We start from the raw sequence: 57,671 nt of genomic DNA on the forward strand, positions 1-57,671 counted from the left end.
GCGGCTCGTAGATCATGTAGCGGTAGCCGAGGGTGGCGCTCGCCGAGGTGGCCAGGAACGGGTTGCTGTTGTTCGTCTGCGGCCCGTCCGGCTTGCCCAGGGTCAGCACACCGGAGGCGCCGGCTCCGCCCCCCTTGTTGGCACCCGAGTTGGCGGACGAACAGCCTGCGGCGAGAGCGGCCACGGCGATGGCGGCTGAGAGCGCTCTCAGAGTGTGACGACGGCGTACGGACATGGCGACTCCAGGAGGACTGCGGGTCTGGGAGATCCGGCGATGCGGGCAGCGCCGGACGCGCGGGGTGCGGGTGCGTGCACGGCGGTTGCCGGTGCCTGACACGGTGCGGGGTCTGCGGTGACGCGGGTGCGGGGCGTGCGGTGCCCGGGGGGCGGTGACTCGGGCCGGGGTGCGCGACGGGGTGACGCGGGGTTCACCGCGGTGTCCGTCGGGTGGTGAGGCTGGCTTCGCCGCGGTGCGGTGCGGCGGGTCGGGGATACGGACGGGAGGCCTCGCGGGCCGGACCCGTTACGGCGCCGAGCGGCGCACGACCAGTTCGGTGGGCAGCACGACCGGTCCGTCCGGTACGGCGGTGCCGCCGAGATGGGAGAGCAGCAGGCGGGCCGCGGCCTCGCCCATCTGCCGGGTGGGCTGATGCACGGTGGTCAGCGGCGGTTCGGTGTGTTCGGCCATCGGGATGTCGTCGAAGCCGACCACCGCGATGTCGTCGGGTACGCGGCGGCCGGCGGCTCGCAGGGCCCGCAGGACACCGGCTGCGCTGATGTCGTTGTGCGCGAAGACGGAGTCGAACTCGACTCCGGAGGCGAGGAGTTCCTCCACGGCGAGCCGGCCACGGCGTTCGGTGAAGTCTCCGTCCACGACCAGGTCGGTGGGCAGGACGGACCGGAACCCCGCGAGCCGGTCGCGCACGCAGCCGAAGTGCTTCGGCCCCGTGACGACCAGGGGTCTCGTGCGCCCCGCGTCCCGCAGGTGGCGGGCGGCGCAGGCGCCTCCCTCGTGATTGGTGGTCACGACGGAGGGAAATTCCGGGTGGTGGCCCCTGTCGTCGATCAGGACGATCGGCAGACCGGACCGGTGCAGTGCGGTGAGCTGGTCGAGGGTGTTCTCCGGTTCGACGACGACGAGACCGTCGAAGGCACGCGCCGACACCTGGGTGGTGAAGCGCTCGACGGACTCGGCCCCCCGGTTGCACGTGAAGAGCAGCAGCCCGTAGTCGGCGGCCTCGACGGTGTCGACGACCCCCTGGAGCACCTCACCCATCCACGGCCAGGTCAGCGAGGGCACCAGCATCCCGACCGTGCGGCTGCTGCCGCGGGCCAGTCCGACGGCGCCCGAGCTGGGCACGTAGCCGAGGTCCGCGATCACTTCACGAACGCGGGCGGCCGTGGATCCGTCCACTTCGCCCTTGAGGTTGATGACCCGCGACACGGTCGTCTTGCTGACGCCGGCCTCACGGGCGACATCGGCGATGGTGACACGCATCGGGGCCTCCAGGGGCAAGGCAGGACAGGGTGGTTCGCAGGGCTTCGGTACCGGTTCCGCAACCGGTACCGGAACCGGTACCGGCGTTGCGGCTGGAGTTAACCCCCCTGGAACAGAGGCGTCAATACTTCACACCGAGATTGGTCCGTACCCATACCGAAAGGAGATGCGACGGCGCTTGCGTTCACTTCTCGAAGGTACGGACCTATTGACGCGGACACGTAACTGCCAGTTCACTCACGCTCGTTCGACGGCACCTCCCCGACGCCCCTGCCGAGAAAGGCAGCAGCCCATGATTCGGACAAGCAGAACGGCGAGGGTCCTCGTCGCGACGGCACTCGCCACGGCGGGCCTCGCCGGGCTCTCCTCCGGGACCGCCCAGGCCGCCGGCGAGACCGTGAACATCGTGCTGACCACCACGGACGACGCGGGCGGGCGCCATGTCACGCGCGGTCTTCAGGCCCAGACGCCGGTCTCCTTCGTCGCCGGCAACGGGGGCCCGGGCACCGGTATCACCGTCGACGAGAACACCCGCTACCAGACCTTCACCGGGGGCGGGGCCTCGTTCACCGACACGGCCGCCTGGCTGATGAAGGGCAGCGGGGCGCTCAGCCAGGCCACCCGCGACCAGACGATGAAGAAGCTGTTCTCCCCCACGGAGGGCATCGGGCTGTCGTTCGTCCGCAATCCGATGGGCGGATCCGACCTCGCGCGGTTCGGCTACACCTACGACGACATGCCGGCCGGGCAGACCGACCCGAGCCTCGCCAACTTCTCGATCGCACACGATCTGCAGGACGTGCTGCCGCTCACGCGGCAGGCCAAGCAGCTCAACCCGGCGCTGACGACGGTCGCCTCGCCGTGGACGGCGCCGGCCTGGATGAAGGACAGCGGGCAGCTCAACGGCGGCTGGCTGAAGGCCGAGAACTACGGGACGTACGCCGACTACTTCGTGAAGTACCTCCAGGCGTGGAAGGACCAGGGCGTCCCGGTCGACTACGTCACCGCGCAGAACGAGCCCACCTGCTGCTCCGGTTACCCGTCGATGAGCTGGAACGCCTCGGGTCTCGCCTACTTCACCAAGAGCGAGCTGCTGCCGGGGCTCCAGGCGGCCGGGCTGGCCACGAAGGTCCTGGCGCACGACTGGAACTGGGACACCTACGACGCGTACGCCGCCCAGACGGTCGACGACGCCGCGGTGCGCAGCCACCCGAACTTCGGCGGGGTCGCCTGGCACGGCTACGGCGGCGACGTCGCGAAGCAGACCGCCGTGCACGACCGGTACCCGCAGGTGGACGCGTTCCAGACCGAGCACTCCGGCGGTACCTGGATCGCCGACCAGCAGCGCGAGGACATGCTCGACATCATCGGCTACACCCGCAACTGGGCGAAGTCGGTGACCAAGTGGTCGCTGGCCGTCGACCAGAACCGGGGGCCGCACAACGGCGGCTGCGGCACTTGCGACGGGCTGATCACCGTGCACAACGGGGACAGCCGGCACGGCCAGGTCGACTACACGGTCGAGTACTACACGATGGGACACCTGACGAAGTACGTCCGGCCCGGCGCGTCCCGGATCGCCTCCACCGCGAGCACGGCCGTGCCCAACGTGGCCTGGCGCAATCCGGACGGTTCGAAGGCCCTGATCGCGTACAACGGCGGCACGTCGGCCCAGCAGGTCACCGTCAACTGGGGCGGCCAGAAGTTCACCTACTCCCTGCCCGGCCGCACCTCGGCGACCTTCACCTGGTCGGGCACGCCGTCGGGGTCCCCGGGGAGCAGCGGCGCGCTGACGGGCATCGACGGCGCCTGCCTGGACGCCACGGACAACAGCGCCGCCGACGGCACCCCCGTCCAGATCTGGGACTGCACCGGCGCCGCCAACCAGAGGTGGACGGTCGGCGCGGACGGCTCCGTCAAGGTGCTGGGCACCTGCCTGGACGTCACCTCGGGCTCGACGGCCGACGGAGCAAAGGTCCAGCTGTACACCTGCAACGGCTCGGGCGCGCAACGCTGGACGTACGATCCGGCGACCGGGGACGTGGTGAACACGGCGGCGGACAAGTGCCTGGACGTGACGGGCCGGTCCTCCGCGAACGGCACCCGGGTGCAGATCTGGACCTGCACCGGCGCCGCCAACCAGAAGTGGCGGCTCCAGTAGGAGCCCGGAGCGGGCGGCGCCGGGCGGGAACACCCCCGCCGGGCGCCGCCGTGCGACGCGGACCGGCCGGGCCTAGACTTGGAGGACCGGGGCCCGCTCAACGCACCGTGGCACGGGGCAGGTTGAGGGCCGGTGCGGACGGAGGCCGGCGGGTGCGCCCGGGCCGAGGAGGGACGGAGGCGGCCATGCCACGGACCAATCCGCATCTTGAGGACGGCGGCGGAGTCGGGGACGTCTTCGGCCCGTCGCACGAGGCGCGCGGGTGGCAGGCGGGGTACGACGCGGGAATCGGCTCACCGCATGGCGTGCCCGCAACCCCCCTGGTCCGGGTCGGCGGCTTCATGGACGCCTTCGCGGAGGGCGCCGCGGCGGGCAGCACCGACGGCGCGGCGGGGGGCTGGCGGCTGTGGGCCGTACGGGAGGAGGGCCCCGGCGCCGTGACGCGCCCGCCGGGCACGGAACCCGTGGACAGCGGCGAGACCGGGGACGCGGCACCGAACTTCCCGCTCGCGTGGCCCGGTGTGGGGCCGTTGCCGCTGCTGCCGATGCTGACGCACAGCGCGCCGGAGGCGCACGCCGCGTGGACCACCCAGCTCGCGGGCCTGGCCCTGCGGCGGGCTCTCGCCGCGCAGGGCGATCCCGGCCGTCTCTACCTGCCGGTCTGCCTCCAGCCCGAGCACTCCCTCACCGGTGACGCCGTGCTCGACGCCGGCTACTGGCACGGCACGGTGTCCGGCTCCTTCGGCACCGCGGGCCGGGAGGCGGCCGAGCACGCGCTGGTGCGTGTGCCGCACTTTCCGGGGCTGGTGCGCTACCGCCCCGAGGACGACCACAACTTCTGGGAGTGGCTGCCACTGGCGCAGGGGGACCTGACACTGCCGTGAGGGAGGAGGCCGCTCGGGCCCCCGCTCCCCCGTGAGGGGCACCGGGAGGCGTGAGCGGCCGGGGCACGCTACTCCGTCGGCTCCACACCGGCCCGCAGCAGACCGAAGGTGTACGCGTCCTCCAGGGCCTGCCAGGACGCCGCGATGACGTTCTCGGCCACGCCGACCGTGGCCCAGTCACCCGTTCCGTCGCCGGTGGTGATCAGCACCCGGGTGGTGGACTCGGTACCGGTGCGGCCCTCCAGGATGCGGACCTTGTAGTCGATCAGCTCCAGCTTGGCGAGCTGCGGGTAGATACGCTCCAGGCCCACCCGCAGGGCCCGGTCCAGGGCGTTGACCGGGCCGTTGCCCTCGGCCGTGGCGACGATGCGCTCGCCCTTGGCCCAGAGCTTCACCGTGGCCTCGTTGGCGTGGGTGCCGTCGGGGCGGTCCTCGACGATGGCCCGCCAGGACTCGATGCGGAAGTAGCGGCGGGGCCTGCCGTCGACCTCGGCGCGCAGCAGCAGCTCGAAGGAGGCGTCGGCCGCCTCGTAGGTGTAGCCCTTGAGCTCGCGTTCCTTGACGCGCTCCACGACCCGGCCGACGAGCGCGCGGTCGTCCCCGAGGTCGATGCCGAGCTCCTTGCCCTTGAGCTCGATGGAGGCACGGCCCGCCATGTCGGAGACGAGCATCCGCATGGTGTTGCCGACGAGTTCGGGGTCGATGTGCTGGTACAGGTCGGGGTCGACCTTGATCGCGGAGGCGTGCAGTCCGGCCTTGTGCGCGAAGGCCGAGACCCCGACGTAGGGCTGGTGGGTGGAGGGCGTGAGGTTGACGACCTCGGCGATGGCGTGGGAGATCCGGGTCGTCTCGGCGAGCGCGCCGGCGGGCAGGACGGTCTTGCCGTACTTGAGTTCCAGGGCGGCGACGACGGGGAAGAGGTTGGCGTTGCCGACCCGCTCGCCGTAACCGTTGGCGGTGCACTGCACGTGGGTGGCGCCGGCGTCCACGGCGGCCAGCGTGTTGGCGACGGCGCAGCCCGTGTCGTCCTGGGCGTGGATGCCGAGCCGGGCACCGGTGTCGGCGAGGACGGTGGAGACGACGGCCTGGATCTGGGCCGGGAGCATGCCCCCGTTGGTGTCGCAGAGGATGACCACGTCCGCGCCGGCCTCGTGCGCGGTGCGCACGACCTGCTTGGCGTACTCGGCGTCGGCGCGGTAGCCGTCGAAGAAGTGCTCGCAGTCGACGAAGACGCGGCGGCCCTGCTCCCGGAGGTGGGAGACGGTGTCGCGGACCATCTCCAGGTTCTCCTCGAGCGTGGTGCGCAGCGCGAGTTCCACGTGGCGGTCGTGGGACTTGGCGACCAGCGTGATCACCGGGGCCCCCGAGTCGAGGAGCGCCTGGACCTGCGGGTCCTCGGCTGCCTTGCCGCCCGCCCTGCGGGTGGCCCCGAAGGCGACGAGCTGGGCGTGCTCGAAGTCGATCTCCTGGCGGGCGCGGGCGAAGAACTCCGTGTCGCGGGGGTTGGCCCCCGGCCAGCCGCCCTCGATGAAGCCCACACCGAAGTCGTCCAGATGCCGTGCAATGGTCAGCTTGTCCGCGACCGTCAGGTTGATGCCTTCGCGCTGCGCGCCGTCGCGCAGCGTGGTGTCGAAGACATGGAACGTGTCGTCGGGGGCCGAGGCCTTGGTGGTCATACTGATCTGACTCCTGTCGGGTGAGCGGATCCGGACGAATCGGCTCCACTTGCCCCCATCATCTCGCGTGCCTCGCCCCGGCCGTGGTGTGGGCCGGAAAACGAAAAAACCCCTCGCGGGTGCGAGAGGTCTGCGCGCGGGTCTGGGGCACGATGTCCGTTCGGTACGTGGTGGTACGGAACGGTCACTGCGGACCGGCGCGCCTGCTGCCGATAATCATGGCGAACGAGGACACGGCAGCAGTCTGGCACAGCGGCACCCCTGGGTCTCCGGGCGTCTCAGGATGCGGGCGTGACGTCCGTCGCACCGCCGTCGGAGGGCTCCGGGGCGGCGCCGGCCGCATCGCCGTCAGCGGGCGACGGCAGGGGGACGGGGTCCTTCGCACCGCCGGAGGCGGGCCCGGGCACGAGCGTCTCGTCCACGTACCGGCGCACCTGGTCCAGGACCTGCTCCCGGCCGGTGCCGGGGATGCCGACGGTGACATGGATGCTGAACCCGTCCAGCAGGGCCCGCAGCCGGGTGGCGGCACGGCCGGTGTCCACGGCACGGAACTCCCCCCGCGCGGCCCCCTCGGCCAGCAGCTCCACGAGATCGCGGTGCCAGGCGTCCTCGATGGCGGCCTGGCGTGCGCGGGCGTCGTCGCCGGCGTCCTGCGAGCGGTTCCAGACCTCCAGCCAGAGCGTCCAGTGCGGATCCCGGTGTCCGTCGGGGACGTACAGCGCGATGTAGGCGTCGAGCCGATAACGCACGCCGCCCGGGGCGGTGAGCAGCGCACGGCGTTCGGCGCCGAGCCGCGCCTCGCTCCACTCCAGGGTCTGGAGCAGGAGTTCGTCCTTGGTGCGGAAGTAGTAGAGGAGGTGCCCGCTGCTCATGTGGACCTCGCGGCCGAGCCCCGCCATCGTGAGCCCGTCGAGGCCGCGCTCGGCGACGGTGGCCATGACGGCGGCGAGCACGTCCTCCCGGGGCGGGGCGATGTTGCGGCGTCGCGGGGTAGCGGTCACGGTTGTCAGATCCTGGGCTGTTGCTGTGTGATGCAGTGGATGCCTCCACCACCGGCAAAGATCGTACGGGCGTCGACGCGTGTCACCGTACGGTCCGGGAACAGGTCGGCGAAGATCGCCGCCGCCTCCTCGTCCCTGGGGTCGTCGAAGGCGCAGAGGATCACACCGTCGTTGCAGAGGTAGTGGTTGATGTAGGAGTGGTCGTTCCACCCGCCGCCGGCGTCCCGCGACGCCGTGGGGGCGGGGACCTCCACCACCTCCAGCGGGCGGCCCGCCGCGTCGGTGGCGGCACGCAGGAGGCGGAGCGTCTCACGGGTGACGTCGTGGTCCGGGTGCGAGGGGTCGGGCTGGACGTGGGCGACGACGACGCCGGGACGGGCGAAGGCGGCGACGATGTCCACGTGCCCGAGGGTGCCGTAGGTGCCGTAGTCCCCGGTCAGGCCCCGCGGCAGCCAGAGGGCCTTCTCGGTGCCGAGGCGGGCGTGTATCTCCTGCTCGACGGCGCGTCGTGTCCAGCCGGGATTGCGCTCCTCGCCCAGCTGGACGGTCTCGGTGAGCAGGACCGTGCCCTCGCCGTCGACGTGGATCGCGCCGCCCTCGTTGACCAGCGGCGAACTGTGGACGGGGACCTGCGCCAGCTCGGCGACGGCGCGCGCGATGTGCCGGTCGTGCTCCCAGCGGGCCCAGCCCTGTGCGCCCCAGCCGTTGAAGGTCCAGTCGACCGCGGCCAGCCGGCTGCCGTCGGTGACGAAGGTGGGGCCGATGTCCCGCATCCAGGCGTCGTCGAGAGGGCGTACGGCGATCTCGACGTCCGGGCCGAGGAGCTCGCGGGCACCGTCCTCCTGGCCCGGACCCACGATCACGGTGACCGGTTCGAAGCGGCGCACGGCGCGGGCGACCGCGGCCCAGGCGCGACGGGCCTCGTCCAGTTCCGCGGCGGTGGCGAAGGTGGGGTTGGGGCCGGGCCAGGCCATCCAGGTGCGCTCGTGCGGGGCCCACTCGGGCGGCATGCGGAAGGTCATGGCGGGTTCCTAGAGGAAGTAGAGGCGGTTGAGGGACACGGAGTCGGCGGCCGGTGAGCGCAGCGGGTCCCCGTCCAGGGTGACCAGGCCGGTCTCGCCGTCCACACCCACCTGTCCGGTACGGGAGTTGAGGCGCAGGTCGGCGGGTCCGATGCCGCGCGTGCCCCGCACGGCGACGCGGCGCCGGCGGGTGGGCATCAGGTCGGCGCCGAGCTGGGCCGCGGCCTCCGCGACGAAGGCGACGGAGAGATCGGCGGCGGTGGCCCCGTACGCGCCGAACTGCGGTCCCAGGATCAGGGGTTCGCAGGTGTCCGTGGCGGCGTTGGGGTCGCCGGTGACGCCGTACGCGGGAAAGCCGGACTTCAGGACCAGCTGGGGTTTCGCACCGAAGAACTCCGGCCGCCACAGCACGATGTCGGCGAGCTTGCCCGTCTCGATGGAGCCGACCTCGTGCGCGATACCGTGCGCGATGGCGGGGTTGACGGTGAGCTTGGCGATGTAACGCAGTACGCGCGCGTTGTCGTCGGCCGGGCCGTCGCCCTCCATCGGGCCGAGCTCGGCCTTCATCTTCGCCGCCATGGCGAAGGTGCGGCGCACGGTCTCGCCGGCCCGCCCCATGCCCTGGGCGTCGGACGAGGTGATCCCGATGGCTCCCAGGTCGTGCAGCACGTCCTCCGCCCCCATCGTCCCGGCCCTGATCCGGTCCCGGGCCATGGCGGCGTCACCGGGGAGGTCGGTCTTGAGGTCGTGGACGGAGACGATCATCCCGTAGTGCTCGGCGACCGCGTCGCGCCCGAACGGCAGCGTCGGGTTGGTGGAGGAGCCGATGACGTTCGGGACTCCCGCCATCTTCAGGACGTTGGGCACGTGCCCGCCGCCGCAGCCCTCGATGTGGAAGGCGTGGATCGTGCGGCCTTCGAGCACGCTCAGGGTGTCCTCGACGGAGAGACACTCGTTCAGCCCGTCGCTGTGCAGGGCGACCTGGACGTCGTACTCCTCGGCGACCCGCAGCGCGGTGTCCAGGGCGCGGGTGTGCGCGCCCATGTCCTCGTGGACCTTGAAGCCGCAGGCTCCGCCCTCGGCGAGGGCCTCCACCAGCGGCGCCCGGTGCGAGGAGGAACCGCGGCCGAGGAAGCCGATGTTGACCGGCCAGGCGTCGAAGGCGCCGAAGGCGTGGCGCAGGGCCCACGGGGAGTTGACGCCGACACCCCAGACCGGACCGAACTCCTGGCCGATGATCGTCGTGACGCCGGAGGCCAGCGAGGCTTCCATGATGCGCGGGGAGAGCAGGTGGACGTGCGGGTCCACGGCGCCCGCCGTCGCGATCAGGCCCTCGCCGGAGACGATCGTCGTGCCGGTGCCGACGACCACGTCGACCCCGTCCAGGGTGTCCGGGTTGCCGGCCCGCCCGATGGCGCTGATGCGGCCCTCGCGGATACCGACCGAGACCTTGCGGATGCCCAGCACGGCGTCGACGACCAGGACGTTGCTGATGACGACGTCGCAGGTCTCCCGGACGGCGGCGGCCTTGAGGTGCAGGCCGTCGCGGGCCGTCTTGCCGAACCCGGCCAGGAACTCGTCCCCCGGCTTCTGGGAGTCGGACTCCACGCGCACGGTCAGCCCCGAGTCGCCGAGCCTGACCCGGTCCCCGGTGCGCGGACCGTGCACGGACGCGTACTCGTACGGATCCATCACGCGCCCTCCCCCGCCCCGAGGTAGCCGCAGGCCGCCGCTCTGCGCAGGGCCTCCTCCTTGGCGCCCGGAGCGTCCAGCGGACCGTCGACGAGACCGGCGAAGCCGATGGCGACCCGGGCGCCGCCGATCGGGACGAGCGCGGCGCGCACGGACTCGCCCGGGCCGAAGCGGACGGAGGAGCCCGCGGGCACGCTCAGCCGCATCCCGTACGCGGCGGCACGGTCGAAGCGGAGCCGGGGGTTGGCCTCGAAGAAGTGGAAGTGGGACGTGACGCTGACCGGCACGGTCGCGGTGTTGTGGACGGTGAGCCGCACGGACGGCTCGGGCTCGGGTGTCCCGGGGCCCGGGAGGAGGGCGCCGGGGGCGTCCGCGCCGAGTGAGCCTCCGCCGAGGGGGTCGCTGACGACCGCGAGCCGGGAACCGTCGTCGAAGACGGCCTCCACCTGGACCTCCGTGACGATGTCGGCCACCCCGGGCAGCACGTCGCCGGGTCCCAGTACGGCACGCGCGGCCTCGATCGCCTCGGCGAGCCTGCGCCCGTCCCTGGCGGCCTCGCAGACGGTGTCGGCGATCAGGGCCGTCGCCTCGGGGACGTTGAGCCGCAGGCCCCGGGCGCGCCGGGCCCTCGCCAGCTCGGCGGCGCCGAAGAGCAGCAGCCGGTCGCGTTCGGTCGGGGTCAGTCGCACGGTACGCACCTCCAGGTTCGAGCAGCACTCTAACCAGTTTTGAGCAGCGCTCAAAACCCTGGGCGTGAGAATCCGCGCGGCCCGGGGACGCACGAAGGCCGCGCCCCTCGCGAGGGGCGCGGCCTTCGTGCGTCAGCGGCGCGTACGGCCGGGGACTCAGCCGAGCCGGTGCATCCAGCCGTGGGTGTCCTCGGCGATGCCACGCTGGATGTCGAGCAGACGCTCGCGCAGCTTGAGGGTCACCTCGCCGGGGGTGCCGTCGCCCTGGGTCCACTCGCCGTCCGCGCACTTCACGGTACCGACGGGGGTGATGACGGCGGCGGTGCCGCAGGCGAAGACCTCGGTGAGGGTGCCGTTCTCGGTGTCGGCGCGCCACTGGTCGATGGAGACCCGGCCCTCCTCGGAGGCGTAGCCGAGGTCGCGGGCGACGGTGAGCAGGGAGTCACGGGTGACGCCGGCGAGCAGCGAGCCGGTGAGCGAGGGGGTGACGATCCGCTTGCCGCCGTCCTCCTGCTCGTACACGAAGTAGAGGTTCATGCCGCCCAGCTCCTCGACCCACTTGTGCTCGACGGCGTCGAGGTAGGCGACCTGATCGCAGCCCTTGGCGGCGGCCTCGGCCTGGGCGAGCAGGGACGCGGCGTAGTTGCCGCCGGTCTTGGCGTCACCCATGCCGCCGGGAACGGCGCGGACCCGGTCCTGGGAGAGCCAGATGGAGACCGGCTTCACTCCGCCGGGGAAGTAGGCACCCGCGGGAGAGGCGATGACGAGGAAGAGGTACTCGTTGGCGGGACGGACACCCAGACCGACCTCGGACGCGATCATGAAGGGACGCAGGTAGAGGGACTCCTCGCCGCCGTGCGCCGGGACCCACGCCTGGTCCTGCCGGACCAGCACGTCACAGGCCTCGATGAAGGTCTCGGCGGGGAGCTCGGGCATCGCGAGGCGGGCTGCGGAGCGCTGGAAGCGGGCGGCGTTGGCCTCCGGGCGGAAGCTGGCGACGGAGCCGTCGGGCTGCCGGTAGGCCTTGAGCCCCTCGAAGATCTCCTGGGCGTAGTGCAGCGTCATGTTGGCCGGGTCGATGGACAGCGGCCCGTACGGCACGAGCTGGGCGTCGTGCCAGCCGCGCCCCTCGGTCCAGGTGATCGTCACCATGTGATCGGTGAAGTGGCGGCCGAAGCCGGGGCTGGCCAGGATCGCCTCGCGCTCCGCGTCGGACAGCGGGTTCGAGGAGGGCTTGAGCTCGATCGTGGGCGTCGTCATGAGTGCGTGTCCTTCACCGGTCTTGTGTGTGATGGACCGCGCCCACGCCTGCGCCTCTCCGGCGTCGGCCGGAAGGTTGTAGGACGTCCGAGCACTACCACGAGCCGCGGTCCCGCGTTCGATTATCTCTCGCGGGCGGCCCTGCACGAAATGACGTGTTTGCGGTGACGTCGACGCTGTCGCTACGGCGACGCGAAAACGCGGTCCTGGGGTCGATGGTGGCACCCGGGGACCGCAAGGTGAAGCCGCCGGGTGCGGTTGCGACCCGGCGGCTTCGAAGTGGAGGCGTCGGGTCAGCTTGCTACGCGTACCGCGAGCGCGTCGCCGATCTCGTCGGTGGTGCGCGGGGTCGCTCCGTCGCGCTCCGCGAGGTCGGCGGAGACGGCGTCCTCGATGCGCACGGCCTCGGCCTCGTAGCCGAGGTGGCGCAGCAGGAGGGCGACGGAGAGGATCGTGGCGGTCGGGTCGGCCTTGCCCTGGCCCGCGATGTCGGGGGCAGTGCCGTGGACCGGCTCGAACATGGACGGGAAGGCACCCGTCGGGTTGATGTTGCCGGACGCGGCCAGGCCGATGCCGCCGGTCACGGCAGCGGCGAGGTCGGTGAGGATGTCACCGAAGAGGTTGTCGGTGACGATGACGTCGAAGCGCTCCGGCTGGGTGACGAAGAAGATCGTCGCGGCGTCGACGTGCAGGTAGTCGGTGGAGACCTCGGGGAACTCCGCCGCGACCTTGTCGAAGGTGTTCTTCCACAGGTGGCCCGCGTACACGAGGACGTTGTTCTTGTGGACCAGCGTCAGCTTCTTGCGGGGGCGGGCGGCGGCCCGCGCGAAGGCGTCACGCACGACGCGCTCGACACCGTAGGCGGTGTTGACGCTGACCTCGGTGGCGACCTCGTGCTCCGTGCCGGTGCGCAGGGAACCGCCGTTGCCCGTGTACGGGCCCTCGGTGCCCTCGCGGACGACGACGAAGTCGATCTCGGGACGGCCGGCCAGTGGCGTCGCGGTGTTCGGGAAGAGCTTCGACGGCCGCAGGTTGATGAAGTGGTCGAAGGCGAAGCGCAGCTTCAGCAGGAGCCCCCGCTCCAGCACACCGGACGGGACCGACGGGTCGCCGATGGCTCCGAGCAGGATGGCGTCGTGACCCTTGAGGGCTTCGAGCTCCGCGTCCGGGAGGGTTTCACCGGTGCGGTGCCACCGCTGGGCGCCGAGGTCGTACTCCTTGGTCTCCAGCTTCACATCCTGCGGGAGAACAGCGTTGAGGACCTTGAGGCCCTGGGTGACGACCTCCTGGCCGATACCGTCGCCGGGGATCACTGCGAGATCGATGCTGCGAGACATGCAGGCAGCCTAGCCCTCCGTCCCACCCCATGACATCCGACGTCCACCATGCGGACATGATCCGAGGTCGGCGGCCATGGGGCGGAAGGCCGGTCTCAGTGACCCGTCGACCCGCCGTTGTCCCTGCGGTCGAGGGCGCGCTGCAGTGCGGCGGCGGCGTTCTTGCGCTCCGGCTCGGCGGAGCGGGGGGTACGGCGGACGCGGCGGGTAGTGGTCTCGGCCATGACGGATCGACTCCTTGAGATCGCGTGGATTTCGGGATCGGGACTTCGCGCGGACGGATGTCGAGATCGGGATTTCGAGGCGCCGGAAGGGGCGGGGAGCGGATGCCGCAGGGGTTGCCTGCTTCGGGGCGCGCTCACTTCCGCCGGTCGCTGGTCACGCGATTCGTTCGGCTCCTACAAAGCTAGGGCAGCTGGAGCCATCTGTCTCCACAGATACTCGGACTTCCTACTATCTGAGACGGCCGCGACGGGGGACGGGCCGTCGCGACCCGTCCCCCGCCCCGCGGCGCGCCCCTCTCCCGGCTCAGAGATCCACGGTGAGCTGCGCCTGGACATGTGCGCGCAGGACGCCCGCCATGTCCGTCGCGCGGTCGCCGAGCAGCCACTGCACCTGGAGGCCGTCCATCAGGGCGATCAGCTGCCGGCCCGCGTCGTCCGGCTCGATGCCCGCGCGCAGGGCACCTTCCAGGCGGGCCTGCGCGTAGGCCCGCTGGGCGCCCTGCACCGAATTGCCGTACCGGCGGACGAAGTAGCCGTGTGCGGGGTGGTCCGCCGCCGTCGCCTCGGCGGAGACCACGGTGAACAGCTCGACGATGCCGCGCCGGGTGGAGTTCAGCGCGGCCAGCTCGGCGAAGCGGCGCAGCCGCCCGACGCCCGTGGTGCCCCCCAGCGACAGCCAGGCGCCGTCGACCTCGTCCCGGTGCTCCAGGACGGCGAGCAGCAGCGCCTCCTTGGTCGGGAAGTGGTGCAGCAGCCCGGTGTGCGAGATGCCGCAGCGGGTCGCGAGCACCCGCAGCGACGCCCCCCGGTAACCGGCCTCGCCGAACAGGGCCATGGCCTGGTCGAGGATCTCCAGCCGCTTCGCACGGCCCTTCGCGTAACCGCGGGGCGCTTCGCCCGTCACCCGCCGCTCCCCCGGTCCGCCGGCGAACAGCCGGCCGGCTGTTCGGTGCATCGGATCGCCATACGGCCTCCTGTGGACAGGGCCCGGAGATTCGGTCCCGGAGATACTTACCAGCTGGTCGGTATTGACTCTATGGTGAAGGCGAACCGTGTCGCGAAAGGACCCCCCGTGGCCCCCTCCCTGCCGTATCTCGACCCCACGCTGTCCGTCACCGAGCGAGTCGGCGACCTGCTCGGCCGCATGACCCTGGCCGAGAAGACCGGCCAGATGCTCCAGCTCAACGCCAAGGACGGGGTACGCCACCTCATCGAGGACCTGCACGCGGGCTCGATCCTGCACGCCTCCCCCGAACGCGTACGGGAGGCGGCGGCGCTGACCGAGCGGACCCGGCTGCGCATCCCGCTGCTGGTGGCGGAGGACTGCATCCACGGCCACTCCTTCTGGGAGGGGGCCACGATCTATCCCACGCAGCTGGGGCTGGCCGCCACCTGGGACGCCGGGCTCGTGGAGCGCGTGGGCCGGGCCACCGCCGTCGAGGTCGCGGCGACGGGCGTGCACTGGACGTTCTCCCCGGTGCTGTGCATCACCCGTGACCTGCGCTGGGGCCGGGTCAGCGAGACCTTCGGCGAGGACCCCTTCCTGATCGGGGAGCTCGCCTCGGCGATGGTGCGCGGCTACCAGGGCGAGGGCCTCTCCGACCCGACGGCGGTCCTCGCCTGCGCCAAGCACTTCGCGGGCTACTCCGAGACGCAGGGCGGCCGTGACGCCAGCGAGGCGGACATCTCCCGCCGCAAACTCCGCTCGTGGTTCCTGCCCCCGTTCGAGCGCGTGGCCCGGGAGGGCTGCCGTACGTTCATGCTCGGCTACCAGTCGATGGACGGCGTGCCGATCACCGTGAACGACTGGCTGCTGAACGAGGTGCTGCGCGGCGAGTGGGGTTACACCGGCACGCTGGTCACGGACTGGGACAACGTCGGCCGCATGGTGTGGGAGCAGAAGGTCTACGCCGACCACACCCAGGCAGCCGCCGCGGCCGTCCGCGCGGGCAACGACATGGTGATGACCACCCCGCAGTTCTTCGAGGGCGCCCAGAACGCCGTCGCCGAAGGCGCCCTGGACGAGGCGGAGATCGACGCTGCCGTACGGCGCGTCCTCACCCTGAAGTTCGAGCTCGGCCTCTTCGAGAACCCCCGCCACCCGGACGCCGCCCGGCAGGCCGCGGTCATCGGCAGCGCCGGTCACACGGAGCTGAATCTTGAGGCCGCGCGCCGTTCCCTGGTGCTGCTCACCAACGACGGCACCCTCCCGCTGGCGGGCGGCCTGGTGCCGGGGCCGGACGGGCGCGCCCTCGCCGGAACCGGGGCGGTTGCCCGCACGGTCGCCGTCGTCGGGCCCAACGCCGACGACGCCCAGACCCAGCTGGGCGACTGGGCGGGTTCCTCCGGCCAGGCGGACTGGCTGCCGGACGGCCACCCGCGCCACATGATCCGCACCGTGCTCGACGGCTTCCGCGCACACGTGCCGGCCGACTGGACCGTCACGTACGCACGGGGGGCGCAGATCCTCTCCGTGGGGCCCGACCCGGAGGGCGCCTTCTTCCCGGACGGGCAGCCCCGCCCCGAGGTCGTCGTGCCCGCCGAGCCGTCCGCCGACCTGATCGGTGAGGCGGTCGCCGCCGCCGAGGCCGCCGACCACGTCGTCGCCGTGGTGGGCGACCGTATCGAGCTGATCGGCGAGGGGCGTTCGACGGCGACCCTGGAACTCGTGGGGGACCAGGTCGCGTTGCTCGACGCGCTCGCTGCGACCGGCAAGCCGCTCGTCGTCGTGGTCATCAGTTCCAAGCCGCTGGTGCTGCCGCCGTCCGCCCACCGCGCGGCGGCGATCGTGCACGCCTTCAACCCGGGCATGCAGGGCGGCAGGGCGGTGGCCGAACTGCTGCTGGGCCTCGTCGAGCCCTCGGGCCGGCTGCCGGTCTCCTTCGCCCGGCACGCGGGCCAGCAGCCCACGTACTACAACCAGGTCCGGGGCCAGCACGGCTCCCGGTACGCCGACCTGACCCAGCGTCCGGCCTTCGTGTTCGGCGAGGGCCTGAGCTACACGACCGTCGCCTACTCCGGTCTGGAGGTGCTCACCGCCTGCGTCGGCGAGAGCGACACGCTGCGGGCGCGTGTCACCGTCCACAACACGGGCGCACGGCCCGCCGTGGAGACGGTGCAGATGTACGTCAGCGACAGCGTGACGTCCGTGACCTGGGCGGAGAAGGAGCTGAAGGGCTACCGGCAGATCACGCTCGCCCCGGGCGAGCGGCGCGAGGTGCTGCTCGAACTGCCGGTCGCCGACTGCACCCTGGTGGACGCGGCGGGGCGTCGCGTGGTGGAGCCGGGCGCCTTCGAACTGCTCGTCGGCCCGTCCTCACGCGACGACGCCCTCCTGCGGGCGGGCTTCACCGTGAAGGGCTGAGGCCACGCGGGGCGTCCGGGCCACCGGTCGCCCCGAGGTCCTGCAGCCCGATCACGGCCAGCAGCCGCAGCCGCTCGTACGATTCGCTGCCCGGTTCGGCGGTGTGGATGACCAGGCGCTGCCCGCAGTCGGCGGTCAGCAGCACTTCGCAGCCGAGCTCCAGCAGGCCGACGGCGGGGTGCAGGAACCGCTTGCGCTCGGCCCGCCGCATCGCCACCCGGTGCTCGGCCCACAGCGCCGCGAACTCCTCGCTGGCCTCCCGCAGCTCGGCGACCAGTGCCGCGAGGTGCCGGTCGCCGGGCCGGGAGGCGGACACCGCCCGCAGCTGGGCGACGTGGACGAGGGACTGGGCGGCGTGGTCCTGCGGCAGGTGGAACCTCCGGGCGGCGGGGTCGGTGAACCAGCCGCGGATGACGTTGTGCCCCGGCTCGGTCTCCCCGGTGAGCGCGGTCGCCAGGGCGTTCTGCGCGAGCAGCTCGCCCCGGTCGCTGTAGACGTGGGCGGGGGCGTCGTGCAGCCGGTCGAGAACCATCAGCAACGCGGGGCGCACGTGCTGGGCGGGGCCGTCGCCCGAGCGGGGCGGTTCCTCCCCCGCCAGGTGGAACAGGTGGTCGCGCTCGTCCTGCGTGAGCCGCAGGGCCCTGGCCAGCGCGGCGAGCATCTGCCGGGAGGGCCGGGAGCCCCGCCCCTGCTCCAGGCGCGTGTAGTGGTCCACCGACGCGCCCGTCAGCATGGCCGCCTCCTCCCGCCGCAGGCCCGGGGTACGCCGCCGGGGGCCGGCCGTCAGCCCGACGGTCGCGGGGTCGAGACGGGTACGGCAACGGCGCAGGAAGTCGGCGAGTTCGGCACGGTCCAGGTCCATCGCCCCAGCATGGCCCGGTACCGCCCGCCGCTCCAGAGCTGATCCAGGGACCGCCGGTCCCTGGATCAGCCCGTCCCTCCCGCGACGACGCGGACGCCCTCACGCTGGGGGCGGCACGGGGCCGGAGCGGTCCCGGCGTGGAGAAAGGACGGGCGATGCGCATTCTGGTGACGGGCGCGACGGGCGAGGTCGGACGGCGGTTCGTACCGAGGCTGCTCCGGCGGGCCTCCTCCCGCGACACGGTGCGGGTCGTCGTGCGGGACGAACGGCGGGCGGGTGCGTTGGCCGCCCTGGGCGCGGAGGTCGTCACCGGTGATCTGCGGGACGCCACCGCCGTGGACGGCGCGCTGAAGGGCGCCGACGCGGTCGTGAACATCGCGGCGGCCTTCCGGGGTGTCCCGGACGAGGAGATGTGGTCGGTCAACCGCGACGCCGCCGTCGCTCTGGGCCGGGCCGCCCTTCGGGCCGGCACGGCCAGGTTCGTGCAGGTGAGCACCAACCTCGCGTACGGGGCGGGACGCGGCAGACCGCTGACGGAGGACGACCCGACGGTGCCCGGCGGACAGCTGTGGGGCGCGTACGCGCAGTCGAAGGCAGGGGCCGACGAGGGCCTGCTCGCACTGCACCGCGCACACGGCCTGGACGTGCGGACCGCCGTCCTGCCGTTCGTGTACGGGGAGGGCGACCCGCACCTCGCGGAGGCGATGGGCCGGGCGGGCGGCTGGGCGGCGACGCAGCGCCTGGCGACGGTGCACCACGCGGACGTGGCGCAGGGGCTGCTGCGCCTGCTGTACGCGAGCGAGGCGGCGGGCCGCCGCTACAACGTCGGCGACGACGCCCCGGTGACGGCGGTGGACCTGCACCGGATCCACGGGGTGCCGGTCCCCCCGGACCTGGCCGGCCGCACCGACCCCGATCCCTGGTACGGACAGATGTCGACCCTTCGGATCAGGGACGAGCTGGGCTTCCGGCCCCTGTATCCGTCGGTGTGGACGGCCCGGGACGCGGGCGCGCTCTGAGAGGCGGGGCCGGGAATGGAAACCGCCTCCCGGCAGGCGGGGGGAGCCGGCCGGGAGGCGGAGTGCGGGGAGGGGCGCCCGCGCGACGGGCGCCCCTGGGCGTCAGCCCTGGTGGGGGTAGGTGTACTCGGTCGGCGGGACCAGCGTCTCCTTGATGGCGCGGGTCAGCGTCCAGCGCTGCAGGTTCTGCGGGGCGCCCGCCTTGTCGTTGGTGCCGGAGCCCCGGCCGCCGCCGAAGGGCTGCTGACCGACGACCGCACCGGTCGACTTGTCGTTGATGTAGAAGTTGCCCGCGGCGTAGCGGAGCTTGTCCATCGTGTACGCGGCGGCGGCGCGGTCGCCCGCGATGACGGATCCGGTCAGGGCGTAGTCGCTGACCGACTCCATCTGCTCCAGCATCGCGTCGTACTTCTCGTCCTCGTAGACGTGCACGGCGAGGATCGGGCCGAAGTACTCGGTCGTGAACACCTCGTTGGCCGGGTCGTCGCAGACGATGACCGTCGGGCGGACGAAGTAGCCGACGGAGTCGTCGTACGTGCCGCCGGCGATGACCGTGCACGTCGGGTCGGCCTTGGCGCGGTCGATCGCGGCCTTGTTCTTGGCGAAGGAACGCGCGTCGATGACGGCGCCCATGAAGTGCGACAGGTCGGTGACGTCACCCATGGTGATGCCGTCGACCTCGGCCGCGAACTCCTCCTTGAACCCGGAGTTCCAGATGGAGGCCGGGATGTACGCGCGCGAGGACGCGGAGCACTTCTGGCCCTGGTACTCGAAGGAGCCGCGGGTCAGCGCGGTCTTCAGGACGGCGCGGTCGGCGCTCGGGTGCGCGACGACGAAGTCCTTGCCACCGGTCTCGCCGACGAGCCGCGGGTAGGTGCGGTAGTTGGCGATGTTGTTGCCGACCGTCTTCCACAGGTGCTGGAAGGTGGGCGTCGAGCCGGTGAAGTGGATGGCGGCCAGGTCGCGGTGGTTCAGCGCCACTTCGGAGACGGCGATGCCGTCGCCGGTGACCAGGTTGATGACACCCTTGGGCAGCCCGGCCTCCTCCAGGAGCCGCATCAGCAGCACGGCGGCGTGGGTCTGCGTCGGGGACGGCTTCCACACCACGACGTTGCCCATGAGCGCGGGCGCGGTGGGAAGGTTGGCCGCGATGGCGGAGAAGTTGAACGGCGTGATCGCGTAGACGAAGCCCTCCAGCGGGCGGTGGTCCATGCGGTTCCACACGCCGGGGGAGTTGGCCGGCGGCTGCTCGGCGAGGATCTGGCGCGCGTAGTGCACGTTGAAGCGCCAGAAGTCGACGAGCTCACAGGGGCAGTCGATCTCGGCCTGCTGGGCGGTCTTGCCCTGGCCCAGCATCGTGGAGGCGGCGAGGGTCTCGCGCCAGGGGCCGGAAAGCAGCTCGGCCGCGCGCAGGATGATCGCGGCGCGGTCGTCGAAGGACATCGCACGCCAGGCCGGGGCGGCGGCGAGGGCGGCGTCGATCGCGTCCTGCGCGTCGGCCTCGGTGGCGGCGGCGCCGGTGCCGATGACGGACTTGTGGTTGTGCGGCTGCACGACGTCGAAGCGCGCGCCGCCACCCATCCGCTTCTCGCCGCCGATGGTCATCGGCAGCTCGATGGGGTTCTCGGCGAGCTCCTTGAGCTTCGCCTCCAGACGGGCACGCTCCGCGGTGCCGGGGGCGTAGGAGTGGACCGGCTCGTTGACCGGCGCGGGGACCTGGGTGACAGCGTCCATGGGTGCCTTGTCTCCTTGGTTGAGGTGGGTGGTCGGCCGGGCAGGTCAGCCCTGGTTCAGCCGGGGGTGCGGTCCTCGGTCCGGACCTCGGTCCCGCTCGGTGGCTCAGCCCTTGGTGAGGACGGACCGGCCGAAGAACAGCAGGTTGGCCGGCTTCTCCGCGAGGCGGCGCATGAAGTATCCGTACCAGTCGGTGCCGTACGCCGTGTAGACGCGCATCCGGTGGCCCTCGGCCGCGAGCCGGACGTGCTCCTCGCTGCGGATGCCGTACAGCATCTGGAACTCGTACTCGTCCAGTTTGCGCCCGGCCTGGCGCGCGAGCTCCTGGCCGATGGCGATGAGACGGGGATCGTGAGAGCCGATCATGGGGTAGCCCTCGCCCTGCATCAGCGTCCTGAGGATGCGGACGTACGCCTTGTCGATCTCCGGCTTGTTCTGGTACGCGACGGAGGCGGGCTCCTTGTAGGCGCCCTTCACCAGGCGGACCCGGCTGCCCGCGGCGGCCAGGCGGCGGGCGTCGGCCTCGGTGCGGAACAGGTAGGACTGGATCACGCAGCCGGTCTGCGGGAAGTCCTTCCGCAGCTCCTCGTGGATGGCGAACATCGAGTCGAGGGTGGTGTGGTCCTCGGCGTCCAGGGTGACCGTGGTGCCGATCGCGTCGGCGGCCTCGACGACGGGGCGGACGTTGGCCAGGGCGAGCTCGTGGCCGCCCTCCAGCGCTTGGCCGAACATCGACAGCTTGACGGACATCTCGGCGCGGGTACCGAGACCGAGCTCCTTCAGGCGCCCGACGAGCTCCAGGTAGGCGTCACGCGCGGCGGCGGCCTGCTCGGGGGTGGTGATGTCCTCACCCACGACGTCCAGGGTGACCTCGAGGCCCTTGCCTGCGGCGTCCTGGATGACCGGCACGACCTGGTCGACGGTCTCACCGGCGATGAAGCGGTCGACGACCTGCTTGGTGCCCGGCGCGGCCGAGATGAAACGACGCATCTTGTCGCTGCGTGACGCGGCGAGAATCACGGGACCCAGCACGGGGCACCTCCACGGAGTACGAACGAGGCCGGACCGGGACGGATGTGAACGGACCGGGACGGCACGGAGAACCGCTGTGAAATCTAGGTACCCCCGCAATCCCGTGCCATCGACAGCTGTCACGCATCCGTGCACCGGATCTCAGACATTTGTCTGAAGGGGTGCGAGAATGGCGAGGTGAAGGGCGATTACCAGGAGCTGGTCGACGAGATCTCCGCGCTGCTCAGCGCCCCCGCGACCCTGGAGAACCGCGATTTCGGCCTCGTCGCCTTCGGTGCCCACGACAGCGACGACGACACGGCCATGGACCCCGTCCGTACGCGTTCGATCCTCACCCGGCGCTCCACCCCCGCGGTCCGCTCCTGGTTCGAGGGCTTCGGCATCACCCGCGCGACGGGCCCGGTCCGCATCCCGGCCGCCCCCGAGGCGGGCGTGTTCCGGGACCGCATCTGCCTGCCGGTACGCCATCGGGGTGTCGTCCTGGGCTACGTGTGGCTGCTGGACGCCGACCCGGGGCCGACCGAGGGACAGCTGGCGGCGGCGATGGACGTCGCGGCCCGGATCGGCGCCCTGCTGGCCGACGAGGAGCGGGCCGGAACGGACCTCTCGCGGGAATTCGGCGCGGTGCTCGTCGCCGGGCGCGGCTGGCAGCGGGACATGGCGGTGGCCGCGCTGCGCGAGGCGCTCGGCGCCGACGCGGACGGACTGCACACGGTGGTGTGTGTGACCCCGTGGCAGGGCGAGACCCCCTCCGTGCGCACGGTGCCCTCGGCCGCCGCCCTCGCCACGGTGCCGGGGGCGGACGGCCAGGCCCTGGCCGGCCTGGTCCGGCTGCGCTCCCCCGAGGCGCTCGACCCGGCGACGACCGCGGCCGAACGGCTGCGCGGCGCGGCCGGGGGCGCCGCCACCGGCGGCTTCGCCACCGCCCGCCGGGGCCTCGCCGAGCTGGCAGCCTCCTGGCACGAGGCCCTGTCCGCCGCCCGCGCCGCCGCCGCCGAATCCCGCCACGGCCCGGTCGCCGGCTGGTCGGCCATCGGCCCGTACCGTCTGCTGGCCTCACTGCCGCACGGCCAGGACGCCGCCCCGGACCAGGCCGTCGGGCCCCTGCTGTCCCCACCCCACACCGAACTGGCCCGGACCGCCGAGGTGTTCCTCGACCGCGCGGGCCAGGCGAGCCGTACGGCCACCGAGCTGGGCATCCACCGCCAGACCCTCTACTACCGGCTCGCCCGGGTCCAGCAGCTCACGGGCCTGGACCTCAACGACGGCGAGGACCGGCTGCTGCTGCACATGGCGCTGAAGCAGGCCCGTCTGCGGGCACGCACCGGATGAGTACGCCACGGACGCTGCGGGCACGCACCGGATGAGTACGCCACGGACGCCCGACTGAGTACGGTGAACCGGCCGTATGAGCGACGACATCCGGACGCCCGTCCCCCTCGCGGCGCACGGCCCGGCCGGGTCGCGGTGGTGGGCGAGCCCCTTGGCGGGCACCCTGGCGGCGCCGGCACCGGCCGTCGTCGTCTCCTCGGCGGACAACGCCTTCGCCGGCAGGACGTTCCTCCTGACCGGCGGCACGGTCCTCGCCTACGCGCTGATCCTGCCGAGCCGGTTCCCGGGCGGACACCGGCCCGGCGCCACCGGCGGACCGGACTCGTCGTGTCCGGCTGCGCGCTCGCCCTCTGCTTCCCCGCACTGATCTCCACGCTCGGCTGCGCCCTCTTCCTCGTCGCGCTCCTCACCGGGCAGGTGGGCGGCTGAGAGGTGGCGCCCGAAACGGCCCGCGCCCGGGCGCAGATCGGAATCTGCGCCCGGGCGCGGGCTGTCGCACGCGTGCGGATCAGTCGGTGAGGTTCACCGAGCGGGCCGACGTAGCACCGATCTCCTCGGCGATCTCGGTGAGGACCGACTGCGGGATGGTGTCGTCGACGGTGAGGACGACCAGCGCCTCGCCGCCCGCGTCCTGCCGCGAGACCTGCATGCCGGCGATGTTCAGCCCGGCCTCGCCGAGGATCTTGCCGACCGCGCCGACGACGCCGGGACGGTCCTCGTACCGCAGGACGACCATGTGGTCGGCGAGCGCCAGGTCCACGTCGTGCTCACCGATCGCGACGATCTTCTGGAGGTGCTTGGGACCGGCCAGCGTGCCGGAGACCGCGACCTCCTCGCCGCTCGACAGCGTGCCGCGGACCGTGACCACGTTACGGTGGTCGGGCGACTCGGAGCTGGTGGTGAGACGGACCTCGACACCGCGCTCCTGCGCGAAGAGCGGGGCGTTGACGTAGCTGACGGTCTCGTCGACGACGTCCTCGAAGACACCCTTGAGCGCGGAGAGCTCCAGCACCTTCACGTCGTGCTGGGTGATCTCGCCGTACACCTCGACGTCGAGACGGGCCGCGACCTCGCCCGCGAGCGCGGTGAAGATCCGGCCGAGCTTCTCGGCGAGCGGCAGACCGGGGCGCACGTCCTCGGCGATGACGCCGCCCTGGACGTTGACCGCGTCGGGCACGAGCTCACCGGCGAGGGCGAGACGGACGGACTTGGCGACCGCGATGCCCGCCTTCTCCTGCGCCTCGTCGGTGGAGGCACCGAGGTGAGGGGTGCAGACGACCTGGTCGAACTGGAAGAGCGGGGAGTCCGTGCAGGGCTCCTTGGTGTACACGTCCAGACCGGCGCCGGCGACCCGGCCCTCCTTCAGGGCGGAGGCGAGCGCGTCCTCGTCGACGATGCCACCGCGCGCGGCGTTGACGATGCGCACCGAGGGCTTCACCTTGTGCAGCGCCTCGTCGCCGATCAGGCCGAGCGTCTCGGGGGTCTTGGGGAGGTGCACGGTGATGAAGTCGGAGACCTCGAGCAGCTCGTCCAGCGTGAGGAGCTTGACGCCCATCTGCGCGGCGCGCGCGGGCTGCACGTAGGGGTCGTACGCGACGATCTTCATGCCGAACGCGGACATGCGCTGGGCGACCAGCACGCCGATGCGGCCGAGTCCGACAACGCCGAGGGTCTTCTCGCTGAGCTCGACACCCGTGTACTTGGAGCGCTTCCACTCGCCGTTCTTCAGAGCGGTGTTGGCCTGCGGGATGTTGCGCGCGGTGGCGACGAGCAGGCCGCAGGCCAGCTCCGCGGCGGTGACGATGTTGGAGGTCGGCGCGTTGACGACCATCACACCGGCCTTGGTGGCCGCGGAGACGTCGACGTTGTCCAGACCGACGCCGGCCCGGGCCACGACCTTGAGCTGCTTCGCGGCGGCGATGGCCTCGGCGTCGACCTTGGTCGCGGAGCGCACCAGGATCGCGTCGACGTCGGCGATCGCGGGGAGCAGCTCGGCGCGGTCCGCGCCGTTGCAGTGCCGGATCTCGAAATCCGGACCCAGAGCGTCGACCGTGGCGGGCGACAGCTCTTCGGCGATGAGTACGACAGGTTTCGAGCTCACGTGAGTCCTCACAAGTCCAGTGCGGACGGCCGTCCCGACGGCCGCAGGCGGTGGAGGGGCTAGCCGCGTGGAAGACGCACGACACTGTGGGCCCTGACGCGTGTATGTGTTGGTGAGAGTGTAGTCATGCGGCCGGGCACATACTGCGCCCCGGTGGAAGGATCACCCGCACGGGGTGGACGGTCTGTACAGGCGTACGGCCGCGCTTCGCTGCCACCCACCTCTCCCCGCAGTGACACGGGAGTGAGGCCGGCCTGGTGCCGGGGGGCGGGCCCGTGCGGACCCGCCCCCCGGCGAGAACTCAGGCGTCCTCGTTGTCGACCCAGCTCATGAGCTTGCGGAGCTCCTTGCCGGTGGTCTCCAGCAGGGACTCGCTGTCGGCCTTCTTGTACTCGTTGTACTTGGGCAGGCCGTTGTGGTACTCGGCCATCCAGTTCTTGGCGAAGGTGCCGTCCTGGATCTCGGCGAGGACCTTCTTCATCTCGGCCTTGGTGGCGTCCGTGATGATGCGCGGGCCGGTGACGTAGTCGCCCCACTCGGCGGTCTCCGAGATGGACCAGCGCATCTTCTCCAGGCCGCCCTCGTACATGAGGTCCACGATGAGCTTCAGCTCGTGGAGGCACTCGAAGTACGCGATCTCCGGCTGGTAGCCGGCCTCGGTCAGGGTCTCGAAACCGGCCTTGACCAGGGCGGCGGTGCCACCGCAGAGGACGGCCTGCTCACCGAACAGGTCGGTCTCGGTCTCCTCGGTGAAGGTCGTCTTGATGACGCCGGCGCGGGTGCCGCCGATGCCCTTCGCGTAGGAGAGCGCGAGCTCCAGGCCCTTGCCCGAGGCGTCCTGCTCGACGGCCACGATGCACGGGACGCCGCGGCCCTCCTCGTACTGGCGGCGGACGAGGTGGCCCGGGCCCTTGGGGGCGACCATGCAGACGTCGACGTTGGCCGGCGGCTTGATGAAGTCGAAGCGGATGTTCAGGCCGTGGCCGAAGAACAGCGCGTCGCCGTCCTTGAGGTTGTCCTTGACGGACTCCTCGTAGACCTGGGCCTGGATCGGGTCCGGGACGAGGATCATGATGACGTCGGCCTCGGCGGCGGCCTCGGACGGGGTCACCACGCGCAGGCCCTGCTCCTCGGCCTTGGCCTTGGACTTCGAACCCTCGTGCAGACCGACACGGACGTCGACACCCGAGTCACGCAGCGACAGCGCGTGGGCGTGGCCCTGGCTGCCGTAGCCGAGAACCGCGACCTTGCGGCCCTGGATGATGGACAGGTCGGCATCGTCGTCGTAGAACAGCTCGGCCACTGGGTCTTCTCCTTGGTGTGCAGGTGTTGCGTCCCACCGTACGGCGGGGTGCGTGGGGTACGTTGCCGGGTCTCGCCATACGAGCGGCGAGGAGTCCCGGAGGGTTACGCCGTACGGTCGAGAGCGCGCAGGGAACGGTCGGTGATCGAGCGCGCGCCGCGCCCTATGGCGATGGTGCCGGACTGGACGAGCTCCTTGATGCCGAACTGCTCCAGCATCTTGAGCATGGCCTCCAGCTTGTCGGCCCCTCCGGTCGCCTCGATCGTGACGGCCTCCGGGGAGACGTCCACGGTCTTGGCGCGGAACAGCTGGACGATCTCGACGATCTGGGAGCGGGTCTCGTTGTCTGCGCGGACCTTCACCAGGACGAGCTCCCGCTGGATCGCTGCGGTCGGCTCGAGTTCGACGATCTTCAGGACGTTGACCAGCTTGTTGAGCTGCTTGGTCACCTGCTCCAGGGGCAGGCCCTCGACGTTCACGACAATGGTGATGCGTGAGATGTCGGGATGTTCGGTGGTACCGACCGCGAGCGAGTCGATGTTGAAGCCGCGCCGGGAGAACAGGGCCGTGATCCGGGCGAGGACACCCGGCTTGTTCTCGACCAGGACGGAGAGCGTGTGCTTGGTGGACATGGAGTCGGTCTCTCTCTGTCTCTCAGTCGTCTTCGTTGTCGCCGAAGTCGGGGCGGACGCCACGCGCTGCCATGACCTCGTCGTTGGAGGTGCCTGCGGCGACCATCGGCCACACCATGGCGTCCTCGTGGACGATGAAGTCGATGACGACCGGGCGGTCGTTGATCGCGTTGGCCTCGGCGATGACCTTGTCGAGGTCGGCCGGGTCCTCGCAGCGGATCGCGTAGCAGCCCATGGCCTCGGACAGCTTGACGAAGTCCGGGACGCGGGTGCCCTTGGCGGCGTTGCCGTCCGCGTCGGGGCCCGAGTGCAGCACGGTGTTGGAGTACCGCTGGTTGTAGAACAGGGTCTGCCACTGGCGGACCATCCCGAGCGCGCCGTTGTTGATGATGGCGACCTTGATCGGGATGTTGTTGAGCGCGCAGGTGGTGAGTTCCTGGTTGGTCATCTGGAAGCAGCCGTCGCCGTCGATCGCCCAGACCGCCCGCTCGGGCATGCCCGCCTTGGCGCCCATGGCGGCCGGGACGGCGTAGCCCATGGTTCCGGCGCCGCCCGAGTTGAGCCAGGTCGCGGGCTTCTCGTACTGGATGAAGTGCGAGGCCCACATCTGGTGCTGGCCGACGCCCGCGGTGAAGATGGTCCCTTCGGGGGCCAGCTCGCCGATGCGCTCGATGACCTGCTGCGGCGAGAGGCTGCCGTCCTCGGGCAGGTCGTAGCCGACCGGGTAGGTCTCGCGCCAGCGGTTGAGGTCCTTCCACCAGGCGCTGTAGTCGCCCGTGTTGCCCTCGGTGTGCTCGGCCTGGACCGCCTGGACGAGGTCGGCGATGACCTCGCGGGCGTCACCGACGATCGGGACGTCGGCGGCGCGGTTCTTGCCGATCTCCGCCGGGTCGATGTCGGCGTGGACGATCTTGGCGTACGGCGCGAAGCTGTCCAGCTTGCCGGTCACGCGGTCGTCGAACCTGGCCCCGAGCGCGACGATCAGGTCGGCCTTCTGCAGCGCGGTGACGGCGGTGACCGAACCGTGCATGCCGGGCATTCCCACGTGCTGCGGGTGGCTGTCGGGGAAGGAGCCGAGCGCCATCAACGTGGTGGTGACGGGCGCTCCGGTGAGCTCTGCCAGGACCTTCAGCTCGGCGGTGGCACCGGCCTTGATGACGCCGCCGCCGACGTACAGCACCGGGCGCTGGGCCTGGGTGATGAGCTTGGCGGCCTCACGGATCTGCTTGGCGTGCGGCTTGGTGACCGGGCGGTAGCCGGGCAGGTCCATCGACGGCGGCCAGCTGAAGGTGGTCTTCGACTGCAGCGCGTCCTTGGCGATGTCGACGAGGACCGGTCCCGGGCGGCCGGTGGAGGCGATGTGGAAGGCCTCGGCGATCGTGTGCGCGATGTCCTCGGCGCGGGTGACCAGGAAGTTGTGCTTGGTGATCGGCATCGTGATGCCGCAGATGTCGGCTTCCTGGAAGGCGTCCGTACCGATGGCGGCGGAGGCCACCTGGCCGGTGATCGCGACCAGCGGCACCGAGTCCATGGCCGCGTCGGCGATCGGGGTGACCAGGTTCGTGGCACCGGGGCCCGAGGTGACCATGCAGACACCCACCTTGCCGGTGGCCTGCGCGTATCCGGTGGCGGCGTGGCCGGCGCCCTGCTCGTGGCGGACCAGGATGTGGCGGACCCGGGTGGAGTCCATCAGCGGGTCGTACGCCGGGAGAATGCAGCCGCCGGGGAGTCCGAATACGGTGTCGGCCCCGACTTCCTCGAGAGAACGGATGAGGGACTGCGCGCCCGTGAGGTGCTCAACGGAGGCGGAGGACGGTCCGCCGTTACGGGCCCGCGGCTGCGGGTGCTGGGCCCCGGTGGCCTGCTCGGTCATCGGCATTCTCTTCTCGAAGCTGAGGGTTTATGCGGTGTGTTTGTGGGGTTTTGAGAGGTCCCGGTGCAACAAAAAACCCCTCGTGCCGTGAGGCAAGCGAGGGGAGCGCGCCGGTGCGGTCTGCAAGGTGTCCATGAGTGACCCTGCTTCAGCCGACGCGCTTTCCAAGTACGAGAATTCGGGTGCGCATGGCATTGACCCTCTCTCCGGCACGCGTGCGGTGTCAAGTGGGTGGGACGGGCGTCTCATCATGTGAGCGCCCCTGGAGCGGGATCGCGCCGCCCGCCAGAACCGGCTGAGCAGCCGGGCCGATGCCCGGGACGGGGTACTTCCCGCGGATCAGGGTGCGCCGCAGCCGGTATTCGTCCAGCGGGCCGTTGAAGGCCATCCCCTGGCCGTGCGTGCACCCCATGGCCCGCAGGGCGCGCACCTGCTCGGGTACGTCGACCCCGTCGGCCACGGACTGCATGCCGAGATCCCCGGCGATGCGCAGCAGGCCGCTGGTGATCTTGTGCAGCCGCGCGGACTCGACGACGCCCTCCACGAGGCACCGGTCGAGCTTCAGTACGTCGATGGGCAGCCGTCGCAGGGCGTTGACGGCGGCGTATCCGCTGCCGAAGCCGTCGAGCGCGATCCGCACGCCGAGGCGCCGCAGGGCCACCAGCCGCTGTTCCAGCTCGTCGAAGGAGATCCGGGGGTCGCTGTCGGCCACCTCGATCATCAGCGCGCCGGAGGGCAGCCCGTACCGGGTCAGCAGCGCCTCGACGGAACCCGGGGGCAGGGTCCGGTCCAGGAGTCTGGCCGCCGACACCCGCACGGAGACGGCGACCGCGTGCCCGGCCCTGGCCCGGTCGGCGGCCTGCTCCACCGCCTCCTCCAGGAGCCAGCTGCCGAGCTCCGCGGCGCGGTCGCTGCCCTCGGAGACCCGCAGGAATTCGGCGGGGGTGAACAGCACGCCCTGCGTGGAGCGCCAGCGCGCCTGCGCGGAGACCGCCGCCACCGTGCCGCTGGCCAGATGGACGACGGGCTGGTGGAGCAGGGCGAATTCGCCGTCCCGCAGCGCCGAACGGAGCCGGGCCGCGAGCTCGGAGCGGCGTACGACGTCCGCCTGCATCTGGGGGGCGTACAGCTCGACGCGGTCCTTGCCGCTCGCCTTCGCGCGGTACATGGCGAGGTCGGCGTTGCGCATGAGGTCCTTGGGCGTGATGGAGGGCTCGGCGAAGGCGACCCCGATGGAGGCGGCCACGCGCACCTCCCCGGCGCCGATCCGGTACGGCTGGGAGAGCCTGAGGCGCAGCCGGTCGGCGATCTCGTGGACCTGGTACTCCCGCGCGGCCTGGTCGCGGGTGCCGTCGCCGACGACGAGTGCGGCGAACTCGTCGCCCCCGAGGCGTGCGGCGGTGTCCGAGGCCCGTACGGAGTCCTGGAGGCGCCGGGCGGCCTGGATGAGGAGCTCGTCGCCCGCCTGGTGGCCGATGGAGTCGTTGACCGCCTTGAAGCCGTCGAGGTCGATGAAGAGCACGGCGGTGCCGGGGTCCCCGGCCCGCCGGCCGCCGAGCGCCTTGCCCACCCGGGCGGTGAAGAGGGCGCGGTTGGGCAGGTCGGTGAGGGGGTCGTGCTCGGCGTTGTGCTGGAGCTGCGCCTGCAGACGGACCCGCTCGGTCACATCGCGGCTGTTGAGCAGCAGGCCGCCCTGGTGGCGGTTGACCGTGGACTCCACGTGCAGCCAGTCACCGGTGCCCGAGCCGAAGCGGCACTCGATGCGGGTGGTCGGCTCCTCCCGGGGGGAGGCGGCGAGGAAGCGCCGCAGCTCGTGGACGACTCCCCCGAGGTCCTCGGGGTGGATGATCGAGGACAGCTCCGTCCCGACGAGGTCCTCGGCCTCACGGCCGTAGACACCGGCCGCCGCGGGGCTGACGTAGCGCAGGACGCCGCTGGGTTCGGCGATCATGATGACGTCGCTGGAGCCCTGGACCAGGGAACGGAAGTGGTTCTCCTTCTGGGCCAGTTCCTGGGTGAGCGAGATGTTGTCGAGGAGCATGATGGCCTGCCGGACGACCAGGGCGAGGGCGACCGTGCAGCCGGTGAGGACGACCACGCGGTCGACCCTGCGGCCCTCGACCACGTTGTACAGGATGCCGAGCGTGCAGACGGCGGCGGCCAGGTAGGGCGTGAGCGCGGCGAGGGAGCCGGCGATCGGGCGGCTGGCGGGCGGCGTCTGCGCTGCGGACCCGACAGCGTTGTCCTCATCCTCGCGTCCGGCGGCCCAGGGGGCGTAGGCGAGGAGCAGCGAACCGGCGAACCAGCCCGCGTCCAGGAGCTGGCCCGACTGATAGGCCGAGCGCAGCAGCGGGGCGGTGAACAGGGCGTCGCACAGCACGGTCAGGGCGAGGCCGCCGATCGCGGTGTTCACCGAGGAGCGGTTCGCGCTGAACCGCCTGAAGTGCAGCGCGAGGACCATGGACACCAGCACGATGTCGAGGAGCGGGTAGGCCAGCGAGAGCGCAGCCCTGGCCACGCTCACGCCCGCGGCGTTGGCGACGTGGGCGGTGTGGGCGAGGGCCAGGCTCCAGGAGAGCGTCAGCAGCGAGCCGCCGATCAGCCAGGCGTCCAGCACCAGGCAGACCCATCCGGCCCTGGTGACGGGGCGTTTGGCGAGGACGAGCAGCCCGACGATGGCGGGCGGGGCGAAGCAGAGGAAGAAGAGGTCCGCGAGGGACGGCGTGGGCACGGAACGGCCCAGCACCACCTCGTACCACCCCCAGACCGCGTTGCCTCCGGCGGCCATGGCCGAGGAGAGGGAGAAGAGGAACCAGGCGGGCCGGAACCGGATGCCGCCGGCGCGGGCGTACAGGAAGCAGGACACCGCGGCGATCAGTGCGGCGACGCTCAGGCCGAAGTCCCCCATGAAGACGGCGAGTTCGGGCGACCCCCAGCCGACGACCGCGCCCACCGCGTATCCCGCGCAGACCGCGGCGAGGGCGAGCCGGGAGCGCAGGCCCGCACTCCGCCCGGTGGCCGTCCGCCAGGAGAGCAGGGCCCCGGGGGCGCTCACCGGAGAGCTCCACGAGCCGGTCCCGGCGCCGTCGACCGCTCCCGCGCGCCCCGCCCGGTCGTCCCGTCTCTCCACTGGCCGCACATCGCCCGTCGCCCCCTCGCGTTCCGCTGCCGCCCCGGCGCCGCCCCTTCCACGGCGCTGCCCTCTTGTGGACGATACACCAGAGCCGTCACTCAGGGACATAGCTTCTCTACTCTCCGTGACGACCTGGGGTGTTGCCCGGCACGGAGAGCGTCCGGTCCGGCCGGGAGCGCGGTCAGCCGGTGGTGAGGACGAGGTTCGCGACCGGCTCCCCCGCCGCGAACCGGGTGAGCTGTCCGGCCAGCAGGCGCTTGGCCCGGGGCAGGAACGCGGAGGTGCTGCCCCCCACATGGGGACTGATCAGCGTGTGGGGAGCATGCCAGAGCGGGTGGCCGGCGGGCAGCGGTTCGGGGTCGGTCACGTCGAGCGCCGCACGCAGCCGCCCGGACTCGAGTTCGGACAGCAGGGCGTCGGTGTCGACGACGGAGCCCCTGGCGACGTTCACGAGCAGCGCGCCGTCCCGCATCGCGGCGAGGAAGCGGGGGCCCACCAGCCCTTGTGTGGACGGGTTCAGCGGGGTGGACAGAATGACGATGTCCGCCTCGGGCAGCAGCGCGGGCAAGGCGTCGATCGCGTGCACGGGACCGCGCGCGGTGGTACGTGCGGAGCGTGCGACGCGCACCACCCGCGCGCACTCGAAGGGTTCGAGCCGGTCCTCGATGGCCGCGCCGATCGATCCGTAGCCCACGACGAGGACGGACTTGTCGGCGAGGGCCGGATAGAAGCCGGAGCGCCACTCCTCCTTGTCCTGGCCCTGCACGAAGCCGGGGATCCCCCGGAGCGAGGCGAGGATCAGCGCGAGGGTGAGCTCCGCGGTCGAAGCCTCGTGCACGCCCTTGGCGTTGCAGAGCCGCACCCCGGCGGGCAGCAGCGGAAGCCCCGGTTCCACGTGGTCGATGCCCGCCGAGAGGGTCTGGACGACCTGGACCTCGCCCATCTCGCCGAGCGGCCGGACCGCCACCTCGGCGCCCTTCATGTACGGAACGACGTAGAACGCGCAGCGTGACGGATCCGCGGGGTAGTCCCGGCCGCCGTCCCAGAACCTGTAGTTGAGACCCTCGGGGAGTCCGTCGATGTCCTCGGCCGCGAAGGGCAGCCATACGTCGGTGGCAGCTGTGGAAGTCATGGTCAGGAGGCTATGCGAAGGCCCAGGAGCGGCAGAGGTTAGTTTGGGGTGCTGGTGGGCCCGTGATCATGGGCCGAGGAAGGGTTCGGGGAGTTGGAGCGCAGGACTATCGGTGCGGCGGCGCTCGCCGTGGGCGCGGTCGGGCTGGGCTGTATGCCGATGAACTGGGCCTACAGCACGTCGCAGCAGCGCGGTGACCGTTCGGTGCGCACGGTGCACGCCGCGCTGGACGCGGGCGTCCAACTGCTCGACACGGCCGACATGTACGGGCCCTTCACCAACGAGCTCCTGGTCGGGCGGGCGCTCAAGGGCCGCCGCTCCGAGGCCTTCCTCTCCACCAAGTGCGGGCTGCTGGTGGGCGATCAGCACATCGTGGCCAACGGGCGCCCGGGGTACGTGCGCCGCGCCTGCGACGCGTCGCTGCGCAGGCTCCAGACGGACGTGATCGATCTGTACCAGCTGCACCGGGCGGATCCCGAGGTCCCGGTCGAGGAGACCTGGGGCGCCATGGCGGACCTGGTGACCGCAGGCAAGGTGCGGGCGCTCGGGCTCTGCGCGGTGGGCGCGCGTGCCGGCCGTGGCCCGGGAGCGCGGATGCACGACGGAACCATTCGGCAGCTGGAACGGGTCCAGCAGGTCTTCCCGGTGAGCGCGGTGCAGGCGGAGCTGTCCGTGTGGTCGCCGCAGGCGCTGGAGGACCTGCTGCCGTGGTGCGCGGCCCGGGGGGTGGGGGTCCTGGCCGCGATGCCGCTGGGGAACGGCTATCTGACGGGGACGCTCAAGCCCGGCCAGGGCTTCGAGCCGGACGACCCGCGGGCCAGGCATCCCCGCTTCACGGCGGAGATGATGGCGGCCAACCAGCCGGTCGTGGCGGGGCTGCGCCGGATCGCGGAGCGGCACGGCGCCACTCCGGCGCAGGTGGCCCTCGCGTGGGTCCTGCGGCAGGGCCGCCACGTGGTGCCCGTGCCCGGCACGAAGCGGGAGCGGTGGGCCGTGGAGAACGCGGAGGCGGCGCGGCTGACGCTGACCGAAGGGGATCTGGCCGAGATCGCCGGCCTGCCACCGGCGCGCGGTTCGTGGGACTGACCCCGCGGCGGGAGAATGGGCCGGGATCGGGAACTCCACGCGGTGCGGCGAGGTAGGAACAGTAGTCGTGCGACCGTCGAAAGGATTCGGTGCTGTGCAAACTCCCGTGCTGCGCAAGGGGATGGTGGCCCTGCTCGCCTCCGCCTCCGTCCTGCTGTCCGCCTGCTCGTCCGACGACGGCGGTGCGCCGGGCGAGCGTTCCTCCGCGTCCCCGGCAGCGTCCTCTCCGGCGGCCTCCCCGAGCCCTTCGGCGGATCTGGCCCCGGCCAAGGGCTCGGTGGAGGTCGTGAAGACGCTGACGGACTCTCTCGCCTCCCCCTGGGGCCTCGCGGCTCTGCCCGGGGGCGACCTGCTGGTCGGCTCGCGCGACGAGGCGACGATCACCCTGGTCGACGGGGAGAGCGGCAGGAAGACGCTCCTCGGCTCCGTGCCGGGTGTCTCCCCCTCGGGCGAGGGCGGCCTGCTCGGACTCGCCGTCGCCCCGACCTTCGGCGCGGACCATCTGATCTACGCGTACTTCACCACCGAGTCGGACAACCGCGTCGCACGCCTCCTGTACGACGAGAGGAAGCCCGCCGGACAGCGGCTGGGCGCGCCGGACACCATCCTGCGGGGCATCCCCAAGGGTTCGGTGCACAACGGCGGGCGGATCGCCTTCGGGCCCGACCGCATGCTGTACGTGGGCACGGGCGAGACGGGGGACACCGGGCTCGCCCAGGACAAGGACTCGCCGGCGGGCAAGATCCTGAGGATGACGCCCGACGGGGAACCGGTGCACGGCAACCCCGAGGCCGACTCGGTGGTGTACACCTACGGGCACCGCAACGTGCAGGGCCTGGCCTGGGACCGCGGGAAGCAGCTGTGGGCGGCGGAGTTCGGCCAGGACACCTGGGACGAGCTGAACCGTGTCGAGCCCGGGAAGAACTACGGCTGGCCCGAGGTCGAGGGCGAGCAGGGCAAGTCCGGCTTCGTCGACCCGGTGGCCCAGTGGAAGACCTCGGAGGCGTCGCCGAGCGGCATCGCGTACGCCGAGGGGTCGATCTGGATGGCCGGCCTGCGCGGCGAGCGGCTCTGGCGGATCCCGCTGTCGGGCAGGGCGGACGGCGCGCCCCTGGCGGAACCCCAGTCGTTCCTGGAGGGGAAGTACGGCCGGCTGCGTACGGTGCTCGCCGCGGGGGGCTCCGGCCTGTGGCTGGTCACGAGCAACACGGACGGCCGCGGGACCCCGGAGAAGGGGGACGACCGCATCCTGCTCCTGAAGGTGCGGTAGGGGCGGCACGCCGGCGGGAGCACGCGAGGCCGCCGGTGCGGTGGCCGCCGGTCTCCGTGCGGTGGCGCGCCGGTCTCAGCTCACCGCGTACAGCCGGAGGCGGTGCGCCAGCGCCGCCGCCTCCCCGCGGCTGGAGACGCTCAGCTTGGCCAGGATGTTGGAGACGTGCACGCTCGCGGTCTTCGGCGAGATGTACAGCTCCTCCGCTATCCGGCGGTTGGTGTACCCTGCGGCGACCAGCCGGTGCACCTCCTGCTCGCGTGAGGTCAGCCCGAAGGACCCGAGGGCGTCCACCGCCGGGCCCGGCTCGTCGGGTGCCTGCTCCTCCTGGGCCTCCTCGCCCGCCCCCGCCAGCGCGACGCGGGCCCGGCCCGCCAGCAGTTCGATGCTCTCGGCGAGCGGGCGGGCCCCGAGCTCCGACGCCACCGCGTGGGCCGCGCGCAGGAGGGCGGCCGCCGGAGTCCGGTCGCCCGTCGCGACGAGGATCGCCTCGGCCCAGCGGTGACGGACCTGCGCCAGCTCGTAGGGGCGCTGGAGCGGGGCGAACGCCTCCGCGGCCCGGCGCCAGTGGTCCGGAGTGTCCTCCCCCTCGGCCCGTGCGAGCTCCGCCTCGACCAGCACGCCGTAGGCGGCCCATACGGGTACCAGCATGGGCAGTTGCTTGAGGTGGCGGCGGACGCGCTCCAGGATCGCGGGGCGGCCGGCCTCCATCGCGGGCAGCCCGCGGGCGTCGGCCTCGATCGAGGCGACGGTGTGCAGCAGCGGCAGCGAATAGCGCTGGGTGCCCGGGGGCAGGCCGGTCTCGGACTGCGCCTCGAACGCCGCGCGTGCGTCGAACAGCCGGCCCTGCTGGGCGGCGAGGATCACCGCGTGCCGCACCGGGCTGATCAGGTGCTGCGGCTGCGGGTCGTGCAGACCGAGGTGGCGCCGGTTCAGGGCGAGTTGCTCCTCCGCCTCCTCGAAGTCCCCCCGGGCCAGGGCCAGGTCCGTACGGCGGCAGGCGACGAGCCCGTTCGCCTTGCGGGAGCGGGCCAGCGGTGCCGCCGCGTCGACGGCCGCCCGGCTCTCCTCCCAGCGTCCCAGGGAGAAGTACGACTGGGCCTGGTTGGCCCGCACCCAGGCCTCGGAGTCAGGCAGCCCGTGGCCGTGACAGATCTCGATGCCGTGGTCGGCGGCCGACACCGCCTCCAGGGAACGGCCGGTGGATTCGAGCGAGGAGGGAAGGTTGATGCTGGCCCGGCTCATCACGCCCACCAGGTGCAGCTCCTCGGCGCGGTCCCGCACGCCGTACATCTCGCCCAGGCCCTCCTCGACACCGCCCGCGTCGATCGTGAGCCAGCCGCGGGTGAGCCGGGCCTGGAGCTCGATGGACTCCTCGCCCACCAGCTGGGCGTATTCGACGGCCCGGTCGGCGGCCGTCAGGGTCTCCGGTCCGGGCCGGTGCAGGGCGCCCCAGCTGGCCGCGGAGGCGAGGACGTCGGCGTGCACCGCGGAGGGCTGCATCCCGCGCACCAGGTCCTGGGCGGTGGCGAGCTCCTGCCAGCCGTCGCCCCGGGAGAGGCTCTGCATCAGGTAGGAGCGCTGCACCCAGAACCAGGCGGCGCGCAGCGGGTCCGACTCCGTGCTCAGGATGCGCAGGGCCTTCTTCGCCAGGGCCAGGGCCCGTTCACGGTCGCCGCCGAAGCGGGCGGCCACCGCCGCCTCGGCCATCAGGTCGAGGTAGTTGAGCGGGCTCGCCCCCTGCGCTCCGTCGCAGCGCGGGTAGACCTCGGCGTAGTCGAGGGGGCGCAGCGTGGCGCGCACCGCGTCGGGGACGTCGTCCCAGAGCTCCATCGCCCTTTCCAGCAGACGCAGTTGCTCCGAGTAGGCATAACGCCGTCTCGCCTCGACGGCCGCCTGGAGCACGGCGGGCAGCGCCTTGACGGCGTCGTGCGCCGCGTACCAGTAGCTCGCCAGGCGTGCGGCGCGCTCGTCCGCGCGTACGAGGGACGGGTCGGCCTCCAGGGCCTCGGCGTAGCGGCGGTTGAGGCGGGTGCGTTCGCCGGGCAGCAGGTCGTCGCTGACGGCCTCGCGGACCAGGGAGTGCCGGAAGCGGTACCCGTCGGTGTCGGGGGCGGGCAGCAGCAGATTGGCGCCGACGGCGGCCCGCAGCGCCTCGTCGAGTTCGTCGTCGGCGAGTCCCGCGACGGCGGCCAGGAGCGGGTGCTCGACGGTGGAGCCGCCCTCGGCCAGGGTGCGGGCGATCCGCTGCGCGTGTTCGGGCAGCGCCTCGACGCGTACGAGCAGGAGGTCGCGCAGCGAGTCGGAGAGGCCGGAGCTGTCGCCGCCGCAGCACTCCACGCTGCGGGCGAGTTCCTCGACGAAGAAGGCGTTGCCGTCGGACCGGTCGAAGATGTCGTCGACCAGCGCGGCGTCGGGGAGCACCGCGAGGATGCCGGTGAGCTGGCGGCCGACCTCGGCGCGGCTGAACCGGTCGAGCTCGATGCGGCGGACCGTGCGGAGCCGGTCCAGCTCGGCCAGGAGCGGGCGCAGCGGGTGGCGGCGGTGGACGTCGTCGGCGCGGTAGGTCGCGATCACGACGAGCCGTCCGCTGCGCAGGGTGCGGAAGAGGTAGGCGAGCAGATGGCGGGTGGAGGCGTCGGCCCAGTGCAGGTCCTCCAGGACGAGGACGACCGTGCGGGTGGCGGAGACCCGCTCCAGCAGCCGGGCGGTGAGCTCGAAGAGTCGGGCGGTGCCGTGCTCGTCGTTCGCCGCCCGCTCGGCCTCTCCCAGCTCGGGAAGCAGCCGGGCGAGCTCGCCCTCCTGTCCGGCCAGGGCCTTCGTCAGCTCCTCCGGCAGCGCCCGGCGCAGTGCTCGCAGCGCCGTGGCGAACGGGGCGAAGGGCAGGCCGTCGGCCCCGATCTCCACGCAGCCGCCGACGGCCACCACCGCCTCCCGGCGGCGGGCCGCCGTGAGGAACTCCTCGACCAGCCGGGTCTTGCCGACCCCGGCCTCGCCGCCGACGAGCAGCGCCTGCGGCTCGCCCGCTCCGGCGCGGGCGAGCGTGTCGGTGAGCGCTGCCAGTTCGGCGGCGCGGCCGACGAATACGGGGCTGACGGTGTTGGTCTCCACATCGCCGAGCATCGCATATGCGTACGACACCCCGGCGGCCGTTTTCTGCCGTGCGGCCATCGCTAGGCGGCGTGCACGAAGCTGCCCCGCTCCCTGCCCACCTGCCCTTCGATCTCGTCCGGTCCGGAACGGCGGGCCGAGCGGCGGGCGGCCCGGCGGGCGAGCACGGCCCGGCGGACGGTGCGCTGCTCGTCGGCGCGGCGGATCAGCTCGGCGACGTTGAGCTGGTGGAGCTCGTACTCGTACATGGTCTTCTCCCTGGTGAAAACGCGGTGGGGGCACGGCTTCTGGCCGTGCCCCCACTCTCGTCCGCCAGGGGGTGCCGCCACATCGGGCGACTGCCGCATCTCCGCGGCCGGGGGGCCTTAGGCCCGGGTGGCGGATGCCTTAGGCACCTGCCTGCGGGGCCTCAGCTTCCGGCGGCGGTGGGGAGGGCGACGAAGAGGTCGAAGTACATCCCGGCGGAGATGAGGACGCCGAGCACGCCGAGGGCGACGCCCGCCCGGGCGACGGAGCGGACCCAGCCGGCCTGCGGGCGTTCGGTGGGCGTGCCGAAGGCGGGGCGCACCAGGACGAAGACGCCGACGAGCAGGGCGAGGACGGCGAACAGGCCGTTGACGAGGGCCGTGCTGTGCCAGGCGTCGCCGTAGATCTCGGAGATCTGCCGGGCCGCGCTGCCGCCGCCCGAGGTCTTGATCTGGCCGATCAGGGTCTCGCGTTCGGCGGCGACCCGGCCGGTCCAAGCTCCGGAGAGGGAGACGACGCCCAAGCCCGCGGCCACGACCGCCGCCGCGCCCGTGCCCGCGCCGGCGGCTGCCGCCGCCTCGGCCTCGGCGTACGGGTCGGGCTCCAGCTCGGCCTCCCGGCCGTCCTCGGCCGCGGCGTCCGTCGCGGCGACGTCCATCTCGGTCACGTCCGCCGCGGTCAGGCCCGGTGCGACCCCGTCCGGGACGGCGTCCTCCTCGGGACCCGTCTTCTTCGTGATGTCGGGTGCGGCGGCGGTCCCGTCCGCCGTCTCCTTCTCCTCGGTGTCGTCGGTGGTCGCGGTGGAGGGGGTGGTGTTCATGCGCCGCACGCTAGGGGCCCCGTATGAGAACCTCCTTAACGCGGGAGGGCCCGCTCCCTCGCCGCGCGCCATTCGGGGGCGAGGACCGCCCAGATCTCCTGGTCGTGCCGCGCACCGCGGTAGGCGTAGGCCTCCCGCAGCACACCCTCACGGGTCATGCCGAGCCGCTCGGCCACCGCGACGCTGCGGGTGTTGGCCGAGGAGGCGACCCACTCGACCCGGTGCATGCCCCGCACGTCGACGGCCCAGTCGATCAGCTTCCGGCAGGCGCGGGTCACCAGGCCCCGGCCCTCGCCGGAGGCTTCCAGCCAGCAGCCGATCTCGCAGTTCCCGGCGTCCGCCTCGAATATCCGGAACAGGACGCCGCCGACGAGCGTGCCGTCCAGCCAGATCCCGTACAGCCGTCCGGTGTCGGCCGCCTGCTTGTCCGCGTAGCGCTGGAGCAGGGCCCGCGCGGAGGGGAGGTCCTGGGCAGCCGCGGCGAACGGGATCCAGGGATCGACCAGGGCGCGTGCCCGGTCCATGTGGGTCAGGAACTCCTCGGCCTGCCAGGGCTCCAGCGGGCGGAGCTCCGCGCCGTCCCCCAGTGACACCGTGAACACAGTTGCTCTCCTCGGTCTTCGCGACGTCACGGGGTGACGTCTCCCCGCGTCTCGCGACGGGTCAGTGGACGCGCGGGCCGACGTGCCGGCCGGGACCGCCGGTGCGCTCCTGGGGGATTTTCGCATGCGGTACCGGGCGGTCCGGCGGCTCGATGCTGATGCGGGGAAGGAGCCGGTCGAGGCGGGCGGGCAGCCACCAGTTCGCCCCTCCGAGCAGGTGCATCAGGGCGGGCACGAGCAGGGTGCGCAGGACGAACGCGTCGAGGGCGACGGCGGCGGCCAGCGCGATGCCGAACATCGCGATGACCCGGTCGCCGCTGAGCACGAAGGCGAGGAAGACCGAGATCATGATCACCGCCGCCGAGTTGATCACGCGGCCGGTCTCGGCGAGGCCGACCCGCACCGACCGCCGGTTGTCCCCGGTCTCCAGCCATTCCTCGTACATCCGGCCCACGAGGAAGACCTGGTAGTCCATCGACAGCCCGAAGAGCACGGAGACCATGATCACCGGGAGGAAGGGCTCGACAGGGCCCGCGCTGCCGAGCCCGAGCAGTTCGCTCCCCCACCCCCACTGGAAGACGGCGACGACGACGCCGAAGGAGGCGGCCACCGCCGCCACGTTCATCACGGCGGCCTTCAGCGGCACGGCGAGCGACCGGAACGCGAGAAGCAGGAGGAGACAGCCGAGCGCGACGACCACCCCGACGAAGAGCGGCAGCTTTCCGACGATGATGTCGGCGAAGTCGTCGTAACTCGCCGTCACCCCGCCCACATGGGTCCGGAGCGAGGAGGTCTCCTGCGCCTTCGGCAGCACGTCGTCGCGCAGCCGGTCGACGAGCGCGCTGGTCCGCTGCGACTGGGGAGCGGTCTCGGGCACGACGGTGACGAAGGCGGTGTCCCCGGCGGCGTTGTACGTCACCGGGGAGACCGACGCGACGCCCTCGGTGTCCCGCAGCACGGCGGGCAGTCCGTCCAGGGCGAGCCGGTCGTCGGCCCCGTCCAGGCGCGCGGCGATCGTCAGGGGGCCGTTGACGCCGGGGCCGAACCCCTCGGCGAGCAGGTCGTAGGCCTGCCGGGTGGTGGTCGTGGCCGGGTTGTTGCCCTGGTCCGAGGTCCCCAGGTGCAGCCCGAGGGTGGGCACCGCGAGCACCGCCATGACGGCCGCCGCGACCGCTCCGAGCAGCTTGGGATGCCGCTCGACGAACGCGGACCACCGGACGGCGAAGCCCGTGGCCCGCTCGGGGCGCGGTCCGTGCGCGGCGAGCCGTTCCCGTTCGCGCCGGCCGAGCGCCCGCATCCCGATGAAGGAGAGCAGCGCGGGCAGCAGCGTCACCGAGGCGGCGACGGTCAGCACCACGGTGAGGGAGGCGGCGATCGCGACACCGTTGAGGAAGCCGAGGCGCAGCACCAGCATGCCCAGCAGGGCGACGCAGACGGTGGCTCCCGCGAAGACGACGGCTCGGCCGGTCGTCGCGACGGCGTTCTGTGCCGCCTCGGTCACGGACAGGCCGCGCCGAAGGCCCCGCCGGTGCCGGGTGACGATGAAGAGGGCGTAGTCGATGCCGACGCCGAGACCGATGAGCATGCCCAGCATGGGGGCGAAGTCGGCGACGGTCATGACGTGGCCGAGCAGCGCGATGCCCGCGTAGGCCGTGCCGACGGAGACGAGGGCGGTGGCGATCGGCAGCAGACTGGCCGCGACCGAGCCGAAGGCGAGGAAGAGGACGGCGGCCGCGACGACCACTCCCACGGCCTCGCCCAGGTGGAGGGAGGGCGCCTCGGTCAGCCCGACGGCGGCTCCGCCGAGCTCGACCTGGAGCCCTTCGGTCTCCGCGGCCAGGGCGGTGTCGACGACCGCCTGGGCCTGCTCCGGCGGGATCCGGTCCGCCCGGTGGTCGAAGGTGACCGTGGCGTACGCGGTGCGTCGGTCGGCGCTGATCTGTCCCTGGCCCGAGGCCCCGTAGGGGCCGGTGACGTCCCCGACGCCGGGCAGCGAGCCGATCGCGTGCAGCGCGTCGGTCATCGTCCGCTCCACGTCCGCGGCGTGGACGGTGGAGCCGGAGGTGTGCCACACCACGGTGCCGGTGTCGCCGCCGAGGTCCTCGAACCCGGCCTCCAGGAGCTCCCCCGCCCGGCCCGACTCGGTGCCCGGCACCTCGTAGTCGTTGGAGTACGAGGTACCGGCGAACCCCGCCGCGGTGGCCGCTCCACCGAGGGCGAACAGCCAGATGAGGACGGCGGCGAGACGGTGCCTGAGGCACCAGCGTGCGATGGCGGCCAACGGACGTGCTCCTGAGCGCTGATGGAGACTTGTCCGGCATGGGGCGACAACAGCCCGGAAAGCCTCACATGACCTGAACTGCCACTCTGACAGCCCCAGGTGATCATCGGCACCGTTCGTGGCCATGGTCACACCGGTGGTCCTCGGGTCACCGGCCCGGCCTCCGCCGCCCCTCCCCTCTTCTCGGCCCCCCGCCGGCCCGTCGGTTCAGCCGGAGACGCTCGCCCTGCCGTTCTCCATGTGGCCCATCAGCCGGCGCCGGAAGGTGCCCTCCTCGGCAGCCGTCACCAGGAGGTCGTACCAGCCGTGGGCGTCGGCCGCCGAGTGCACGAGCGTGCGGCTGCGCCCCGGCTTGACCGTGACCGTCCGGCGCCAGTCCCGCAGGTCGTCCTCGTCGACGTACCCGAGCGGTCGCACGGTGTACGTCAGCGTCCGGCTGCCCTCGTTGCGCAGGGTGAGGTGCAGGTCCCTCTCGCGGGCGTCGATGCGCGAGGACACCTCGGCGGCTCCGCCGGCCGCCCCCTCGAACTCCCGCCGGAAGCCGTTCGGGCCGGTGACCGTGAAGCGGTACCCCTCCCCTGTCAGCGGCACCCGCCACCGGGCCGTTCCCCTGACGTCGCGGTGCTGCGGCGCGGGGAACTCGTTCGCGTACGGGTAGAGCGTGAAGTGCGCCGAGGAGCGTCCGCTGTTGCTGAGGGCCACCACCAGTTCGGTGCCTGTCCGCTCCAGCTGGGCGTCGGGCTGGTACGGCAGGGGCCTGGCCGGCCGGGTCCCCGGTTCCTGCACGGGCATGTGCTGGACGGCCGGAGGCTTCGGCTGCCAGCGTCCGCCGAACGGCGGGATCGCGGCGGGCCGCTCCGTGCCCGGCTGCCTGCGTGCCCGTGTGAAGTCGAAGGCCGAGGTCAGGTCGCCGGTGATCCTGCGCCGCCACGCGCCGATGTTCGGCTCCTCCACGCCGGTCCAGCGCTCCAGGAGGCGGATCACGGAGGTGTGGTCGAAGACCTCGGAGCAGACGTAGCCGCCGACGGTCCACGGCGACACGACCAGCAGAGGGACCCGCACACCGAGGCCCGTGGGCCTGCCCTGCCACTGCTCCTCGGTCACCTCCGGCGAGGGGACGGGCGGCGGCACATGGTCGAAGAAGCCGTCGTTCTCGTCGTAGTTGATCAGCACCACGGTGCGCCGCCACACGTCGGGGTTCCGGCCCAGCGCGTCGAGGACCTTGTAGACGACCGTGGCGCTGTGCACCGGGGAGGAGACGCTCGGATGCTCGGAGTCCACCGCCGAGGGCACCAGGTAGGAGACCTCGGGCAGCGTGCCGGCGGCGACGTCCCGGGCGAACTCGTCGGCGAGCGTGCCCGTGGGGACACGGCGCAGTCCTCGCTCGAACAGACTGCGCTCGGCCGGTGCCAGGGTGGCGACGCCCTCGTCGAGCAGCCCGAGCAGCCGCTCCCGCTCACCGGCCGTCTCCGCGTCGCGCACGGTGGCGTAGAAGGCCTCCATGTAGGTGTGCCCGGTCCGCGTCAGGGCCTTGCGGGCGATGGCCTTGAAGGTGGAGAAGAACTCGATCTGGTTGTCGGTGAAGTTCTCCCACTCCGTGTACGTCTTCCAGCTGTGCCCGGCCTTCTCCAGCCGCTCGGCGTACGTGCCCCAGTCGTAGCCGGGGTGGGTGCCCTCGTCGTACGCGTCGTTGCCGACGGCCCGCCTGCCGTCGGCCTCGTAGCCGGTCCGGCCGCTCCACAGATGGTTGCGGTTGGGGCTGGTGGAGGTGTGGATCGAGGAGTGGTAGGCGTCGCAGACCGTGAACGTGTCGGCGAGCTCGTAGTGCAGGGGGATGTCACGGCGGTCGTAGTACGCCATGGTGGCGGCGGTCTTCGCGGTGACCCAGCCGTTCATCCAGCCGCCGGCCCAGGCCTTGGCGCCCCCGTTCCAGGAGTGGTCCAGGGCGCCTATGTACTGCAGGTCCTGCGCTTGCGTCTGTGCGGCCCCGCGCACCGGGAACGGCAGGACGGTGGTGCCCAGCGGGCCCGGCTGCTCGAAGACGGGCCTGCCGGAGGGGAGTTCGATCGCGTTGCGGTCGCCGAAGCCGCGCACCCCGCGCAGCGTGCCGAAGTAGTGGTCGAACGAACGGTTCTCCTGCATCAGGATCACCACGTGCTCGACGGCGTCCAGACCCGCCGCACCGGACCTGTCGGCCGGCTGCGCGGCGATGGCCGCCTGGAGCGAAGGGGGCAGGAACGATCCCGCCGCGGCGGCGCCGAGTGCGCCGCCCCCGAGCGCGAAGAGCCGACGCCGTGACATGTCCGTGGTCAATTGAGCCTCCCGGTTCCGTATCTACGGCCGGAAGCTAGTCACGCCGGGTGGCGGTGGGAAGACGGTGGTGCGGCCCGGCGGTGAACGTCCCTCGCGTCCCTTCGCCCGGCAGGGCACCGAAGGCGCGGATGGGAGGCCCGTACGGGGGGCGCCGCACGCGCGAAGGGCGCCGCCCGCACCGGAGGCTCCGCACACGCGGAAGGGGGCGGGGAGCCCGCATCGCGGGTTCCCCGCCCCCTTCCGGAGCGTGGCGTGGATCAGCCTTCGACGCCGAGCTTCTCCAGGATCAGCTCGCGCACGCGTGCCGCGTCCGCCTGGCCCCTGGTCGCCTTCATGACCGCGCCGACCAGGGCGCCCGCCGCGGCGACCTTGCCGCCCCGGATCTTGTCGGCGATGGCGGCGTTGGCGGCGATGGCCTCGTCGACCGCCGTGCCCAGCGCGCCCTCGTCCGAGACGACCTTCAGCCCGCGCTTCTCGACGACGGCGTCCGGGTCCCCCTCGCCCGCGAGGACACCCTCGAGGACCTGGCGGGCCAGCTTGTCGTTGAGGTCGCCGGCCGCGACGAGCTCGGCCACCCGGGCGACCTGCGCCGGGGTGACGGGCAGCTCGTCCAGGCTGCGGCCCGTCTCGTTGGCGTTACGGGCGAGCTCGCCCATCCACCACTTGCGGGCCTGGTCCGAGGGAGCGCCCGCGTCCGTCGTGGCGACGATCAGGTCGACCGCACCCGCGTTGAGGATGGACTGCATGTCGTGCTCGCTGACACCCCACTCCTCCTTCAGCCGCTTGCGGCGCAGCCGGGGCAGCTCGGGAAGCCCCTGGCGGAGCTCCTCGACCCACGCGCGGGCCGGGGCGACGGGCACCAGGTCCGGCTCGGGGAAGTAGCGGTAGTCCTCGGCGTTGTCCTTGATGCGGCCGGCCGTGGTGGAACCGTCCTCCTCGTGGAAGTGCCGGGTCTCCTGCACGATCGTCCCGCCGGAGTTCAGCACCGCGGCGTGGCGCTGGATCTCGAAGCGCGCGGCGCGCTCCACGGAACGCAGCGAGTTGACGTTCTTCGTCTCGGAGCGGGTCCCGAACTTCTCGGTGCCGTGGGGGCGCAGCGACAGGTTCACGTCGCAGCGCATCTGGCCCATCTCCATGCGGGCCTCCGAGACGCCGAGCGCCTTGATGAGCTCACGGAGCTCGGCGACGTACGCCTTGGCGACCTCGGGGGCGCGTGCCCCGGCTCCCTCGATCGGCTTGGTGACGATCTCGATGAGCGGGATGCCCGCGCGGTTGTAGTCCAGCAGCGAGTGGGAGGCGCCGTGGATGCGGCCGGTGGCACCGCCGACGTGCGTCGACTTGCCGGTGTCCTCCTCCATGTGCGCGCGCTCGATCTCCACGCGGAAGATCTCGCCGTCCTCCAGCTGGACGTCCAGATAGCCGTTGTAGGCGATCGGCTCGTCGTACTGGGAGGTCTGGAAGTTCTTCGGCATGTCCGGATAGAAGTAGTTCTTCCGGGCGAAGCGGCACCACTCGGCGATCTCGCAGTTCAGCGCGAGCCCGATCTTGATGGCGGACTCGACGCCGATCTCGTTGACGACCGGAAGCGCGCCCGGAAGTCCGAGGCACACCGGGCAGGTCTGCGAGTTCGCGTCCTGCTTGAGCTCGGTGGAGCACCCGCAGAACATCTTGGTCTTGGTGCCGAGCTCCACATGGACCTCGAGGCCCATGACGGGGTCGTACGTCGCGAGGGCATCCTCGTACGACTCCAGGTCGATGACAGTCACGATGAAACTTTCCCTCTCAGCCCAGCAGGACGTCGTCGTCGCCGAGACGCTTGAGCTCGCGGTAGAGGATCGCGAGTCCGGTCACGATCGCGGCGGCGGATACGGCGGCGTCGATCAGCCGCAGCGTGTCGTTGTCCTGGCGGGCCATCCTCGCCTGCTTGACGACGCTGAGCGCGCCGAAGGCGGTGGTGCCCAGGGACACGTACACGCCGGACTTGGACTTCTTGAAGTTCTTGGCCTTCTTAGCCATTGCACTCATAGCGACGGAGCCTCCTCAAGCAGCGGATGCCCCCACTTTTCCACGAAGGCGGCCTCGACGGCGGCTCCGACCTTGTACAGACGGTCGTCCTTCATGGCGGGGGCGATGATCTGCAGCCCGACCGGCAGGCCGTCCTCCGGGGCCAGGCCGCAGGGGAGCGACATGGCGGAGTTACCGGCGAGGTTGGTCGGAATGGTGCACAGGTCCGCGAGGTACATCGCCATCGGGTCGTCGGCGCGCTCGCCGATCGGGAAGGCGGTGGTGGGCGTCGTCGGCGAGACGATCACGTCCACCTGCTCGAACGCCTTCTCGAAGTCCTGCGTGATGAGCGTGCGGACCTTCTGCGCCGAGCCGTAGTACGCGTCGTAGTAGCCGGAGCTGAGCGCGTACGTACCCAGGATGATGCGGCGCTTGACCTCGTCGCCGAAGCCGGCCTCGCGGGTGAGGGCGGTGACGTCCTCGGCGGAGCGCGTACCGTCGTCGCCGACCCGCAGCCCGTAGCGCATGGCGTCGAACCGCGCCAGGTTGGAGGAGCACTCCGACGGGGCGATCAGGTAGTACGCCGAAAGAGCGAGGTCGAAGGACGGGCAGTCCAGCTCGACGATCGTGGCGCCGAGGGACTTCAGCAGTTCGACGGACTCGTTGAACCGCTGGACGACCCCGGCCTGGTAGCCCTCGCCCGCGAACTGCTTGACCACACCGACGCGCATGCCCTGGACGGAGCCGCTGCGCGCGGCCTCGACGACCGGCGGGACCGGGGCGTCGATGGACGTCGAGTCCAGCGGGTCGTGCCCGCCGATGACCTCGTGCAGGAGGGCCGCGTCCAGGACCGTACGGGCGCAGGGGCCGCCCTGGTCGAGGGAGGACGAGAAGGCGACCATGCCGTAGCGGGAGACCCCGCCGTAGGTGGGCTTGACGCCGACCGTGCCGGTGACGGCGGCGGGCTGGCGGATGGAACCGCCGGTGTCCGTGCCGATGGCCAGCGGCGCCTCGAAGGACGCGAGCGCGGCGGAGGAGCCGCCTCCGGAGCCGCCCGGGATGCGGGTGAGGTCCCAGGGGTTGCCGGTCGGGCCGTATGCGCTGTTCTCGGTCGAGGACCCCATGGCGAACTCGTCCATGTTGGTCTTGCCGAGGATGACGACGTCGGCGGCCCGCAGCTTCTTCGTGAGGGTCGCGTCGTACGGCGGGACCCAGCCCTCGAGGATCTTCGAGCCGACGGTGGTCGGCATGTCCCGCGTGGTGAAGATGTCCTTGAGCGCGAGCGGGACGCCGGCCAGCGGGCCGAGCTTCTCGCCCGCCTCACGCTTGGCGTCGACCGCGCGGGCCTGCGCGAGCGCGCCGTCACGGTCGATGTGCAGGAAGGCGTGGACCTTCTCGTCGATGGCGTCGATCCGGGCCAGGTGCGCCTCGGTGACCTCGACGGCCGTCAGCTCGCCGGAGGCGATCTTCGCGGCGATCTGGGCCGCGGTGAGCTTGATGATGGTGCTGATGTCCGTCATGGCTGTTAGTCCTCCCCCAGGATCTGCGGCACCTTGAAACGCTGCTGCTCCTGGGCCGGGGCGCCGGAGAGCGCCTGCTCGGGGGTGAGCGACGGACGGACCTCGTCCGCTCGCATGACGTTGGTCAGCGGCAGCGGGTGGGAGGTCGGCGGTACGTCTTGGTCGGCGACCTCGGAGACGCGGGCGACCGCGCCGATGATGTCGTCGAGCTGACCGGCGAAGTGCTCGAGCTCTTCGCCCTTCAGCTCAAGACGCGCCAGCCGGGCGAGGTGGGCGACCTCCTCGCGCGTGATGCCAGGCATGCAGCGATCCTCAGGGTTTGGTGTGTGGTTTTGGCCCAATCCTATGGGGTCGCGGCACGCTGCCCCGCCTGCTCTCCCCTCCAGGGCCCCACGATCCGGGTGCGGCAGCGCCGGGGCCGCCGGGCGACGGGGGGCGGAACGGCCGCCGGAGGCCCCCCGGTCCTCCGCCGCTCCCGGGAAAGCCCCCGGTCAGGCGGTCGCCGGCCCGGACACCGCCCGGCCCGCCGGCCGCTGCTGCTCCGCCTCGGGCTGCACCGCGACCGCCGCCTCGGCCGCCGCCCGCAGCTCCGCCGGGCGCCGCCAGCCGTGCTCGCCACGGGCCCGCAGCCATGCCGTCGTCTCCTGCGGCGGCATCGCTGCGGCCACGAGCCACCCCTGCACCGCGTCGCAGCGCAGGTCCCGCAGCCGCTCCCAGGTCTCGTCGTCCTCGACGCCCTCGGCCACCACCACCAGCCCCAGCGAGTGGGCCAGGTCGATGGTGCAGCGGACGATCTCCGCGTCCTCGGTGTCGACCGCCAGCCGGGCGACGAAGGAGCGGTCGATCTTGAGCTCGCTGACCGGCAGTTTCCGCAGGTGGACGAGGGAGGAGTAGCCCGTGCCGAAGTCGTCGAGGGACATCTTCACCCCGTGGCCCGTCAGTCCCGCCAGGGTGTCGGCGGCCCGCTGCGGGTCCTCCAGCAGGACGTGCTCGGTTATCTCCAGCTGCAGCGCCCCGGCCGGGACGCCGTGCCGGGCGAGCCGGGCGGCGACACTGCCTGCGAAGCCCGGGGTGTGGACGTCGCGCGGCGAGACGTTGACGGCGACGGGCACGTACAGCCCCTGGGCGCGCCACCGGGCGACCTGGGCCAGCGCGGTCTCCAGGACGTATTCGGTGAGGTGGGGCATCAGCCCGGAGGATTCCGCGATCGCGATGAACTCGTCCGGGGGAACCCGGCCGCGCTCGGGATGCACCCAGCGGACGAGCGCTTCGAGGCCGGCCACCTGACCGTCGAAGCGGACCTTCGGCTGGTAGTGGAGCTCGACCTCCCGGGCGTCCAGGGCCCGGCGCAGGTCGCCCAGCAGGCCGAGCCGGTCCGGGGTGTTGCTGTCCCGCTTCGACTCGTACACCTCCACGCCCGTGCGGTCCCGCTTGGCCTGGTACATCGCCACGTCCGCCCGCCTGAGCAGACCTTCCGCGTCCAGCGCGTGGTCGGGGTGGACGGCGACCCCGGCGCTCGCCTCCAGGACCAGGGTGAGCCCGTCGAGATCGAGGGGCGAGGAGAGTTCGGCGACCAGGTGGCGGGCGATGCGCTGGGCGCTGGTGGTCGAGTCCGCCGTGGGCAGGAGTACGGCGAACTCGTCACCGCCGAGCCGTGCGGCCTCCGCGCCGCGCGGCAGGGCCAGCCGGAGCCGCTCCGCTATCTGGAGCAGGAGGCGGTCACCGGCCAGGTGGCCGAGGGTGTCGTTGACGGCGCGGAAGCGGTCGAGGTCGATGAGGACGAGGGCGGACCTGCTGCCGGTGCTCGCCGCCTCCTCCAGCGCGGTCCATGTCCGCTCCAGGAGCCACTGGCGGTTGGGCAGGCCGGTCAACGGGTCCCGCAGCTGCTCCTCGGCCCGCGCGCGGGCGATCCAGAGCGTGGAGTCCAGGGCGATCAGCGGGACCGCGAAGAGCGGCAGCAGCATCGGCATGGCCGAGGCCACCACGCAGATCAGCGGGGCGATGCCGAGCAGGGCGACCGCCACCAGTCCCTGGCGCAGCAGCGCGGTGCGGGCGATCGTCGGCAGGCCGCCCGTCTGCGAGGCGCGGGCGTACCACAGCAGGAGGCGGGTGACGAGCAGGTACGCCCCGGCGGCGAGCAGCACCTCCGGCACGGCGTCGATGCCCCAGTGGAGTGGCCGCCACGGGGTCTCGACGCTCGGCACCTCGCCGAAGGCGGCGAGGACGAGCGCGGCGGCCCCGATGCCGAGTATGTCCGCCGCGCCGTGCAGCAGCCCCTGCCACCAGCGGTGACGTCGGGCCGTACCGACGAGCACGACGACGACGAGGCTCACGAGGCCCGCGGCGACCCAGCCGTAGAGCAGCAGTACGGCGAGCGTCAGCGCGGCGCCGGAGCCCGTGCCGCCCCACCACCGGTCGCGCCCGAGGGCGACCAGATGGCCCACGATGACTCCCGTGAGCAGGGCGAGCGACCAGCCCGCGGTGCCGTCGGGGAAGAGTGCGTGGCCGTCGCGGACCGTGCTGTAGAAGCCGGTCGCGAGCTGTACCGCGGCGACCGCCACGACGACGGTGCCCACTCTCGACGTGAGGCCCACGAAACCCTGCAGCCGCGACACCGGCGCGGCGCTCTCGGTCGGTTCCATTCCGTCCCTCTCACAGCCGGCGGTGCCGATGTCCCACGGTGGCCCCCGCTCCCATGCCACCACGGCCCGAATCCCACCACGCGGCCGGGCACGGCAGGTGCTCGTTCAACAGTAGGCCGCCGAAGGCCCGCACGGGCAGCGCTCCGACGCTCTTGCCCGAATGCGGACCCGGCACCCCTGGCTGTCTGATATGCGCCGAACGGGTGATGGGGGTGGGCCGTTCGGAGGCCCCGGCCCTCGCTCGTCCCACCTCGTCCGCTTACTTCCCCGCACATCCACGGCCACGCGTCGCCGGTGTCTCGATCGCGCCTCGATCAGGCCTCGGCGGGGACAGCGGCCTCCCGGGCGGCGTCCGGCCCCTGTTCGAGGAGTACGGCGAACCCCTCCTCGTCGAGGACGGGCACCTTCAGCTGCATCGCCTTGTCGTACTTCGACCCGGGGTTGTCGCCGACCACGACGAAGGAGGTCTTCTTCGACACGGAGCCGGTCACCTTCGCGCCCTGGTTCTGGAGCGCGTCCTTGGCGCCGTCACGGGTGTGTGTGGCCAGCGTGCCGGTGACGACGACCGTCAGCCCCTCCAGCGGTCGCGGGCCCTCGTCGCCTCCGGCGCTCTCGTCCTCCATCCGGACCCCGGCCTCCCGCCACTTGCGCAGGATCTCGCGGTGCCAGTCCTCGGCGAACCACTGCTTGACCGAGGCGGCGATGATGGGGCCGACCCCGTCCGCCGCGGCCAGCTCCTCCTCGGACGCCTCGTCGATCCGGTCGACGGACCGGAACTGCCGGGCCAGTTCCACGGCGGCCACCGGTCCGACATGGCGGATGGAGAGTCCCGTCAGGATCCGGGCCAGCGGCGCCTCCTTGGCCGCCGCGATGCCCTCCAGCATGGCGAGGGCGTTCTTCTTCGGCTCGCCCTGCTGGTTGGCGAAGACGGTGGCGATCTTCTCCTCGCCGGTCTTCGGGTCGCGCTTGGGCAGCCCGCTGTCCGGGTCCAGGACGTACGCCCGGATCGGCAGCAGCTGATCGACCGTCAGCCCGAAGAGGTCGCCCTCGTCCACCAGGGGTGGCTCGGCGGGCTCCAGGGGCTTGGTCAGGGCAGCGGCGGCCACATAGCCGAAGTGGTCGATGTCCAGGCACTTGCGGCCCGCCAGATAGGCCACGCGTTCCCTCAACTGGGCCGGGCAGGAGCGCGCGTTGGGGCAGCGGAGATCGATGTCACCCTCTTTCATGGGGCGCAGCGGTGTCCCGCACTCGGGGCACTCGGACGGCATGACGAACTCCCGCTCGTCACCGTCGCGCAGGTCGACGACCGGCCCGAGGATCTCCGGGATGACGTCGCCCGCCTTGCGCAGCACCACGGTGTCGCCGATGAGCACGCCCTTGGACCTGACCACGTTCTGGTTGTGCAGGGTGGCGAACTCGACCTCCGATCCCGCCACCACGACCGGCTCGACCTGGGCGTACGGCGTGACCCGCCCGGTGCGGCCGACGCCGACCCTGATGTTGACCAGCTTGGTGTTGACCTCCTGCGGCGCGTACTTCCAGGCGATCGCCCAGCGCGGCGCGCGTGAGGTGGAGCCGAGCCTGCCCTGGAGGGGGATCTCGTCCAGCTTGACGACGACCCCGTCGATCTCGTGCTCGACGGAATGGCGGTTCTCGCCGAAGTAGGCGATGAACTCCCGCACCTCGTCCAGGGATGCCACGACCTTGTTGTGCCGGGCGGTGGGCAGGCCCCACTCGCTCAGCAGGTCGTAGGCCTGGGAGAGCCGGTCGATGTCGAACCCCTCGCGGGCGCCGATGCCGTGCACCACCATGTGGAGCGGGCGGGTGGCGGTGATCTTCGGGTCCTTCTGGCGCAGTGACCCGGCCGCCGCGTTGCGCGGGTTGGCGAAGGGCTTGTCGCCGGCCTCGACGAGCCGGGCGTTGAGCCCTTCGAAGGCCTCCATGGGGAAGAAGACCTCCCCGCGGATCTCGACGAGCGCGGGGATCCGGTCGCCCTCCAGACGGTGCGGGATCTCGGCGATCGTGCGGACGTTCGGGGTGATGTCCTCGCCCGTACGGCCGTCACCCCGGGTGGCGGCGCGGGTCAGCCTACCGTGCTCGTAGGTGAGGTTGACGGCGAGTCCGTCCACCTTGAGCTCGCACAGGAAGTGGTAGCCGCCGCGGCCCACGTCCTTGGCCACCCGCTCGGCCCAGGCGGCCAGCTCCGCGTCGTCGAAGGCGTTGTCCAGCGAGAGCAGGCGTTCGCGGTGCTCGACGGAGGTGAATTCCGTGGTGTAGGGACCCGCGACCTTCTGGGTGGGCGAATCCGGGGTGCGCAGCTCGGGGTGCTCGTCCTCGACGGCTTCCAGCTCGCGCATGAGCCGGTCGAACGTGGCGTCGTCGACGACCGGCTGGTCCTTCACGTAATACCGGAAGCGGTGATCCTCGATCTGCTCGGCGAGGAGTGCGTGCCGCTCCCGCACCTCCGCCGGCACACCGGTCAGCTGCTGTGCCTGCTGTTCGCCGGCCATCTCCCGTTACCTCCCGTTGCCCAGCTGGACTCGACCGTCACTCAGGGTTGTCCGCGAGCGACCTCGCGGCCCGGGCGCAGTGGGCGAGCGCCGCGCGGGCGTAGGCGGGCGAGGCGCCCGCCAGCCCGCACGCGGGGGTGATCACGACGGACTCGCCGAGAATCCCCGGATTCAGCCCCAGCCTGTTCCACAGCGTCCTGACCCCCATGACGCTACCGCCCGGGTCGGACAATGCGGTCGAGGCGGCGTCGACACCGGGGACGACTCCGAGGAAGAGCTGGGTGCCGCCCTCGACGGCTTCCCCGATCGCCTCCTCCTCACGCTCGGTGAGCAGGGAGAAGTCGAAGGACACCGCGCCCGCTCCGGCGCGCCGCAGGAGCGCGAACGGCACCTCGGGGGCGCACGAGTGGACGGCGGTCGGCCCTCCCCCGTTCACCGCGAGCACGTCGCGCAGCGCCCCCTCGACGACCTGGCGGTCCACCGCGCGGTAGGTGCGGTAGCCGCTGGCCGACCTGACCCGCCCCAGCAGCACGGCGGTCAGGGAGGGCTCGTCGAGCTGGAGCACGACCTCGGCGCCCGGAATCCTGCGCCGTACCTCGGCGAGGTGGGAGCGCAGCCCCTCGGCCAGCGAACCCGCGAGGTCGCGGCAGGCGCCGGGGTCGGCGAGCATCGCCTCGCCGCCCCGCTGTTCGAGCGCGGCGGCGAGGGTCCAGGGACCCACGGCCTGCACCTTGAGGAGCCCTTCGTAGCCCTGGGTGAACTCCTCCAGCGCGTCGAGGTCCTCGCCCAGCCAGGAGCGGGCCCTGCGGGTGTCACGGCCGGGCCGGTCGCTGATCCGCCAGCCGCTGGGCTCGACGTGGCCGTACATCTCGACGAGCAGCCCGACGGTACGGCCGATCATGTCCGCGCCGGGGCCCCGGGCGGGCAGCTCCGTCAGGTGGGGCATGCCCTGGCCGTCGGCGAAGGACCCGGTGACGGTCTTGGCCGCCTCCCGGGCGTCGCCGCCCGGCATGGACCCGATCCCGGTTGCCGCAATGGCGCTGAACCCGCTCTTCTCGCTCACACGCAAAGCCTACGGGCCTGACCCGCGGCTCCGGAGCCGCGGGTTCTCAGCGGCCGGGACGGACCGTCAGGTCGTTGACCTCGGCGTCCCGGGGCAGGTCGATCGCCAGCAGGATCGTGGTGGCCACCGACTCGGGGTCGATCCAGCGCGAGGCGTCGTACTCCTTGCCCTCCTGCTGGTGCACCTTGGCCTGCATGGGGCTGGCGGTGCGTCCCGGGTAGACGGAGGTGACCCGCACCCCGTTGCCGTGCTCCTCGTGGCGCAGCGAGTCCGCGAGCGCCTTGAGTCCGTGCTTGCTCGCGGCGTACGCACCCCACTCGGCGTGGGCGGCGAGCCCCGCACCGGAGTTCACGAAGACGACCTGGCCCTGGGAGACGCGCAGCTGGGGCAGCAGCAGGCGGGTCAGCTCGGCGGGCGCGACGAGGTTGGCGTTGAGCTGGAGGTGCCAGGTCTTGGGGGTGAGGTCCCCGATCCGGCCGAGCTCGACGACACCCGCGATGTGCAGGAGCGAGTCGAGGCGTTCGGGCATCGGCTGCTGCCCGAAGGCCCAGGAGAGCCGGTCCGGGTCGGCGAGGTCACCGACGAGGGTGCCGGCCCCGGGGTACAGCGCGGCCAGTTCCCTGGCGCGTCCCGCGTTCCGGGCCAGCAGCACGAGCGCGTCGCCGCGCTCCTGGAGGCGGCGGGCCACGGCAGCGCCGATCCCGGAGCCGGCGCCGGTGATGAGGTGTGTAGGCATGCCCTCATGCTCGCATCCGCGTGGCAGGCCCCCGCCCACCTCAGAGGTGACCCGCGGATTCCTCCAGGTAGGCCAGCGCGCCGACGCCGTCCTTGGCGAAGAAGACCAGCTCGGTGAGGGGGAGCGGCAGGAAGCCCTCGTCCTCCATGCGCTGGAACTGCTGGCGCAGGCCGTCGTAGAACCCGGCGGTGTTCAGCAGGACGACGGGCTTGGTGTGCTTGCCGTGCTTCTTCAGTTCCAGGATCTCCGTCGCCTCGTCGAGGGTCCCGGTACCGCCGACCATGATCACGATCGCGTCGGCCTTCTCCAGGAGCAGCGCCTTGCGCTCGGCGAGGTCCTTGGCGATCACCATCTCGTCGGCGTTCGCCCGGGCCTTCGCCGCGAGGAAGTCCACCGACACCCCGACGAGGCGTCCACCGGCCTCTTGCACGCCGTCGGCGACGACCTTCATCAGTCCGCTCTCCGACCCTCCCCAGACCAGGGTGTGGCCGCCTCGGCCCAGCAGTTCGGCGAATTCCCGGGCGGGCACCGTGTAGCGGTCGTCGAGGTCGGCGGCGGAGAGGAAGACACAGATGTTCATGCGCCCACCGTAAGGCCGCTCCCGGATGCGGGAAGAAACGGGCCTCCGGGGCGGCTGAATCCGGTATGACCTCCACCACAGGACACACGATCACCGTCGAGCCCGTGCCGGTCCATGTGCGGGCCGTGCACGACGGGCGGGTGCTCGCCGAGAGCCGCCGCCCGCTGGCACTGCGCGAGACGGGCTGCCCCGTCCGCTACTACCTGCCGCCCGAGGACGTCCGCCTCGACCTGCTGACCCCCTCGGACACCCGGACGCACTGCCCGTTCAAGGGCGACGCCTCCTACTGGTCGGCGCCCGGGGCCGCGGATCTCGTCTGGTCCTATCCGCAGCCCTTGGAACAAGTGGCGTCGATCAAGGACCACTTGTGCTTCTACGCCACCGAGGTGGTATCCGACTGAAGGTCAGAAACTTTTCTCCGCAACGGCGATGAGTTCTGTGCGGGGCGGCGGTCCACCCTCACATGGACAAGACTCTCTCCCGTGACGGCACGTCGATCGCGTACCGCCGCCAGGGCGACGGGCCGCCGGTGGTCCTGGTCGGCGGGGCGCTGAGCACCGCCGCCGACGAGGCTCCGCTGGCCGCTCTGCTGGCCCCGCGCTTCACGGTCGTGACGTACGACCGCCGGGGCCGGGGTGCCAGTGGCGACGGTGGGCCGTACACGGTCCGCCGCGAGATCGAGGACCTGGCGGCGGTCGCGGCTCGGGCGGGCGGTCCCGTCTCGCTGTTCGGCATGCTGTCGGGAGGGGCGCTGGCGCTGGAGGCGCACGCCGCGGGGCTCGCCGTCGACCTGCTCGCGGTCTACGAGCCGCCGTACGCCCAGGGGGCCGGAAACCTGCTGCACGCCTCACGCCGTACGGCGCTGCTGCACCGGCTCCTGGGGAAGGGTGACCGGGCCGGCGCCGTCGAGCTGCATCTGTCCGGGGCCGGGGTGCCGCGGGAGACGATCACGCACCTGCGCCGCTCCGCGAGGTGGCCGGACCTCGTGGCACTGGCGCACACCCTCGCGTACGACGACGCGCTGCTCGGCGGCGGCGCCGTCCCGGCGGAGCGGTTCTCCTCGCTGACGGCACGGACCCTGGTGGTCACCGGCGGCTTCAGCACCCCGCAGGCCCACGGGACGACCCTGGCCCTGGCGGCGGCGATCCCCCGGGCCAGGCACCGCACCCTGACCGGTCAGACGAGCGAACTGGCGCCGCAGGTCGTCGCGCCGGTGCTCACGGAGTTCTTCGGCCGGGCCCCGTCCCTGCGGACGGCGTCCTGACCGGGGCGTGGGGCGGGGCCGGATCGCCGCAGGGGAGCGACCCGGCCCCGCACCGACCGTGTCAGCCCGCCGCGGCCCTCTCGCGGCGTACGGTCGACGCGATCGTGGCCGAGCCGACCACCCGCGTCCCGTCGTAGAGCACGATCGCCTGGCCGGGGGCGACGCCCCGGACCGGCTCCGTGAAGCTGACGGAGAGCGTGCCGTCGACCAGCTCCGCCGTCACCTCTGTCTCGCCGCCGTGCGCGCGGAGCTGCGCGGTGTAGGTCCCGGCGCCGGTGAGGGCTTCGCCGCACCAGCGGGGCCTGATCGCGGTGAGGGCGGTCACGTCGAGCGCCTCGGCGGGGCCCACGGTGACCGTGTTGTTCACGGGGGAGATGTCCAGGACGTAGCGCGGCTTGCCGTCCGGGGCGGGATGGCCGATCCGCAGGCCCTTGCGCTGGCCGATGGTGAAGCCGAAGGCGCCCTCGTGGGTGCCCACCTTCGTGCCCGCCTCGTCGAGGATGTCGCCCTCGGCCGGGCCGCCGAGGCGGCCGGCCAGGAAGCCCTGGGTGTCACCGTCGGCGATGAAGCAGATGTCGTGGCTGTCGGGCTTCTTGGCGACCGCCAGGCCCCGGCGCTCGGCCTCGGCCCGGATCTCCTCCTTGGTGGTGAGCGTGTCCCCC

At 72.1% G+C, this 57,671-nt stretch carries 45 protein-coding genes and 1 pseudogene (2 of these 46 only partly in view); 10 read left to right on the forward strand and 36 right to left on the reverse strand.

Annotation, left to right across the window (positions count from 1 at the left end; translation table 11 throughout):
- A protein-coding gene (locus ACFY8O_RS01075) for an ABC transporter substrate-binding protein (RefSeq protein ID WP_145802860.1) crosses the window boundary here: on the reverse strand, positions 1-235 show its start. The gene continues 1,445 nt to the left of window position 1, outside the view; only the first 235 of its 1,680 coding nucleotides appear in the window; the start codon lies at positions 233-235; the stop codon falls past the left edge of the window.
- A gap of 288 nt (positions 236-523) precedes the next feature.
- Positions 524-1,498, reverse strand: coding sequence for a LacI family DNA-binding transcriptional regulator (locus tag ACFY8O_RS01080; RefSeq protein WP_387897623.1), 975 nt, complete (start codon positions 1,496-1,498; stop codon positions 524-526).
- Between the two features lie 292 nt (positions 1,499-1,790).
- Between ACFY8O_RS01080 and ACFY8O_RS01085 the strand changes: the two genes are divergently transcribed.
- Positions 1,791-3,659 carry a lectin gene (locus ACFY8O_RS01085; protein WP_387897626.1) on the forward strand — a complete coding sequence of 623 codons (1,869 nt, stop codon included), beginning with the start codon at positions 1,791-1,793 and terminating at the stop codon, positions 3,657-3,659.
- Between the two features lie 185 nt (positions 3,660-3,844).
- A complete protein-coding gene (locus ACFY8O_RS01090) occupies positions 3,845-4,543 on the forward strand; it encodes a hypothetical protein (protein WP_387897629.1) in 699 nt (232 codons plus the stop codon).
- A 68-nt stretch (positions 4,544-4,611) separates the two neighbouring features.
- Here ACFY8O_RS01090 and cimA read toward each other — a convergent pair whose 3' ends face one another.
- From cimA to ACFY8O_RS01135, 9 genes and pseudogenes are all read right to left on the reverse strand, one after another.
- Positions 4,612-6,219 carry a citramalate synthase gene (gene cimA, locus ACFY8O_RS01095; protein WP_387897632.1) on the reverse strand — a complete coding sequence of 536 codons (1,608 nt, stop codon included), beginning with the start codon at positions 6,217-6,219 and terminating at the stop codon, positions 4,612-4,614.
- 398 nt (positions 6,220-6,617) lie between these two features.
- A pseudogene (locus tag ACFY8O_RS01100) lies at positions 6,618-7,220 on the reverse strand (TetR/AcrR family transcriptional regulator); the annotation flags it as partial.
- A 5-nt stretch (positions 7,221-7,225) separates the two neighbouring features.
- Positions 7,226-8,242 (reverse strand): agmatine deiminase family protein, encoded by a 1,017-nt coding sequence (locus tag ACFY8O_RS01105; RefSeq protein WP_387897635.1) that lies wholly within the window; start codon positions 8,240-8,242, stop codon positions 7,226-7,228.
- A 9-nt stretch (positions 8,243-8,251) separates the two neighbouring features.
- A complete protein-coding gene (locus ACFY8O_RS01110) occupies positions 8,252-9,934 on the reverse strand; it encodes an urease subunit alpha (RefSeq protein ID WP_387897636.1) in 1,683 nt (560 codons plus the stop codon).
- The gene (ureA, locus tag ACFY8O_RS01115) at positions 9,934-10,623 is read right to left on the reverse strand and encodes an urease subunit gamma (RefSeq protein ID WP_145802878.1); all 690 of its coding nucleotides are present in this window, start codon (positions 10,621-10,623) and stop codon (positions 9,934-9,936) included. Before ureA ends, ACFY8O_RS01110 begins: the two co-directional genes overlap by 1 nt.
- Positions 10,624-10,779: 156 nt before the next feature.
- A complete protein-coding gene (locus tag ACFY8O_RS01120) occupies positions 10,780-11,883 on the reverse strand; it encodes a branched-chain amino acid aminotransferase (RefSeq protein WP_145802880.1) in 1,104 nt (367 codons plus the stop codon).
- Between the two features lie 293 nt (positions 11,884-12,176).
- Complete coding sequence (locus ACFY8O_RS01125) at positions 12,177-13,220, reverse strand: 3-isopropylmalate dehydrogenase (RefSeq protein WP_145802882.1); 1,044 nt, start codon at positions 13,218-13,220, stop codon at positions 12,177-12,179.
- A gap of 95 nt (positions 13,221-13,315) precedes the next feature.
- Positions 13,316-13,444 carry a hypothetical protein gene (locus ACFY8O_RS01130; RefSeq protein ID WP_387897640.1) on the reverse strand — a complete coding sequence of 43 codons (129 nt, stop codon included), beginning with the start codon at positions 13,442-13,444 and terminating at the stop codon, positions 13,316-13,318.
- A gap of 304 nt (positions 13,445-13,748) precedes the next feature.
- On the reverse strand, positions 13,749-14,348 hold the full coding sequence (locus ACFY8O_RS01135) for a TetR/AcrR family transcriptional regulator (RefSeq protein WP_208765980.1): 600 nt from the start codon (positions 14,346-14,348) through the stop codon (positions 13,749-13,751).
- Positions 14,349-14,516: 168 nt separating this feature from the next.
- Between ACFY8O_RS01135 and ACFY8O_RS01140 the strand changes: the two genes are divergently transcribed.
- Entirely contained in the window at positions 14,517-16,808 is a 2,292-nt protein-coding gene (locus ACFY8O_RS01140) for an exo-beta-d-1,3/1,6-glucosidase (RefSeq protein ID WP_145802886.1), read from the forward strand.
- Here ACFY8O_RS01140 and ACFY8O_RS01145 read toward each other — a convergent pair.
- Positions 16,792-17,664, reverse strand: coding sequence for a helix-turn-helix transcriptional regulator (locus ACFY8O_RS01145; RefSeq protein WP_387899506.1), 873 nt, complete (start codon positions 17,662-17,664; stop codon positions 16,792-16,794). The two genes, ACFY8O_RS01140 and ACFY8O_RS01145, sit on opposite strands and share 17 nt — an antisense overlap.
- Before the next feature lie 161 nt (positions 17,665-17,825).
- Between ACFY8O_RS01145 and ACFY8O_RS01150 the strand changes: the two genes are divergently transcribed.
- Positions 17,826-18,689, forward strand: coding sequence for an NAD-dependent epimerase/dehydratase family protein (locus tag ACFY8O_RS01150; RefSeq protein WP_387897644.1), 864 nt, complete (start codon positions 17,826-17,828; stop codon positions 18,687-18,689).
- Positions 18,690-18,791: 102 nt separating this feature from the next.
- Here ACFY8O_RS01150 and pruA read toward each other — a convergent pair whose 3' ends face one another.
- Both pruA and ACFY8O_RS01160 read right to left on the reverse strand, forming a co-directional pair.
- The gene (gene pruA / locus ACFY8O_RS01155; protein ID WP_145802890.1) at positions 18,792-20,423 is read right to left on the reverse strand and encodes an L-glutamate gamma-semialdehyde dehydrogenase; all 1,632 of its coding nucleotides are present in this window, start codon (positions 20,421-20,423) and stop codon (positions 18,792-18,794) included.
- A gap of 105 nt (positions 20,424-20,528) precedes the next feature.
- On the reverse strand, positions 20,529-21,455 hold the full coding sequence (locus ACFY8O_RS01160; protein WP_387897647.1) for a proline dehydrogenase family protein: 927 nt from the start codon (positions 21,453-21,455) through the stop codon (positions 20,529-20,531).
- 177 nt (positions 21,456-21,632) lie between these two features.
- Here ACFY8O_RS01160 and ACFY8O_RS01165 point away from each other — a divergent pair, with 177 nt between their 5' ends.
- Both ACFY8O_RS01165 and ACFY8O_RS01170 read left to right on the forward strand, forming a co-directional pair.
- Positions 21,633-22,787 (forward strand): PucR family transcriptional regulator, encoded by a 1,155-nt coding sequence (locus ACFY8O_RS01165; protein ID WP_387897650.1) that lies wholly within the window; start codon positions 21,633-21,635, stop codon positions 22,785-22,787.
- 76 nt (positions 22,788-22,863) lie between these two features.
- Entirely contained in the window at positions 22,864-23,154 is a 291-nt protein-coding gene (locus tag ACFY8O_RS01170) for a hypothetical protein (RefSeq protein ID WP_387897653.1), read from the forward strand.
- Positions 23,155-23,295: 141 nt separating this feature from the next.
- Here the strand turns inward: ACFY8O_RS01170 and serA are convergent, their stop codons facing one another.
- The 6 genes from serA to ACFY8O_RS01200 form a co-directional block, all read right to left on the reverse strand.
- Positions 23,296-24,888: a phosphoglycerate dehydrogenase gene (serA, locus tag ACFY8O_RS01175; protein WP_145802897.1), complete on the reverse strand. Its 1,593-nt coding sequence runs from the start codon at positions 24,886-24,888 to the stop codon at positions 23,296-23,298.
- Positions 24,889-25,189: 301 nt separating this feature from the next.
- A complete protein-coding gene (gene ilvC, locus ACFY8O_RS01180) occupies positions 25,190-26,191 on the reverse strand; it encodes a ketol-acid reductoisomerase (protein WP_145802899.1) in 1,002 nt (333 codons plus the stop codon).
- A 104-nt stretch (positions 26,192-26,295) separates the two neighbouring features.
- Positions 26,296-26,823, reverse strand: a complete 528-nt coding sequence (gene ilvN / locus ACFY8O_RS01185; RefSeq protein ID WP_014153920.1) for an acetolactate synthase small subunit — start codon at positions 26,821-26,823, stop codon at positions 26,296-26,298.
- A 22-nt stretch (positions 26,824-26,845) separates the two neighbouring features.
- Complete coding sequence (locus ACFY8O_RS01190; RefSeq protein WP_145802901.1) at positions 26,846-28,702, reverse strand: acetolactate synthase large subunit; 1,857 nt, start codon at positions 28,700-28,702, stop codon at positions 26,846-26,848.
- 217 nt (positions 28,703-28,919) lie between these two features.
- Positions 28,920-31,751, reverse strand: a complete 2,832-nt coding sequence (locus ACFY8O_RS01195) for a putative bifunctional diguanylate cyclase/phosphodiesterase (protein ID WP_387897656.1) — start codon at positions 31,749-31,751, stop codon at positions 28,920-28,922.
- A 259-nt stretch (positions 31,752-32,010) separates the two neighbouring features.
- Positions 32,011-32,961: a 2-hydroxyacid dehydrogenase gene (locus tag ACFY8O_RS01200; protein WP_145802905.1), complete on the reverse strand. Its 951-nt coding sequence runs from the start codon at positions 32,959-32,961 to the stop codon at positions 32,011-32,013.
- 129 nt (positions 32,962-33,090) lie between these two features.
- Here ACFY8O_RS01200 and ACFY8O_RS01205 point away from each other — a divergent pair, with 129 nt between their 5' ends.
- Positions 33,091-34,047, forward strand: a complete 957-nt coding sequence (locus ACFY8O_RS01205) for an aldo/keto reductase (RefSeq protein ID WP_208765981.1) — start codon at positions 33,091-33,093, stop codon at positions 34,045-34,047.
- A 121-nt stretch (positions 34,048-34,168) separates the two neighbouring features.
- Positions 34,169-35,317 (forward strand): PQQ-dependent sugar dehydrogenase, encoded by a 1,149-nt coding sequence (locus ACFY8O_RS01210; RefSeq protein ID WP_387899509.1) that lies wholly within the window; start codon positions 34,169-34,171, stop codon positions 35,315-35,317.
- Positions 35,318-35,392: 75 nt separating this feature from the next.
- On the opposite strand, the gene ACFY8O_RS01215 is transcribed toward ACFY8O_RS01210, so the two are convergent.
- The 15 genes from ACFY8O_RS01215 to ACFY8O_RS01285 all read right to left on the reverse strand — a co-directional run bounded on the left by ACFY8O_RS01215 (position 35,393) and on the right by ACFY8O_RS01285 (position 55,745).
- A complete protein-coding gene (locus ACFY8O_RS01215; RefSeq protein ID WP_387897659.1) occupies positions 35,393-38,440 on the reverse strand; it encodes a helix-turn-helix transcriptional regulator in 3,048 nt (1,015 codons plus the stop codon).
- Positions 38,441-38,490: 50 nt separating this feature from the next.
- Entirely contained in the window at positions 38,491-38,676 is a 186-nt protein-coding gene (locus ACFY8O_RS01220) for a hypothetical protein (protein WP_387897662.1), read from the reverse strand.
- Positions 38,677-38,837: 161 nt separating this feature from the next.
- The gene (locus ACFY8O_RS01225) at positions 38,838-39,494 is read right to left on the reverse strand and encodes a hypothetical protein (protein WP_167526131.1); all 657 of its coding nucleotides are present in this window, start codon (positions 39,492-39,494) and stop codon (positions 38,838-38,840) included.
- Positions 39,495-39,529: 35 nt separating this feature from the next.
- Positions 39,530-40,096: a GNAT family N-acetyltransferase gene (locus ACFY8O_RS01230; RefSeq protein WP_145802917.1), complete on the reverse strand. Its 567-nt coding sequence runs from the start codon at positions 40,094-40,096 to the stop codon at positions 39,530-39,532.
- A gap of 61 nt (positions 40,097-40,157) precedes the next feature.
- Entirely contained in the window at positions 40,158-42,377 is a 2,220-nt protein-coding gene (locus ACFY8O_RS01235) for an MMPL family transporter (protein ID WP_387897665.1), read from the reverse strand.
- 207 nt (positions 42,378-42,584) lie between these two features.
- Positions 42,585-44,690 carry a phosphocholine-specific phospholipase C gene (locus ACFY8O_RS01240; protein ID WP_387897668.1) on the reverse strand — a complete coding sequence of 702 codons (2,106 nt, stop codon included), beginning with the start codon at positions 44,688-44,690 and terminating at the stop codon, positions 42,585-42,587.
- A gap of 257 nt (positions 44,691-44,947) precedes the next feature.
- The gene (gene gatB / locus ACFY8O_RS01245) at positions 44,948-46,456 is read right to left on the reverse strand and encodes an Asp-tRNA(Asn)/Glu-tRNA(Gln) amidotransferase subunit GatB (protein ID WP_145802922.1); all 1,509 of its coding nucleotides are present in this window, start codon (positions 46,454-46,456) and stop codon (positions 44,948-44,950) included.
- A 16-nt stretch (positions 46,457-46,472) separates the two neighbouring features.
- Positions 46,473-46,715 (reverse strand): hypothetical protein, encoded by a 243-nt coding sequence (locus ACFY8O_RS01250; protein ID WP_136329351.1) that lies wholly within the window; start codon positions 46,713-46,715, stop codon positions 46,473-46,475.
- Positions 46,712-48,214 (reverse strand): Asp-tRNA(Asn)/Glu-tRNA(Gln) amidotransferase subunit GatA, encoded by a 1,503-nt coding sequence (gatA, locus tag ACFY8O_RS01255; RefSeq protein WP_387897670.1) that lies wholly within the window; start codon positions 48,212-48,214, stop codon positions 46,712-46,714. The genes ACFY8O_RS01250 and gatA overlap by 4 nt, the downstream gene beginning before the upstream one ends.
- A 5-nt stretch (positions 48,215-48,219) precedes the next feature.
- Entirely contained in the window at positions 48,220-48,516 is a 297-nt protein-coding gene (gatC, locus tag ACFY8O_RS01260; RefSeq protein ID WP_014153935.1) for an Asp-tRNA(Asn)/Glu-tRNA(Gln) amidotransferase subunit GatC, read from the reverse strand.
- Positions 48,517-48,705: 189 nt separating this feature from the next.
- Positions 48,706-50,856 (reverse strand): putative bifunctional diguanylate cyclase/phosphodiesterase, encoded by a 2,151-nt coding sequence (locus ACFY8O_RS01265; RefSeq protein ID WP_145802926.1) that lies wholly within the window; start codon positions 50,854-50,856, stop codon positions 48,706-48,708.
- A 314-nt stretch (positions 50,857-51,170) separates the two neighbouring features.
- Positions 51,171-53,366, reverse strand: a complete 2,196-nt coding sequence (ligA, locus tag ACFY8O_RS01270) for an NAD-dependent DNA ligase LigA (RefSeq protein WP_145802928.1) — start codon at positions 53,364-53,366, stop codon at positions 51,171-51,173.
- Between the two features lie 37 nt (positions 53,367-53,403).
- Positions 53,404-54,429, reverse strand: coding sequence for a methionine synthase (locus ACFY8O_RS01275; protein ID WP_145802930.1), 1,026 nt, complete (start codon positions 54,427-54,429; stop codon positions 53,404-53,406).
- A gap of 46 nt (positions 54,430-54,475) precedes the next feature.
- A complete protein-coding gene (locus ACFY8O_RS01280; protein WP_145802931.1) occupies positions 54,476-55,165 on the reverse strand; it encodes an SDR family oxidoreductase in 690 nt (229 codons plus the stop codon).
- A 40-nt stretch (positions 55,166-55,205) separates the two neighbouring features.
- Positions 55,206-55,745: an LOG family protein gene (locus tag ACFY8O_RS01285; RefSeq protein ID WP_145802933.1), complete on the reverse strand. Its 540-nt coding sequence runs from the start codon at positions 55,743-55,745 to the stop codon at positions 55,206-55,208.
- A 65-nt stretch (positions 55,746-55,810) separates the two neighbouring features.
- Between ACFY8O_RS01285 and ACFY8O_RS01290 the strand changes: the two genes are divergently transcribed.
- Both ACFY8O_RS01290 and ACFY8O_RS01295 read left to right on the forward strand, forming a co-directional pair.
- A complete protein-coding gene (locus tag ACFY8O_RS01290; RefSeq protein WP_145802935.1) occupies positions 55,811-56,146 on the forward strand; it encodes a DUF427 domain-containing protein in 336 nt (111 codons plus the stop codon).
- 62 nt (positions 56,147-56,208) lie between these two features.
- Positions 56,209-57,009, forward strand: coding sequence for an alpha/beta fold hydrolase (locus ACFY8O_RS01295; RefSeq protein WP_387897674.1), 801 nt, complete (start codon positions 56,209-56,211; stop codon positions 57,007-57,009).
- 61 nt (positions 57,010-57,070) lie between these two features.
- Here ACFY8O_RS01295 and mnmA read toward each other — a convergent pair whose 3' ends face one another.
- Positions 57,071-57,671, reverse strand: partial view of a tRNA 2-thiouridine(34) synthase MnmA gene (gene mnmA, locus ACFY8O_RS01300; RefSeq protein WP_387897675.1) — the 3' portion only. It continues 530 nt past the right edge of the window; 601 of the gene's 1,131 nt are visible here — the last part of the coding sequence; its start codon lies beyond the right edge, outside the window — the gene reads right to left on this strand; the stop codon is at positions 57,071-57,073.

Source organism: Streptomyces argenteolus, assembly GCF_042902585.1.
Classification (GTDB): domain Bacteria; phylum Actinomycetota; class Actinomycetes; order Streptomycetales; family Streptomycetaceae; genus Streptomyces; species Streptomyces argenteolus.

What these genes read in the sequence shown, in the direction of transcription:
- ACFY8O_RS01110 (WP_387897636.1), bottom strand. Translation starts at nt 9,934, where the DNA reads ATGGATCCGTACGAGTACGCGTCCGTGCACGGTCCGCGCACCGGGGAC.
- ACFY8O_RS01295 (WP_387897674.1), top strand. Translation starts at nt 56,209, where the DNA reads ATGGACAAGACTCTCTCCCGTGACGGCACGTCGATCGCGTACCGCCGC.
- ACFY8O_RS01125 (WP_145802882.1), bottom strand. Translation starts at nt 13,220, where the DNA reads ATGTCTCGCAGCATCGATCTCGCAGTGATCCCCGGCGACGGTATCGGC.
- ACFY8O_RS01190 (WP_145802901.1), bottom strand. Translation starts at nt 28,702, where the DNA reads ATGCCGATGACCGAGCAGGCCACCGGGGCCCAGCACCCGCAGCCGCGG.
- pruA (WP_145802890.1), bottom strand. Translation starts at nt 20,423, where the DNA reads ATGGACGCTGTCACCCAGGTCCCCGCGCCGGTCAACGAGCCGGTCCAC.
- ACFY8O_RS01280 (WP_145802931.1), bottom strand. Translation starts at nt 55,165, where the DNA reads ATGCCTACACACCTCATCACCGGCGCCGGCTCCGGGATCGGCGCTGCC.
- ACFY8O_RS01265 (WP_145802926.1), bottom strand. Translation starts at nt 50,856, where the DNA reads ATGGAACCGACCGAGAGCGCCGCGCCGGTGTCGCGGCTGCAGGGTTTC.
- ACFY8O_RS01285 (WP_145802933.1), bottom strand. Translation starts at nt 55,745, where the DNA reads ATGAACATCTGTGTCTTCCTCTCCGCCGCCGACCTCGACGACCGCTAC.
- ACFY8O_RS01080 (WP_387897623.1), bottom strand. Translation starts at nt 1,498, where the DNA reads ATGCGTGTCACCATCGCCGATGTCGCCCGTGAGGCCGGCGTCAGCAAG.
- ACFY8O_RS01215 (WP_387897659.1), bottom strand. Translation starts at nt 38,440, where the DNA reads ATGCTCGGCGATGTGGAGACCAACACCGTCAGCCCCGTATTCGTCGGC.
- ligA (WP_145802928.1), bottom strand. Translation starts at nt 53,366, where the DNA reads ATGGCCGGCGAACAGCAGGCACAGCAGCTGACCGGTGTGCCGGCGGAG.
- ACFY8O_RS01170 (WP_387897653.1), top strand. Translation starts at nt 22,864, where the DNA reads ATGAGCGACGACATCCGGACGCCCGTCCCCCTCGCGGCGCACGGCCCG.
- ACFY8O_RS01120 (WP_145802880.1), bottom strand. Translation starts at nt 11,883, where the DNA reads ATGACGACGCCCACGATCGAGCTCAAGCCCTCCTCGAACCCGCTGTCC.
- ACFY8O_RS01150 (WP_387897644.1), top strand. Translation starts at nt 17,826, where the DNA reads ATGCGCATTCTGGTGACGGGCGCGACGGGCGAGGTCGGACGGCGGTTC.
- ACFY8O_RS01220 (WP_387897662.1), bottom strand. Translation starts at nt 38,676, where the DNA reads ATGTACGAGTACGAGCTCCACCAGCTCAACGTCGCCGAGCTGATCCGC.
- ACFY8O_RS01085 (WP_387897626.1), top strand. Translation starts at nt 1,791, where the DNA reads ATGATTCGGACAAGCAGAACGGCGAGGGTCCTCGTCGCGACGGCACTC.
- ACFY8O_RS01200 (WP_145802905.1), bottom strand. Translation starts at nt 32,961, where the DNA reads ATGACTTCCACAGCTGCCACCGACGTATGGCTGCCCTTCGCGGCCGAG.
- ACFY8O_RS01090 (WP_387897629.1), top strand. Translation starts at nt 3,845, where the DNA reads ATGCCACGGACCAATCCGCATCTTGAGGACGGCGGCGGAGTCGGGGAC.
- ACFY8O_RS01105 (WP_387897635.1), bottom strand. Translation starts at nt 8,242, where the DNA reads ATGACCTTCCGCATGCCGCCCGAGTGGGCCCCGCACGAGCGCACCTGG.
- gatC (WP_014153935.1), bottom strand. Translation starts at nt 48,516, where the DNA reads ATGCCTGGCATCACGCGCGAGGAGGTCGCCCACCTCGCCCGGCTGGCG.
- gatA (WP_387897670.1), bottom strand. Translation starts at nt 48,214, where the DNA reads ATGACGGACATCAGCACCATCATCAAGCTCACCGCGGCCCAGATCGCC.
- ACFY8O_RS01290 (WP_145802935.1), top strand. Translation starts at nt 55,811, where the DNA reads ATGACCTCCACCACAGGACACACGATCACCGTCGAGCCCGTGCCGGTC.
- cimA (WP_387897632.1), bottom strand. Translation starts at nt 6,219, where the DNA reads ATGACCACCAAGGCCTCGGCCCCCGACGACACGTTCCATGTCTTCGAC.
- ACFY8O_RS01225 (WP_167526131.1), bottom strand. Translation starts at nt 39,494, where the DNA reads ATGAACACCACCCCCTCCACCGCGACCACCGACGACACCGAGGAGAAG.
- ACFY8O_RS01210 (WP_387899509.1), top strand. Translation starts at nt 34,169, where the DNA reads ATGGTGGCCCTGCTCGCCTCCGCCTCCGTCCTGCTGTCCGCCTGCTCG.
- ilvN (WP_014153920.1), bottom strand. Translation starts at nt 26,823, where the DNA reads ATGTCCACCAAGCACACGCTCTCCGTCCTGGTCGAGAACAAGCCGGGT.
- ACFY8O_RS01250 (WP_136329351.1), bottom strand. Translation starts at nt 46,715, where the DNA reads ATGAGTGCAATGGCTAAGAAGGCCAAGAACTTCAAGAAGTCCAAGTCC.
- ACFY8O_RS01130 (WP_387897640.1), bottom strand. Translation starts at nt 13,444, where the DNA reads ATGGCCGAGACCACTACCCGCCGCGTCCGCCGTACCCCCCGCTCCGCC.